Genomic DNA, 55,488 nt, shown 5'->3' with positions numbered 1-55,488 from the left:
TCCAGCGGGCGCGGGAACGGTGGAGCCGCTTGGCGGCGGCGGGATGAACGTGACGGTGCAGGTCAGCGGCGGCGACGTCGGCGGCCTGGCCCGCTCCGACGCCCAGCTGGCCCAGGCCTTGGCGCGGGCGGTGAGTCTGGGGGCAAGGCGGCTATAGGTGGAAGTGCGGCGCAACAATCGGTGAAATGGTGAGTTTTCAACAGGATGTTGACGCCCGTAGGGTTTGAAACCACATTTGAAACTCAGCAGAACGGCGGCACGATTGTCGCGGGCGAAGATGGGGAGGAGGACGCTATGGAACTGAAGTTCATCGCCGAAATCTCGCCTATTCTCTTTGGCGCTGCCGTGGCCGTGCTGGGCGGCATCCAGGCGCTGGTCATCGGCGCCAAGGCCCTTCACAACGAGGCATTCGCCAAGCGGGTGGTCGAGGTGTCTGAACGCTTCACATGGCTGTTCCGCCTGTCGACGTAGCCCACGCTTCGGGGGGCATCCAACCGCTAGCCGCATTCGCCTGGGCCGCCTTCGGCAGCGCAGCGCTCGAAATCGCGTCGTTGATCAAGGAAATCCAGAGCAAGGCTGGCCTGTCCCAGGCTCGAAGGAGCAAGCTGTACTGGATTGCCCGCGTCGGGTTCGTCTTCGTGGCCGGTGGCCTGGGGATGGCGTTCGCGACGTCGGTGCCCGTGGCCATCTACATCGGCGCCAGCGCGCCCGCCCTGCTCGACCGGCTGTCGCGCGTGAAGAGCTGAAGCGGCTTAGGCCGAAGGGCAGCGGGGCCGGCCGAGAGTGAAACCTCTCACCCTCCCACGCCTTCGGCGCGGGCCCCTCCCTCTCTCTATGAGAGAGGGGTCAAGCAAAAGGCCCGCCGATTGCTCGGCGGGCCTTGGGCGGATCACACCGCCAGGGCGTGCAGGGGCGGGTCGCCCCAGCGGTTGTCGTCGGCCTGGCCTTCGGCGCAGCCGACCCAGAGGGTGAAGCCGACCGTGACCAGGAAGCCGAGGACGGCCGCGACGGCCATGCCGCCGACGCTGGCCAGGGCGAAGATTTCCGGATCGCCGCCGCCCAGGGCGATGGCGGCCGAGCCGAACACCAGCCACATCACCGAGCCCATCAGCAGGACGGGGCCGAGCAGGATCGGCAGCAGCTGCCACCAGGCGCTCTTGCCCATGTCGTGCAGGCGCTTGGCGTAGATGCAGACGAAGCAGAACAGCGTGACCAGCGAGGCGGCCCACCCGATGAGGGGGATCCAGCCGGCGACCACGTTGACGCCCAGCAGCATCAGCCAGGCGATCCAGAACGCCTGACGACCGATGCGGCCGTCGGCGGTGAACATCAGGGTTTTCCAGTCCATGTCTTTTCAGTCTCCCAACCTTGAGGAGGAGACTAGGCCCGGCGGGCTCGCGCTTTAAGTGAAATGGGCGTCATGACAAGGGTTTAACCAGGTGGGGTTTAACCCGGGCGCGAGGCCCGGCTGGGCGCGAAGCCGAGCCAGGCCAGGAAGACCAGCCAGACGATGGCGATGGTCGGCAGGGCCACGAAGAAGGGCAGGATGACGGCCATGCCGTCGAGCCCGGCCATCCAGACGCGGCCGCCGCCCTGCAGGGCGAGGTTGGCCAGCCAGACGGCGACCAGCACCCAGGGGCCGCGGCCCATGTCGCGCAGCCGCTTGAGGCAGAGCACGCCGCTGATCCAGGCCTGGAACAGCATCATCACCGCGCCCGTGCCCCAGACCTCCACGAGGCCGGGCAGGGCGGCGTCGGCGTCCATGTCGCCGAACCAGGGGCCGAGCACCGGGGCGGCGAAGAAGGCCCGCGCGCCGTAGGGCATGGCGGCCAGGCCCATGGCCGCGTCGATCGCCGCCAGCAGGAACAGCCCCAGCCAGAAGTCGCGGCGGCCGACGGCGCCGCGCGGCGACAGGAGCAGGGCGAGAAGGGGCACGGGTCGGTCTCCGATCAAATGTAAGTAAGCAATCACTCACATTTCATATCCTTGTCAAGGAGGGCTCGCATGAGCGCCTTTCACGAGACGCGCCTGCCGCTGCGCCTGGCCTTCGGCGGGACCAGCGGGATCGAGCGGCGGACCGAGGTGGTCGGGCTGGCGTCCGGCTTCGAGCGGCGGTCGAGCCCCTGGGCGCAGGGCCGGCGGCGGTTCCTGATCGGTACGGCCAGCCGGAGCCTGGACGAGGCGGCCGAGCTGGTGGCGTTCTTCGAGGCGCGGCGGGGGCGGCTGCATGGCTTCCGGTTCCGGGATCCGGCCGACTTCAAGTCGTGCGCGCCGTCGCTGGCGCCGGCCTCGACCGATCAGGCGCTGGGAACGGGCGATGGGACGCGGACCGCGTTCCAACTGGTGAAAGCCTATGGCAGCGGCGAGGAGGCGGTGGTCCGCACGATCGCCAAGCCGCAGGCCGGAACCGTGCGGGTGGCCGTGGCGGGCGTCGAGCAGGCGGCCGGGGCCTTCGCGGTGGATATGGCGAGCGGCGTCGTGACCCTGGCGGCCGCGCCGGCGGCGGGGGCGGTGGTGAGCGCCGGCTTCCTGTTCGACACCCCGGTGCGCTTCGACCTCGACCGGCTGGACGTGACCCTGGAGGGGTTCGGCGCGGCCAGGGTCGGGGCGGTGTCGCTGGTCGAGGTGCGGGTCTGATGCGCGCCGTGCCGGAGGCGCTGGCGCAGCGCATCGAGAGCGGGGCGGCGAGCCTTTGCCACGCCTGGGTGCTGACCCGGGCGGACGGCGTGGTGCTGGGCTTCACCGACCATGACCGGGACCTGGTGGTCGACGGCGCGACGTGCCGGGCCGCCAGCGGCTGGACGACGGGGGCGGTCAAGGACGAGGCGGGTTTCGCGCCGGGCCTGGCGGCGGCGCTGGGGGCGTTCGACGACGCGGCGATCACGGCGGCGGACGTCGAGGCCGGGCTCTATGACGGGGCGATCGTGGCCTGCCTGCGGGTGGACTGGCGCGCGCCGGATCTGTTCGTCGAGCTGTGGCGGGCGCGGGTGGCGCGGGTGTCGTGGACGGGCGGGGCCTTCACCGCCGAACTGGAGGGGCCGGCGGCGGCGCTGGAGCGGGTGGTGGGGCGGACCTACGCCCGCAGTTGTGACGCCAGCCTGGGCGATGCGCGCTGCGGCGTGGATCTGGCGGCGCATCCGGGCGCGAGCTGCGACCGGCGGTGGGCGACCTGCCGCGAGGTGTTTTCCAACGGCGTCAACTTCCGGGGCTTTCCGACCCTGCCGGGCGAGGACTTCCTGACGCTCTATCCGGTCGAGAGCGACGTGAACGACGGGGGGCGGCGATGAGCGCTCGGGAGCGCGTTCTGGCCGAAGCACGCGGCTGGATCGGCACGCCCTATCAGCACCAGGCCAGTCTGAAGGGCGTCGGCTGCGACTGCCTGGGGCTGGTGCGCGGGGTGTGGCGGGGGCTGGGCGGGGCCGAGATCACGCCGCCGCCCTATCGCCCGGACTGGGCCGAACTGGGCGAGGGCGAGCCGCTGCTGGCGGGGCTGGCGAGCGTGCTGATCCTGGTCGAGCCGACGGCGGCGCGGCCCGGCGATGTGCTGGTGTTCCGCATGGCCCGGGGCGTTCCGGCCAAGCACTGCGCGATCCTTTCAGGTGAAGGGACGCGGATGATCCACGCCTATTGGGGCCGGGCCTGCGTCGAGACGTGGCTGGGCGCCTGGTGGCGGCCCCGGCTGGCGGCCGCCTTTTCCTTTCCGGAGCAAGTCTGATGGCCCAGATGATCCTGCAGTCGGTCGGCTCGCAATTCGGCCCGGCCGGGAGCGCCATCGGCGCGACGATCGGGGCGGCGATCGACCAGAGCCTGATCGCCTCGCTGAGCCCGGCCCGTCAGGTCGGGCCCCGGATCTCCGAACTGAAGCTGACGGCGGCGGCCGAGGGCGCGGCCATGCCGTGCGTGTTCGGCCGCGCGCGGGTGGCGGGGCAGGTGATCTGGGCGGCGCGGTTTCGCGAGCACCGCACGACCAGCGGCAGCAAGGCGGGGCGGACGCGGTCGTACGGCTACAGCCTGTCGTTCGCCCTGGCCGTGGGCGAGGGGCCGATCGACGGGATCGGCCGGGTCTGGGCCGACGGCAAGGCGCTGGACATGGACGGGGTGACGATGCGCGTGCATCGCGGAACCGAGGACCAGGCGCCGGACCCGCTGATCGTGGCGGTGGAGGGCGAGGACGCCGCGCCGGCCTTTCGGGGCGTCGCCTATTTGGTGTTCGAGGACCTGATGCTGGACGACTTCGGCGGGCGGCCGCCGCAGCTGTCGTTCGAGGTGTTCCGCCGGCCGGCGGGCGACGGGACGGCGCTGGAGGACCGGCTGGAAAGCGTGTGCCTGATCCCGGGGGCGGGCGAGTTCGTGCTGGCGACCGACGTGGTGCTGCGGCGCTCGGGGCTGACGCGGACCAGCGCGGAGAACCTCAACAACGCCGAGGGGCGGGCGGACCTTCTGGTGTCGCTGGACCAGCTGCAGGCGCAACTGCCGAAGGTGAAGCATGTGAACCTGGTGGTCGCCTGGTTCGGGACCGACCTGCGCTGCGGGACGTGCGAGATCCGGCCGGGCGTGGAGCTGGCCGACAAGCCGACCGAGCCGATGGCCTGGAGCGTGGCCGGCGTCGAGCGGGGCGCGGCGCATCTGATTTCCAGCGTCGGGGGCGGGGTGGCCTATGGCGGCACGCCGGCCGATGCGGCGGTGGTGCAGGCGATCGCCGAACTGAAGCGGCGGGGTTTCGCCGTGACGCTCTATCCGTTCGTGCTGATGGACGTGCCGGCCGGCAACGGGTTGCCGGATCCGTACGGCGGCGCCGAGCAGGCGGCCTATCCGTGGCGGGGTCGGATCACCTGCCATCCGGGACCGGGGCGGCGGGGGACGGCGCACAAGACGGCGGCTGCGGCGACCCAGGTCGCCGCCTTCTTCGACGGGGCCTGGGGTTATGGGCGGTTCGTGCGGCACTATGCGGCCCTGGCGGCGCAGGCCGGCGGGGTGGACGGGTTCTTGATCGGCTCGGAGCTGGTCGGGCTGACGCGGCTGCGGGACGCGGCGGGCTTTCCGGCGGTCGGCGCGCTGAAGGCGCTGGCGGGGCAGGTGCGGGCGCTGGTCGGACTGGAGACCAAGGTCGGCTACGCGGCCGACTGGAGCGAGTATTTCGGCAGCCAGCCGGCCGACGGCTCGGGCGACGTGCACTTCCATCTCGACCCGTTGTGGGCCGATGCGAACATCGACTTCGTGGGGATCGACTACTACCCGCCGATCACCGACTGGCGGAACGGCGAGAGCCATCTGGACGCGGCGGCCGGCTGGGGCGGGCCGCACGACGGGGCCTATCTGCGCCAAGGGCTGACGGGCGGCGAGGGCTTCGACTGGTTCTATGCCTCGGACGCGGCGCGGGCCGCGCAGGCGCGCACGCCGATCACCGATGGGGCGCATGGCGAGCCGTGGGTGTTCCGGCCCAAGGATCTCTTGAGCTGGTGGAGCCATCCGCATCACGACCGGCCGCTGGGCGTGCGGTCGGCCGCGCCCACGGCGTGGGTTCCGATGTCCAAGCCGATCCGGCTGATCGAGTTCGGCTGCGGGGCGGTGGACAAGGGCGCCAACGCCCCGAACCTGTTCGTCGACGCCAAGAGCGCCGAGAGCGCCCTGCCGCCGTTCTCGGACGGAACGCGCGACGAGTTGGGCCAGAGGCGGGCGCTGGAGGCGGTGCTGGGCTGGATCGCCGAGCCGGCGGCCAATCCGGTCTCGCCGGTCTATGGCGGGCCGATGATCGAGCAGGCGTCGGCGTGGTGCTGGGACGCGCGGCCGTTTCCGGATTTTCCGGCGCGGTCGGGCGTGTGGGCGGATGCGGGCAACTGGAGCCTGGGCCACTGGCTGAACGGCCGGGCCGGATCGGTGGGCGTGGGCGAACTGGCGTTGGCCGTGGCGGCGCGAGGCGGGGTGGCGATCGATCCGGGCGAGGCCTCGGGTCTGGTGGCCGGCTATGTGATCGAGCGGCCGATGCGGCTGCGGGATGCGCTGGGGCCGCTGACCGAAGCCTTCGGGCTGGACGTGGCGGAGCGCGGCGGGGGCGTGCGGCTGGTGTCGCGTTCGGGGCCGGTGGCGGGGATGCTGGCCGGCGATGACCTGGCCTGGCCGGAGGATCGCGAGGCGCCGCAGAGCGCGGCGCGGCGGCTGGAGCCGGCGGCGGGCGCGGTGCGGCTGCGGTTCGTGGACCTGGCGCGGGATTATCAGGCCGGGGCGCTGATCGTGCGGCGGGAGGGGGAGGGAGAGACCCTGGATGTCGATGCGCCGCTGGTGCTGACGGCGGCCGAGGCGGCGGTGGTCGCCGGGCGGCGGCTGGACGCCGAAGCGGCCGTGCGGCGCGAGCGGATCGCGCACCTGTCGCCGCTGGCGGCGCTGCGCTGGCGGGCCGGGGATCGGCTGGCGCTGGACGGCGAGGCCTGGCGGGTGGCGCGGGTGGACCTGGACGAGCGGCCGCGGGCGCGGCTGCTGCCGGTCCTGCCCGCGGCGGGGGCGGCGGGGGCGATCGACTGGAGCCCGGCGCCGGCCGCCTCGGTGACCGGGCCGCCGGCCCTGCTGGTGCTGGACCTGCCGCCGCTGCCGGGGGCGGAGGACGACGCGCGGCCGCTGGTGGCGGTGTCGGCTCAGCCCTGGCGGGCTTTCGACGTGCATGCCGGCGTGGCGGTCGATGCTTTGCGCGTGCGGGCCAATGCGAGCGCGCCGGCGGTGGTGGGCGTGACGTTGAGCGACCTGCCGGCCGGACCGCGCCACCGCTTCGACCGGGCCACGCGGCTGGTCTTGCGGCTGGAGGGCGGCGTTCCGCAGAGCCGCAGCCGGGCCGCCGTGCTGGCCGGCGAGAACCTGCTGGCGGTTCGGAATGGGGAGGGCTGGGAGTTGATCCAGTTCCTGACCGCCGAGGCGGTGGGGAGCGAGGTCTTCGCCCTGAGCGGCCTGCTGCGCGGGCAGGGCGGGTCGGACGTGGCGACGCTGGTGGCGGCGGGCGCCGAGGTGGTGCTGGTGGACGAGGCGCTGGTTCGGGCCGACCTGGCCTCGGCCGAGCGGGGCCTGCCGCTGGTCTGGCGGGCGGCGCCGGCCGGCGGTCCGGCGGCGGGGACGGCGATGGCGCTGGTGGCGGCGACGTGGCGGGGGCTGGCCTTGCGGCCGTGGTCGCCGGCGCATCTGCGGGCGAGCACCGTGGACGGCGAGACCCGGCTGTCGTGGATCGCCCGGGCGCGGGTCGGCGGCGACAGCTGGGAGGCCGAGGTTCCGGCCGGGGAGGCGCTGTGGCGGGTGCAGATCCTGGACGGGGAGACCGTGGTGCGGACGGCCGATGTCGAGGCGGCGGCCTTCGTCTGGACGGCGGCGATGCGGGCGGCGGACCTGCCGTTCGGGCCGTCCGGAACGCTGTCGGCGCGGGTGGCTCAGGGCTCGGCGAGCTGGGGCTGGGGCGCGCCTGCGGCAACGGGTCTGTGATATTAATGCAACATTTGGCTTGCGCCCGGCGCGGAACGGCCTAAGTGAGGGGCTTCGGCTTTTCTCCCTAGTCCTTCGAGGGCCTTCCTTGGCGCGCGACCCCTATCTGGAGCTTGGTGTTTCCCGCGGCGCGAGCGCCGATGAGATCCGCAAGGCGTTCCGCAAGCTGGCCAAGCAGTATCACCCCGACACCAATCCCGGGGACAAGAAGGCCGAGGACAAGTTCAAGCAGGTCAGCGCGGCCTTCGACATCCTCGGCGACGCCGAGAAGAAGAAGAAGTTCGACGCCGGCGAGATCGACGCCGACGGCCGTGAGACCATGCGTGGCTTCGGCGGGGCGGGCGGCAATCCGTTCGGCGGCGGCTTCAACCGTGGCGGCGGCTTCGGGCGCGGCGGCGAGGGCCCCGAGGTCGACCTCAACGACCTGTTCGGCGACATCCTGGGCCGCAATCGCGGCGGCGGCGGTTTCGGCGGCGGCTTCTCGGCCAAGGGCGCCGACGTGCGCGCCAAGCTGGAGATCGACCTGGAAGAGGCGATCAAGGGCGGCAAGAAGCGCGTGGCCTTCTCCGACGGCCGCACGATCGACGTGACGATCCCGACCGGCGCCCAGGAAGGCCAGACCCTGCGCCTGAAGGGCCAGGGCAGCCCGGGGCGCGGCGGCCCGGGCGACGCCCTGATCGAACTGGCGGTCAAGGCCCACCCGATCTATCGCCGCGAAGGCGAGCACCTGGTCATGGACCTGCCCGTCTCGATCCCCGACGCGGTGCTGGGCGGCAAGGTCGAGGCCCCGACGCCCGACGGCCCGGTGAACGTCACCGTCCCCAAGGGCGCCAACAGCGGTTCGAAGCTGCGGCTGAAGGGCCGGGGCCTGGCCGACGCCAAGGGCCACCGCGGCGACCTCTACGCCCGCCTCGTCGTCACTCTGCCCGAGACCATCGACGAGGACCTGGAGAAGTTCGCCCAGGCCTGGCGGGATCAGAAGCCCTATACGCCGAAGCGGCGGTAGGGGCTGGATCCGTTCCTCTATCCTCCGGAGCTGCGCGCCAGGATCCTGAACGTCTGGCGCGCCCGGTCGCTGTTCTGGTGCTTCCGCGCGTCGCACGGCCTGGACCGGCGAAGGCCGCACACGGTGGAGGTGCGGCTCGATCTGCCCGCCGACGCGATCGCGGTGCTGACGCAGGTCGAAGGCTGGCGGATCGCCCGCGCCGACATCGAGCGCGAGATGCTGTTCCTGCGGCGCGAGCAACCCCTGACCAACCGCGCCCTGCGGCTGATGTTCCGCGAGGCGCTGGTGCTGGCGCACCGTCACGACGGGCGGCTGCACTCTTGGCTGCACGCGCCGGGCCTGACGGAGGGGGAGGCGACGCCGCGCGGTCCTTCTCCCCTTGCGGGAGAAGGTGGCGGCGAAGCCGACGGATGAGGGGTTTCTCAGATTTTGGACGCCGCGACAGCTGATCGGCTGTCGCGGCGTTTTGCGTTTGAGAGACCCCTCACCCTCCCATGCTGCGCATGGACCCCTCCCTCTCCCGCAAGGGGAGAGGGATCAGAGTTGCGCCCGCGCCGCCTTGGCCGCCGCGACCATGTTGGCCAGGGCCGGTTCCACTTCCTCCCAGCGACGGGTCTTCAGGCCGCAGTCGGGGTTGACCCAGAGCTGCGACGACGAGAGCCGCTGGCCGGCTTTTTCGAGGAGGTCGAGCATCTCGGGCGCGCCCGGGCTGCGGGGGGCGTGGATGTCGTAGACGCCGGGGCCGATCTGGGCCGGGTAGGCGTAGGCCTCGAAGGCGTCGAGCAGTTCCATCTTCGAGCGGGCGGTCTCGATGGAGATGACGTCGGCGTCCATGGCGCCGATGGCGGCGATGATGTCGTTGAACTCCGAATAGCACATGTGGGTGTGGACCTGGGTCTCGGGACGCACGCCCGAGGCGGCGATGCGGAAGGCCTCGACGGCCCAGGCCAGATAGCCGTCCCAGTCGCCGCGGCGCAGGGGCAAGCCCTCGCGCAGGGCGGCCTCGTCGATCTGGATGATCTTCGCGCCGGCGGCTTCGAGGTCGACGACCTCGTCGCGGACGGCCAGAGCAATCTGACGGCAGGTCTCAGAGCGGGGGATGTCGTCGCGGACGAACGACCATTGCAGGATGGTGACCGGGCCGGTCAGCATGCCCTTCATCGGCCGGGCGGTGAGGGATTGGGCGTAGGCCCACCACTCGACCGTCATGGGCGCGGGGCGCGAGACGTCGCCGTAGAGGATCGGCGGGCGCACGCAGCGCGAGCCGTAGGACTGCACCCAGGCGTGCTTGGTGAAAGTGAAGCCGGTCAGGCGCTCGCCGAAATACTGCACCATGTCGTTGCGCTCGAACTCGCCGTGGACCAGCACGTCGAGGCCGATCTCCTGCTGCCAGGCCACCGCGCGGGCGGTCTCGGCGCGCAGGAAGGCCTGGTAGTCGGCGTCGGGCAGCTGGCCCTTGGCGTGGGCCGCGCGGGCCGCTCGGACGGCGGCGGTCTGGGGGAACGAGCCGATGGTGGTGGTCGGCAGGGGCGGCAGGGAGAGCCTGGCCTGCTGCAGGGCGATGCGCTCGGCGAAGGGCGTGGCGCGGGCGGCGTCGGCCGGGGTGAGGGCGCTGGCGCGGGCCTGGACGGCGGCGTCGTGGATCAGCGGCGAGGTGCGGCGCGAGGCGACGGCGGCGCTGGCGGCGGCGAGTTCAGCTCGGACGGCGGCGCGGCCGTGGTTCAGGGCCTTGGCGAGGATCGCCAACTCCTCCAGCTTCTGGACGGCGAAGGCCAGCCACTGGCTGACTTGCGGGTCGAGGCCGGTCTCGATCGAGAGGTCGAGCGGGGTGTGCAGCAGCGAGCAGGACGGGGCCAGGATCACGCGGTCGGGGCCACGGGCGGAGACGACGGGCTCGACGCGGTCGAGGATGGCCTCGAGGTCGGCGCGCCAGACGTTGCGGCCGTCGACGACGCCGAGCGACAGGACGAGGCTGTCGCGGGCCAGGGCGAGGACGGCGTCCAGGTCGCCGGGCGCGCGGACCAGATCCAGGTGCAGCCCCTCGACCGGCAGGTTGGCGGCGGTGGCGAGATTGTCGCCGTAGGTCCCGAAATAGCTGGCGAGAAGAATGCTGATGCGCGGGGCGGCGTGGGCCAGGGCGCCGTAGGCGCGGCGGATCTCGGCGCGCTCGAAGTCGGTGAGGTCGAGGGCCAGGCAGGGCTCGTCGATCTGCACCCAGTCGGCGCCGGCGGCGGCCAGGCGCTGGAGCAGCTCGGCGTAGACCGGCAGCAGGGCCGACAGCAGCGACAGCGGCTGGAAGTGGCGGTCTTTCGTCTTGGCGAGCTTCAGGAAGGTGACGGGGCCGAGGATGACCGGGCGGGTGTGGATTCCCTGCGCCTTGGCCTCGAGGAACTGGTCGACGACCTTTGTGGAGGTCAGGGCGAAGGCCTGGCCGGGGGCGAGTTCAGGCGCGAGGTAGTGGTAGTTGGTGTCGAACCACTTGGTCATCTCGAGCGCCGGCAGGCCGGTTCCAACGTCGTGCGAGCAGCCGTGGTCGCAGGTCTCGCGCCCTTGCGTACCGCGCGCCATGGCGAAGTAGAGCGGCAGGTCCACGGGGCCGCCGGTCCAGCCGTAGGCGGCCGGGATCGCGCCGACCATGACGGCGGTGTCGAGCACGTGGTCGTAGAGCGAGAAGTCGCCGCTGGGGACGTGGTCGACGCCGAGATCGGCCTGGCGGCGCCAGGCGAGAGCGCGCAGGGCGGCGGCTTCGGTCTCCAGCCCCTCGGCGTCTAGGCGGCCGGCCCAGTGGGCTTCGAGGGCGGTCTTCAGGCGGCGCTGCGGGCCGATGCGGGGAAAGCCGAGGGCGGCGACGGTGACGGTCATTTACTAGCCTCTGTCTCGATGGTGACGGAGGCTGGACGGGGCGCAGGCACGGGCGCGCGAACGGGCTGGCCGACCCGCGCCTGGAGCTAGCGACCAGACCGGGCACCCCGCCGGAGGACGTTATCTGTCGAGGCAGGTCTCCTGGCTCGCGGGTCGACGCCGCCGTCCTGGCCTTCCCGATGCGCCACCGAGTCGAGTTCGGCGCATCAGTGACACGTATCGGACGGCCGCTCGCCGCTTACAGTTGCGGGGGCAGCGCCGGTTTCACACCGGCTTCCCTCTTAGCTTTGGACGCAAAACGTCCGCAGACCACGACCCGCTTATCAAGCCTGGGTCGGCCGGTACTGTCAACAAGAACATAAAGATATCTTTATGTGATCTCCGATTGTGGGCGCGGCGGGGCTTGGACCGTGACAGGACGTCGCACACCGTTCATAAACCCCGCGTTCAGTCTCCATTCAGCCGTGCTCCTCTAAACCGGACGACATGAAGCCGATCCGCGCCATACTCGCCGCAGCCGCCATCGTCGCCGCCCTCCCGGGCGCGGCTCTGGCCCAGCGCGGCCCGGACTCGCTGGGCGCCGACTGGCGCGCCCGGCAGGACCAGGCGCGTGGCGGCGTGCAGTCGGGCCGCCTGGTGCCGCTGAGCGCGGTCATCGACAACATCGCCCGCCGCACCCCCGGCCGTCTGCTCGACGCAGGCCTGGAGGGGCGCAACTACCGCATCCGCTGGGCGACCACGGACGGTCGCCGCATCGACTTCATCGTCGACGCCGAGAGCGGCCGCATCCTCAGCGGCGGGTAGGGCGTGACCGCTGAGACCATGAGCGATTTCGGCGTCCGTCACGCTCTACCTTTTGCTTGCGAGCCTGTTTATCCGGTTCGGACGGGACAGTCCGAACCGGACAGGCTCTAGGGAGTTCCCCGACACATGCGCATCCTGCTCGTCGAAGACGATCCCGACCTGTCGCGCCAGCTGAAGCTGGCCCTCTCCGACGCGGGCTACGCCGTCGACCACGCCGCCGACGGCGAGGAGGCCCAGTTCCTGGGCGAGACCGAGCCCTATGACGCCGTGATCCTGGACCTTGGCCTGCCCAAGGTGGACGGGGTGTCGGTGCTGGAGCGCTGGCGGCGCGGCAATGTCGCAACGCCCGTGCTGATCCTGACCGCCCGGGGCGCCTGGAGCGAGAAGGTCGCCGGCTTCGACGCCGGGGCCGACGACTATCTGACCAAGCCCTTCCACACCGAAGAGCTGCTGGCGCGCCTGCGGGCGCTGCTGCGGCGCTCGGCCGGCCACGCCGCGCCGAGCCTGACCTGCGGCGGCCTGCGCCTGGACCCGCGCGCGGCGCGGGCCAGCGTCAACGGCGAGCCGCTGCGTCTGACCTCGCTGGAATACCGCCTGCTGCACTACATGATGATGCACCAGGGCCGGGTGATCGGCCGCACCGAGCTGGTCGAGCACCTGTACGACCAGGACTTCGACCGCGACAGCAACACCATCGAGGTGTTCATCGGCCGGCTGCGCAAGAAGCTGGGCGCCGACCGCATCGAGACGGTGCGAGGCCTCGGCTACCGCCTGATCCCGCTGGAAGGCGAGACGGCGGGGTGACCGCGCGCGGGGGCGAGGCTTGATGCTCGACTTCCGCAAGCGCTCGCTCGTCCGGCGGCTGGTGCTGCTGGCGGCGATCTGGACGCTGTTCGTGCTGTTGGCGGCCGGGGCCTTCCTGACCGCCCAGTTCCGCGACGCCGCCATCCGCCGCTTCGACCAGTCGCTGGCGGTGCTGACCGACGACCTCTATGCCGGCTCGACGGTGGAGGACGGGGTGGTCAAGGCGCCGTTCCTGACCGACATCCGCGCCACCCGGGCCTATTCCGGCCGCTACTGGGCGATCTTCGCCCAGAAGAGCGGCGGCGGGCTTTCGGCGATCGAGCGTTCGCGCTCGCTGTTCGACAGCGACCTGATGCTGTCCACCGCCCAGATCGACCGGCTGACCGCCGATCCCGGCAAGACCCTCTACTTCGACATGCGCGGGCCGCAGGACAAGCCGCTGCGGGCGGCGGCGATCCTGACGCGGCTGCCGGGGCATCCCGATCCGGTGGTGTTCATCGCCGCCGAGGACCGCTCGCCCATCGACGACGACGCCGACCGCTTCGGCAGGATCACCGCCTTCGCGCTGCTGCTGCTGGGCGTGGGCCTGATCGTGGCCATCGTCTTCCAGGTGCGCTTTGGCCTGCAGCCGATCTTCCGCCTGCGTCGCGAGATCGCGGGGGTGCGCAGCGGCAAAGCCGAAAGGCTGGTCGGACCCTATCCGGAGGAGCTGGAGCCGCTGGCCGGCGAGCTGAACGGCCTCTTGGCGCACAACCAGGAAGTCGTCGAGCGCCAGCGCACCCACGTCGGCAATCTGGCCCACGCCCTGAAGACGCCGCTGTCGGTGATGCTGACCGAGGCCAGCCAGCAGGGCGGGGCGCTGGCGGAAGTCGTCGAGCGCCAGGCCCAGACCATGCGCGAGCAGGTCGACCACCACCTGCGCCGGGCGCGGGCGGCGGCGCGCTCGCAGACCAGCGGCGAGCGCACGCCGGTGGAGCCGATCCTCGACGAACTGGCCGTGACTCTGGAGCGGATCTTCCAGGACAAGAACGACGGGCGGGGCGTGGAGATCGACTGGCGCTGTCCGGAGGACCTGTGCTTCCAGGGCGAGCGGCAGGACTTCATGGAGCTGGCCGGCAACGTCATGGAGAACGCCGGCAAGTGGTCGAAGGCCCGCATCCGCGCCGAGGCCAAGGCGGACGGCGAGGGCCGCATGCTGCTGACCGTCGACGACGACGGTCCGGGCATTCCGGCCGAGCAGCGGGCCCAGGCGCTGAAGCGCGGCCAGCGGATGGACGAGCACACGCCGGGCACCGGGCTTGGCCTGTCGATCGTCGACGAACTGGCGCGGGCCTATGGCGGCTCGGTGACCCTGGACGATTCGCCGCTCGGCGGCCTGCGGGTGGTGCTGTCGCTGCCGCGCGCGGAGGGTTAACGCTACCGCGCGCCACTCTGGCGATAGCGTGCTGTCGTCAAGGTGGAGCTTTCGGCGCCGCGACACTTCGCCTTGCCTTGCGGCGTTGAAAAAGCAGCGGTTTCGGAAAGTCTTAACCTCGTTGGCAACATGGTTGACGCTGCCTGGACATGTACCGTCCCCGGCGGAGATCGATGCCCGCAATCGCCGCGCACAAACTGCAGATCATCCGGACGCTGGTCGAGACCGCGCCCGATGCGGCTCTGCGCAGTCTCGAGCTCGCCCTGGCCAACGCCGGCGGGCAGGGGGCGCTGGCGACCGTGCGGGCCATGGTCGAGGATGAGACCGCCGATCGCTACGTCCGCAACACCATCCTTTCCCCCATCGCGCCGCTGTGCCAGCCGCGCGCCGAGGACCTGCCGCAGTTCCCGCGCCGGGCGCTGGCCCTGCTGTGGAAGGCGCTGAAGGTCGAGGCCCCGCGCCAGGTCGCCGAGGGCGCGGCGCGCTGCAATCCCTGGGATCTCGACAACGGCGCGCCCGACGTCTTCAACGAGCTGTGCAAGATCGCCGCCCGCGGCCTGCGCGCGGCCGAGCGGCCCGAATACATCGCCATCGCCCAGATCTGCGACGCCGACGAACTGGCCGACTATCTCGACCTGTCGGTGATCGTCCGCAACGCCCTGCCGCGGCTGTCGGAATGGGTCAGCCGGATGAGCGGCGAGCGCGCGGCGGCCGCGCGCCTGGCCTATCGCGACGCCTGCGCGATCAGCGACGACGCCGGTCCGCGGATGTTCGAGATGCTGGCGGCCCACCTGCCCGAGCCCTGGCGGATCCTGCGGGTGATCTCGGCGGTGATGGACCGTCCCAACGACCGCTATCTGGCCTCGTCGGAGGTCAAGGAATTCGGCGAGCGGATGCTGGCCGACATCGAGGCCAGCATCGAGCACGTGCGCGGTTTCGACCTGGACGGCGGCGAGGCCTCGGGTCGCTCGGCGGCGGCCTCGGCCCAGCGCATCGCCCACCAGCTGACCGAGTTCGAGCAGGCGGTGGACGTGGCCAAGGACGGCCCGTGGGGCAAGCGCCTGGCCAAGTTCAAGCAGGCCGCGGCCCAGGCGGCCGAGACGCGGATGAACGCCGCCGACAAGGAGCTGGGCCTGGCCCTGCCGCTGCGGCCGATCTCGATGATGGGCAAGATGGGCGGCGGCAAGGGCGTGCCGAAGCTGGAGGAAGCCCCGGACGCGATCCTGGTGCGCCGCGCGACCTCGGCCCTGGCGTTCATCGAGGACCTGCGTCCCTGCGCGGCCCAGGCCGGCTACGGCTCGACCCGCGCCAAGGTGCTGGAGAAGCTGAACCAGCGGCTGGACCAGTACATCGAGGACAGCCTGCACGTGGCCCGCACCGGCGAGGGCGGCGACCCGCAGGTGGCCCGCGCCTATCTCGAGATCGCCGCGGCCTACATCGCCCACACCCGCGACGAGAAGACCGCCGAGATCGTCCGCCGACGGGCCGTGGCGGCGATGGCGGCTTAGGCGCGCACAGCGTCTTCACGGCTCTTGGGACGGTGGGATCCACCGTTTTAAGCCCTCGGCTTGGACACCCCTCCGGTCGCCTTCCTGGGCCTTGTGCCCAGGATCCATCGTTCAGCCGCTCAGACCTTTCGAGGCTGGTCGAGGTCTGAGCGATCGCCGGCATGGGCCCTCGCCAGAAGGGCGAGGGAGGCAGCTTTGGGGGGACTGGTCAGATCCTAGGCCTCTGAGGTCGAGCCAGGACTCGGCGGGCGCTGCGGCGCAATCTGGGCCTTACGTGTTTTTTTCACTGACGCGCGGATCGATCTGCGGCTAACAGCGAACCATGATCGGTTTCTGGCCATGATATTTTTTTGGATTGGCGCCGCGGGTCTGTCCGCCGCCGCCGCCGCCCTGGTGCTGCGGGGCGCCGCGCACGGGCTCGCGCCCGTTGGCGACGACCCGGCCCTGGCCGTCCATCGCCGGCAGCTTTCCGAGATCGACGACCTGGCCGAGCGCGGCCTGCTGGCGGAGGGCGAGCTGAAGGCCGCCCGCGCCGAGGCCGGCCGTCGGCTGCTGGCCGCCGCCGACCAGGGCGCGGCCGACTGGCCCCAGGACGGGAAAGGTCCGCGCCGCGCGGTGGTGGCCGTGGCCGCGCTCGCGGCGCTGTCGGCCGTGGTGGTCTACGTGGTGGTGGGCGCGCCGGGCGCGGCCGATCAGCCCTTCGCCCGCCGGGTGGCCGAGTGGAAGTCGAGCGATCCGTCGATGCTGGACCCGCCGCGCATCGCCGCGGTGCTGGAGCAGGCGGCCAAGACCCGGCCCAACGATCCCGAGCTCTATCGCAACCTCGCCCTGGTGCGCATCGCCGGCGGCGACGCCGTGGGCGCGGGCGAGGCCCTGCGCCGCGCCGTGCGCCTGGCCCCGCAGCGCGCCGACCTGTGGACGGCGCTGGGCGAGACCTTCGTGGCCGGCGACAACGGCCAGGTCGGCCCCGACGCTCGCATGGCCTTCGCCGAGGCCCTGAAGCGCGACCCCGCCGACCTTTCCGCCCGCTATCACCTGTCCAAGGCCCTGATCGCCGACGGCAAGCTGGACGAGGGCCTGGCCGGCTGGCGCGCCCTGCTGGCCTCGCTGCCGCCGGCCGACGAGCGCCGCGCGATCCTGGCCGGCGAGATCGACCGCACGGCCAAGGCCGGCCGGCTGGTCGAACCGAATTCGCAGGCCGCCCAGGCTGCCGCCGATGGCGGCGTCACGCCCGAGATGATCCAGGGCATGGTCGACAGTCTGGCCGCCAAGCTGGCCGCCGATCCCGACAACGCCGACGGCTGGGTGCGGCTGGTCCGCGCCTATGGCGTGCTGGGCGACACGGCTCGTCGTGACGCGGCCCTGAAGACCGCGACCGAGCGCTTCAAGGACCAGCCGCGCGTGCTGGCCGCCCTGCGCCAGGCCGCTGACACGCCGCCCGCTTCGAGCCCCCGATGAGCTTCCTGCCCAAGTCCCGCAAGGTGCGCCGACGCCTGACCATCCTGCTAGCGATCGCGCCGGTCGCCGCCCTGGCGGCGGGCCTGGCGCTGTACGGCATGCGGGACTCGATCTCGCTGTTCTACACCCCGGCCCAGGCCCAGGAGGCCCACGTGCCGGCCGGCCGCAAGGTGCAGCTGGGCGGGCTGGTCCAGGCCGGCAGCGTGGTCAAGCACCCAAACGGCCTGGTGGAGTTCGTCGTCGCCGACCAGAAGGCGACCAGCAAGGTGCGCTACCAGGGCGACCTGCCCGACCTGTTCCGCGAGGGGCAGGGGATCGTCGCCTCCGGATCGTTCGACGAAAGCGGCGTGTTCGTCGCCAAGCAGGTGCTGGCCAAGCACGACGAGCGCTACATGCCGCGCGAGGTGGCCAAGGCCATCAAGGAGCAAGGCGAGTGGCGCGGCGAGGGGGCTCCCCCGCCGTCCTACGGTGAGGGAAAGACCGCCAGATGATCGTCGAGTTCGGCGCGTTCGCCCTGGTCCTGGCCCTGGTGCTGTCGGTCGCCCAGAGCGGTCTTTCCGCCGCCGGGGCGCTGAGGCGGTCGGGCGCGCTGGCGGGGGCGGGACGCGGCGCGGCCGTGGCGACCTTCGCGGCCCTGGTGTGCGCCTTCGCCGCCCTGATCCACGCCTTCGTGACCTCCGACTTCTCGGTGGCCAATGTGGCGGCCAACTCCCACACCGCCAAGCCGCTGCTCTACAAGGTGGCCGGCGCCTGGGGCAGCCACGAGGGCTCGATGCTGCTGTGGTGCCTCGTCTTGACCGGCTACGGCGCGGCCATGGCGGTGTTCGGCGAGCGCCTGCCGCCGCGCCTGCGGGCCTGGGCCATCGCCGTGCAGGGCGCGCTGGGCGTGCTGTTCCTGGCCTACACCGTCTTCGCCTCGAACCCGATGACCCGCCTGCCGGACCCGCCGGTGGAGGGCCGCTCGCTCAATCCGCTGCTGCAGGACTGGGCGCTCGCCGTGCATCCGCCGTTCCTTTATTCGGGCTATGTCGGCTTTTCGGTGGTGTTCTCGCTGGCGATCGCCGCCCTGATCGAGGGCAAGGTCGACGCGGCCTTCGCCCGCTGGGTGCGGCCCTGGACCCTGGCGGCGTGGAGCCTGCTGACCGTCGGCATCACGCTCGGCGCCTTCTGGGCCTATTACGAGCTGGGCTGGGGGGGCTGGTGGTTCTGGGACCCGGTCGAGAACGCCAGCTTCATGCCCTGGTTGATCGGCGCCGCCCTGCTGCACTCGGCCATCGTGCTGGAAAAGCGCGGCGCCCTGCCGGGCTGGACCGTGTTCCTGGCCCTGGCGGCCTTCGGTTTCTCGATGCTGGGGGCGTTCCTGGTGCGCTCGGGCGTGCTGACCAGCGTCCACGCCTTCGCCGTCGATCCAACGCGGGGCGTGCTGCTGCTGTCGATCATGGGGATCGCGGCCGGCTTCGGCTTCGTACTGTTCGCCATCCGCGCGCCCAGCCTGAACGCCGGCGGCCTGTTCGCGCCGGTCAGCCGCGAGAGCGCAATCGTGCTCAACAACATCATCCTGTCGGCGGCGACGGCGACGGTGCTGCTGGGCACCCTCTATCCGCTGATCCGCGAGGCCCTGGACGGCGAGGCCGTCTCGGTCGGGCCGCCGTTCTTCAACCTGACCTTCACGCCGCTGCTGGTGCTGGCCCTGGCCATCCTGCCGGCCGGGCCGCTGCTGGCCTGGAAGCGCGGCGACGCGCGGCTGGTGGTGCGGCGGCTGTGGCTGGCGCTGGTCATCGCCGCGGTGCTGGGCCTGGTCGCCTACGCCCTGGTCACCCCGCGCAAGGCGCTGGCGAGCCTGGGCCTGGTGCTGGGCTTCTGGCTGATCGGCGGCGCCGTGGCCGAGCTGGCCGAGCGGGTGAAGGCCTTCCGCGCCCCCTGGGCCGAGGTGCGCCGGCGCCTCTCGGGCCTGCCGCGTGGGGCCTGGGGCATGACCATCGCCCATGCCGGCCTTGGCCTCTTCGTGCTGGGCGCCAGCTTCGAGACCGCCTGGCGGGTCGAGAGCGCCCAGGCCCTGGGCGTCGGCGGCAAGATCGAGCTGGGCGCCTATGTGCTGACCCTGACCGACGTCGGCACGCTGGACGGTCCCAACTACCTGGCCGAACGCGGCGTGGTGCGGATCGAGAAGAAGGCGGGCGGTTTCGTCTGCACGGCCGAGCCCGAGCGGCGGTTCTTCCCGGTCGGCGGCCAGACGACCTCGGAGGTGGCCCTGTGCCCGCGCGGTCTGGACGACCTCTATGTGGTCATCGGCGAGCGCCGGGCCGGACCCGCGGGCGAACCGGCCTGGCTGGTGCGGGCCTACGTCAATCCGTGGGTGCGGCTGATCTTCCTGGGCCCGCTGATCATGGCCCTGGGCGGGGCGGTGTCGCTGTCGGACCGTCGGCTGCGGATCGGCGTTGGGCGGAAAGCCAAGGGAGCGCAGGCGTGATCGGCCGGATCAGGATCGCGCTTGTCGCGATGGCCGCCGTCGCCTGCATGGCCGCGGCCTCCGACCCGTCCGAGCGGCTGGCCGATCCGGGGCAGGAGGCCAGGGCGCGCGAAATCTTCAAGCAGGTGCGGTGCCTGGTCTGCCAGAACGAGTCGATCGACGATTCCGAGGCCGACCTGGCCCGCGACCTGCGCGTGCTGGTGCGCGACCAAGTGAAGCAGGGCCGGAGCGACGGCGAGATCCGCGCGTTCCTGACGGAGCGCTACGGCGAGTTCGTGCTGCTGAAGCCGCCGTTCTCGGCCGGCAACGCCGTGCTGTGGTTGACGCCGCTGGCGGTTCTGCTGGCCGGCGGCGGGCTGATGGTCGCGCTGCTGCGACGCCGGCGGGAGGCGGAGGCGCCGCCCGAGACGCTGTCGGCCGAGGAGGAAGCGCGGCTGCGCGGTCTGCTCGGGAAGGAATGACACGATTGCGCCGCGATGACGCCGCAAGAAGCGCCGCGTGGGTGAAGGAAAGATAATCCTGGAACCGTTGCACGAATTGCTGGTGCGACTAGGTTCTGTTCGACAGAACCCGGCGCAAAGCGCCGTGGGTTGAGGAAAGACGAAAGATGGCTGCTCGGAAGTCAGGATTCATTGTTGGCGCCGTCGCGGGGGCGGGCGTCGCGTGCGCCGCCCTGGCGGGCGTGGGCATGCGGATGGGACCGGCCGGCGCCGCGGAGCAGGAGCCGCAGCTGGTGCGCGCCTCGGCCACCGCCGCTCCGATGTTCGCCCCGCCGCCCGGCGCGCCTCTGTCCTTCGCCGACATCTTCGAGAAGGTCTCGCCGGCCGTCGTGCAGATCGACGTGACCTCCAAGGCCGACCCCAAGGCCCGCCTGCGCATCCCGGGCCTGGAAGGCCTGCCGTTCGACATCGTGCCCAAGGGCCAGAAGCCGGGCGAGGACGGCGACGACGCCGCCCAGGCGCCCAAGCAGCAGTCCTCGGGCTCGGGCTTCTTCATCTCGGCCGACGGCTACATCGTCACCAACAACCACGTGGTGGCCGACGCCGACACCGACGGCATCAACGTCGTCATGAAGGACGGCCGCGAGCTGAAGGCCACCATCGTCGGTCGCGACGAAAGCACCGACCTGGCGGTGATCAAGGTCATCGATCCCAAGGCCAAGGGCGCGGCGTTCCCGTTCGTGAACTTCGAGAACCAGGCCCGTCCGCGGGTCGGCGACTGGGTGATCACCATCGGCAACCCGTTCGGCCTGGGCGGCACCGCCACGGCCGGCATCATCTCGGCCTATGGCCGCGACCTGGGCGACAACTCCTCGCAGTTCGTCGACTACATCCAGATCGACGCCCCCATCAACCGCGGCAACTCGGGCGGTCCGTCGTTCGATATCTACGGCCGGGTGATCGGCGTGAACACGGCGATCTTCTCGCCGACCGGCGGCTCGGTGGGCATCGGCTTCGCGATCCCGGCCGACGTGGCCGAGGCCACCGCCAAGCAGCTGATCAACGGCGGCAAGGTGGTGCGCGGCTATATCGGCGCCCAGATCCAGCCCTTCACCAGCGAGATGGCCGAAGCCCAGGGCCTGGCCGACGTCAAGGGCGCCATCGTCGCCGACCTGGTGCCGGGCGGCCCCGCCCAGCGCGGCGGCCTGATGCCGGAAGACGTGGTCACCTCGGTCAACGGCGTGGCCATCAAGAGCGGTTCGGAACTGACCCGCGAAGTCGCCAAGGCCCGTCCGGGCGAGGTGATCAAGCTGGCCGTCCTGCGCGGCGGCAAGCCCCGCACGGTCGAGATCCGTTCGGGCGTGCGCCCGACCGAGAAGGAACTGGCCGACAACGACAACGAGGACGGCGGCGATCAGGCCGCTCCGGCCAAGCCGGCGGCTCCGAAGGTCGAGGCCCTGGGCATGAGCCTGTCGCCTCTCGATGACGCGGCCCGCAAGGCCAACGGCATCGACACGGCCGTGAAGGGCCTGCTGATCGACAGCGTCAAGGCTTCGTCCGACGCCGGCGAGAAGGGCCTGCGCAAGGGCGACGTGGTGACCAGCGTCAACGGCGAGCCGGTCGCGACCGTCGCCGAGGTCAACGCCGCGGTCGAGGCGGCCAAGAAGCTGCAGCGTCCAAGCGTCAACCTGCGCATCGTCCGCGCCGGCCGCCCGACCATCGTGCCGCTGAAGATCGCGCCGTAAGCGCCTTCTCCAGTGTGAACCGATCGATCCCGCCCCGGCAGATGCTGGGGCGGGATTTTTCGTATGTGACCAAGGTTTAAGGTACGCTCGCGCGTAAAGCCGGTATCAGACCGCTCGCTATCGCTCCGGTCGACAGAATCGGGAGAACGTGGGTTGTTTCTCCATCCGGACGGCGCACGAGGGGTTGGCTGATGCGTATTCTGATCATCGAGGACGATCTGGAGGCCGCCGGCGCCATGTCCCACGGCCTGACCGAGGCCGGCTACCAGTGCGTCCACGCGCCGGACGGCGAGGCGGGCCTGACCGAGGCCGGCAAGGGCGGCTTCGACGTGCTGATCGTCGACCGGATGATGCCCAAGAAGAACGGCGTCGAGGTGGTCTCGACCCTGCGCCGCGAGGGTGATCAGACGCCGGTGTTGTTCCTGTCGGCGCTGGGCGAGGTGGGCGACCGAGTCGATGGCCTGAAGGCCGGCGCCGACGACTACCTGGTCAAGCCCTACGCCTTCCCAGAGCTGATCGCCCGCGTCGAGGCCCTGTCGCGCCGTCGCGAGACGGGCGCGGTGGCCACCACCCTGAAGGTGGGCGAACTCGAGATGAACCTCATCAACCGCACGGTCCATCGCCAGGGCAAGGAGATCGATCTCCAGCCCCGGGAATTCCAGCTGCTGGAGTTCATGATGCGCCACGCCGGCCAGTCGGTGACCCGCACCATGCTGCTGGAGAAGGTGTGGGAATACCACTTCGACCCGCAGACCAACGTCATCGACGTGCACATCTCCCGCCTGCGTTCGAAGATCGACAAGGGGTTCGACCGGGCCATGCTGCAGACCGTGCGCGGGGCGGGCTACCGGCTCGATCCGTAGGCGGCCTGACGGACCCGTGTTAGGCTGAGCGCCATGAACAAGCAGTCCAAGCCCATCGCGGACGACGACGTCGGTGACGGTCTGGGTCCGGCGCCCTCCGAAGAGGAGATGGAGGCTTGGATCGTCCGCAACCGCGACGCCATCAACGAGTCGATCATCGAGGCGGATCGGGAGTTCGCCGAGGGCAAGGCCGAGCCTTGGACCATGGAGGACGTCATGGCTGAGGTTCAGGAAATCCTGCGCAAGGAAGGCCGCTAGCGAGCGACATGGTCGGGGGCAGGATCGAGAGGAGCTCCAGGGCGCGGAGTGATGCGCTGAAGCTGTCTCTTTGGATCACGCGTGAGAGCGGCATCGGGCGCGCTCGGGCGGTTTCCGATCGGCTGGAGGCCGCTTTGGAAATGTTGGCTCGGAGTCCTTTGCTTGGCAGGCCGCGCCCTGACTTCCCGGCGACGCCGCGTTCGTTTTCGGTTCCGCCCTGGGTGATCGTCTACCGGCCGCTGCCCGATCAGGCTGGAATTCTGGTGCTCCGCATCCTCGACAGCCGCCAAGACATCGCCGCCCTGATGGGCAAGAAGAGCTAGACCCATGCGCCTGCCGCGCCTCGTCCGATCCACGCCGTTCCGGCTGACCCTGCTGTTCCTGGCCCTGTTCGCGGCCGCGGCGACGGCCTTCCTCGGCTACATCTACATCGCCACCGCCGGCGAGGTGGACCGTCGCGCCGACGCCGAGATCACCCGCGAGATGGAGAGCCTGGAGGCGGCCTATCGCCAGGGCGGGGTCAACGCCCTGAACCAGACCCTGGTCGAGCGGGCCATCGGCGAGCGGCCGTTCCTCTATTACCTGGCCGACAAGGAAGGCGAGCGGATCACCGGCTCGATCGAGGAGTCGCCGATCGACGACTTCACCGGCACAGGGCCGACCTGGCGCACCTTCACCCTGACCGAGACCGACCTCGACGGCGCCACCGTGCGGCGCTCGGCGCGCGGGGTGCAGGAGCGCCTGAGCGGCGGCGAGATCCTGTTCGTCGGGGCCGACGTCGCCGAGTCCCAGGGCTATGTGATGAAGATCGTCCGGGCCCTGTGGGGCGCGGGGGCGCTGGTCATCATCCTTGGCTTGGCCGGCGGGGTGCTGATCAGCCGCAATGTCAGTCGCAGCATGCAGGGCCTGGTGGACGTCGTGAACGCCGTGCGCTCGGGCGACCTGCACGCCCGCGCCAAGCTGCGCGGCACCCGCGACGAGTATGACGAACTGGCCGAGGGCCTGAACGACATGCTCGACCGCATCGAGCGGCTGATGGGCGGTCTGCGCCACGCCGGCGACGCCATCGCCCACGACCTGCGCTCGCCCCTGACCCGCCTGCGCGCCCGCATGGAGGTGGCCCTGATCGACGCCGAGAACGGCAAGGGCGATCCGGTGGCGGCGCTGGAGACGGCGCTGATGGACGCCGACGGCGTGCTCAAGACCTTCAACGCCGTGCTGGCCATCGCCCGCCTGCAGGCCGCCGGCCAGGCCCCCGACCAGAAGCCCTTCGACGCCAGCGAACTGGCGACCGACATGTCCGAGCTCTACGAACTGTCGTGCGAGGACAAGGGCCTGGACTTCAAGGCCGAGGTGACGCCGGCCCTGTCCCTGCGCGGCAATCGCGAGTTCATCGCCCAGGCCCTGGCCAACCTGCTCGACAACGCCATCAAGTACACGCCGGAAGGCGGGGCGATCATGATGCGCCTGCGCCGGCGCTCGTCGGGCGAGCTGGAGTTCTCGGTCACCGACACCGGCCCCGGCGTGCCCGAAGCCGACCGCGCCCGCGTGGTCCAGCGCTTCGTGCGGCTGGAAAACAGCCGCAGCGAACCGGGGGCGGGCCTGGGGCTGTCGCTGGTGCAGGCGGTGGCCGCCTCGCACGGCGGGCGGCTGGAACTGGCCGAGGGACCGGGCGAATACAACGGCATGGGTCCCGGCCTGCGGGTGGCCTTGGTGCTGCCGCGGGTGGAGTAGGGGGCTTCGAAAACCCTCTCTCTTTGAGAGAGGGAGGGGCCCACGCGAAGCGTGGGAGGTGAGAGGTTATAATCTCTCCGAATGGCGCGCGGCGGTTCGGGCAGCGCCCTTTAGCTCTCATGACCAAGGCGGTGAGAAGGCCCAGATGCTTGGCGGCCGCTATACTGTCCCTCCAAGTTCTGACGGTCGTCGGAACGGTGAGGGATTTCCCCGCCAGCGGTGAAACCTCTCACCCTCCCACCGCTACGCGGCGGGCCCCTCCCTCTCTCTATGAGAGAGGGGTTCTCGTACGCCAGCCCTTCCGCCCCCGACGTCGAAGCGCGTTCGTCCCAGGCCTCGCCGGATATGTTCAAGCCCGCTCCCGGGCCGTGGGCCACTGTGCGCCTCGTTCGGGGAGGCGACGACGCGCCGTCCCGACTGTTCGATCCAGAGGGGCGACCGATGACCAATCCTTCCACCGACGACGGCGCCTCCCGCCGCGACGTGCTGACCGCGGGCCTTGGCCTGGCGGCCTTCGCGCTCGCGCCGCCCTTCGCCACGGCCTCGGCCGCGACCCCTTCCTCCCACGGAGCCAACACCATGAGCAGCGGTTACGTCACGACCAAGGACGGCGTGCAGATCTACTACAAGGACTGGGGTCCCAAGACCGCCCAGCCGATCGTGTTCCACCACGGCTGGCCGCTGACGGCCGACGACTGGGACAACCAGATGATGTTCTTCTACGCCAAGGGCTACCGGGTGATCGCCCACGATCGCCGGGGCCATGGCCGCTCGACCCAGACCGACGACGGCAACGAGATGGACACCTACGCCGCCGACGTCGCGGCCCTGACCGACCACCTCGACCTGAAGAACGCCATCCACGTCGGCCACTCGACCGGCGGCGGCGAGGTGATCCACTACGTCGCCCGCGCCAAGCCGGGCCGCGTGGCCAAGGCCGTGCTGATCGGCGCGGTGCCGCCGATCATGGTCAAGAGCGACAAGAACCCGGGCGGCTTGCCGCTGGAGGTGTTCGACGGCTTCCGCGCCGCCACCGCCGCCAACCGCGCCCAGTTCTTCTTCGACGTGCCGGCCGGCCCGTTCTACGGCTACAACCGTCCGGGCGCGAAGGTCGACCAGGGCGTGATCTGGAACTGGTGGCGCCAGGGCATGGCCGGTGGGATCAAGGCCCACTACGACTGCATCAAGGCCTTCTCCGAGACCGACTTCACCGAAGACCTCAAGAAGGTCGACGTGCCGGTGCTGGTGATGCACGGCGACGACGACCAGATCGTGCCCTACGCCGATAGCGCCCCGCTCTCGGCCAAGCTGCTCAAGAAGGGCGAACTGAAGACCTACAAGGGCCTGCCGCACGGCATGTGCACGACCCATCCGGAGATCGTGAACCCCGACCTGCTGGCCTTCTTCAAGGCGTGACGAAAAAGGGGCGGCCGCAACGTGCGGTCGCCCTTTCCACGATCAAGGCCACGCTCTAGCGTCGGTTTCGCAAATCAGCGAGGCGACCGGATGCGTGGACTGACGATTTCGACCCTGGCGGTCGCCCTGGCGCTGAGCGCGAGCCTCGCCCAGGCGGCCGAGACCAAGGTCGTCACCGCCGCGCGGCTGCTCGATGTCGCCACCGGCCGCTATGTCGAGAACCCCGTGGTGCTGGTGGTCGGCGGCCGGATCACCGCCGTCGGCAAGGCCGGCGAGGTGCCCATCCCGCAGGGCGCCGAGACCGTCGACCTGCCGGGCGCGACCCTGCTGCCGGGCCTGATCGACATGCACGTGCACCTGGACGCCTCGCCCGTCTACGGCGGCTACAACAGCCTGCAGTTCAGCGACGCCTTCTGGAGCGTGACCCAGACCGCCAACGCCAAGGCCACTCTGAACGCCGGCTTCACCACCGTGCGCAATGTCGGCGCCGATCGCTTCAACGACGTGGGCCTGCGCGAGGCGATCGACGAGGGCATCGTCCCCGGGCCGCGCGTCGTCACCGCCACCTACGCCATCGGGGCCACCGGCGGGCACTGCGACAGCACCTTCTTCCCGCCGTCGATGGACCAGAAGGCCCCCTACAACATCGACAGCCCCGACGAGGCCCGCAAGGCGGTGCGGACGCTGAAGAAGTACGGCGCCCAGGTGATCAAGATCTGCGCCACCGGCGGGGTGTTCTCGCACGGCGACGAGCCGGGCCAGCAGCAGCTGACTCTGGCCGAGATGAGCGCCGTGGCCGACGAGGCCCACATGGCCGGCCTGAAGGTCGCCGCCCACGCCCACGGCGCGGCCGGTATCAAGGACGCCATCCGCGCCGGCATCGACACCATCGAGCACGCCAGCCTGGTCGACGACGAGGGCATCAAGCTGGCCGTCCAGAAGGGCGCTTGGTTCTCGATGGACATCTACAACACCGACTACACCCAGGCCGAGGGCGCCAAGAACGGTGTGCTGGAGGACAACCTGCGCAAGGACCGCGACATCGCCGAGGTGCAGCGCGAGAACTTCCGCAAGGCGCTGAAGGCCGGGGTGAAGATGATCTACGGCACCGACGCCGGGGTCTATCCGCACGGCGACAACGCCCGCCAGTTCGCAGTCATGGTCCGCTATGGCGCCACGCCCCTGCAGGCGATCCAGGCCGCCACGGTCAACGCCGCCCAGGCCCTGGGCCGCGAGAAGGACGTCGGCCAGGCGACCCCCGGCCACTACGCCGACCTGATCGCCGTCTCCGGCGATCCGCTGGCGGACGTCACGGTGCTGGAACATCCGGTGTTCGTGATGAAGGGCGGCCAGGTGGTGCGGAAGTAGACGCCGGGCCCGGCCCACTTTTCCCGCAGCAGGGGCTGTTGCGGAAAAAGTGTCATCAACCTGTGAAATAGACGCGGCGCTGAAAACAAACGGCGCTGGGGGCACGAGTCTCGTGGCGGCGCCGTCACGGGGGATGCCTAGATGCTGCAACGGTCCGCCAGCGCGATCGCGATCGCCGCCTGTCTCATGCTCGCCGCCCAGGCGCACGCGGCCGAGGTTCCGGCGGCGGACGCCGCCACCGCCACTGCCGACGCGTCCGCCGATGGCGGCGAGGTCGAGGGCGTCATCGTCGTCGGCGCCGGCCAGACCCGCTCGGTCACCACCCTGACCCCGGCCAGCCTGGAAGTCCTGCCGCCCGGCACCAGCGTGCAGAAGGCCCTGAACTTCCTGCCCGGCGTCAGCGCCCAGTCGATCGACGCCCTGGGCGTCAACGAGCAGTCGCTGACCCTGCAGGTGCGCGGCTTCAACACCACCCACCTGGGCTACACCCTGGACGGCATGCCGCTCGGCGACGGCGCCTACAACAACTACAACGGCCTGACGATCAGCCGGGCGCTGATCTCCGAGAACCTGGGCCGCGCCGACCTGGCGACCGGCATCGCCGGCCTCTCGATCCCCTCGACCAGCAACCTCGGCGGTGCGCTGATCTATGTGTCGAGCGATCCGAAGAAGCAGATGGGCCTGTCGGTCAGCCAGAGCTTCGGCAGCGAGGACACCGCCCGCACCTTCATCCGCTTTGACACCGGCGAGCACAACGGCTGGTCGGCCTATCTGTCGGGCCAGTACAGCGAGCAGGACCTGTTCGTGAACCAGGCGGCCTACAACACCTCCACCGGCAAGCAGTTCAACGGCAAGCTCACCTATCAGGGCGAGCGCGGCCAGCTGACGGCCTTCGCCGACATCTCGCGCACTAACCAAGCCGACGACGCCTATCTGTCGAAGGACATGCAGAGCCGCCTGGGCTGGGACTGGGCCGGCTACGCGCCCAACTGGGACGCCTATGTCAGCCGCGCGGCCTGCTCGGTGGCCTCGCTGGTCTCCAAGTGCGTGACCTCGACCGCGCCCGAGAAGCTGTCGGACGTGACCTTCACCAACGGCCAGATCCTGCGCGACGACAACCTGTTCTACATCGCCGGCGACTTCGACATCACCTCGAGCCTCAAGGCCCACGCGCAGGTCTACAAGCACGAGAACAAGGGCGCCGGGAACAACTTCATCACCGGCCTGTCGAACCAGGGCACGACCTCGACGGCCGACGACCTGCCGGTGCAGATCCGCGACACCCGCTACACCATCGACCGTGACGGCGTGGTGGCGAGCCTGGCCTGGACCTACGGCTTCAACCACCTGCAGGCCGGCCTCTGGCTGGAGCAGAACACCAGCAGCGCCGCGCGCTACATCTGGACCACCGTCACCGGTCCGATCGATCTGGCGCAGTACCTGAAGGGCCGCCCCGACACCGCCCAGTGGGTGCAGAAGACCGACTGGAACACCCAGCAGTTCTACGTGCAGGACACCATCACCCTGCTGGACGACGCGCTGAGCATCGACTTCGGCTTCAAGAGCACCAACGCCAAGTCGAACGCCACGGCCCTGCCGGGCATCGCCAAGACCGCCGCGGCGGCCTCCACCCAGTTCGCCACCGGCTCGCTGAAGGCCTCGGACAGCTTCCTGCCGGAAGCCGGCGCCCGCTGGCGGATCGCCCCCGGGCACGAGGTGTTCGCCAGCTACGCCGAGAACATGGCCATGTTCCAGGGCGGCTTCAAACTGGGCCCGCAGTCGGTGTCGCAGGCCGTCTGGGACGCCCAGGGCAAGTACCTGAAGCCCGAGACCTCCAAGAGCGTCGACGTCGGCTATCGCTATGTGGGCGAGGCCCTGCAGGTTTCGGTGTCGGCCTATGAGGTCGATTTCGACAACCGCCTGCTGCAGTACAATCCCTGCCCGACCAACCAGCAGCAGAACCCGGGTTGCGGCAACTCCTTCCACAACGCCGGCAGCGTCACCAGCAAGGGCGCCGAGATCGGGGTGCTGTGGAAGCCGCTGTCGTGGCTGAACTGGTACAACTCGGCCTCGTACAACGAGTCCACCTACGACGAGGACCTGAACTGGTGCACGACCACCTGCGTGGTCAAGAAGACGGCCGGCAAGCAGCAGGTCGATACGCCCAAGGAGATGTTCTCCAGCGTGGTCAGCCTCAAGCGCGGCGGCTTCTCGGCCTCGCTGCAGGGCAAGTACACCGGCCGCCGCTACTACACCTACACCAACGACCAGAGCTTCGGCGGGTACACCACCTTCGACCTGGGCCTGGGCTATCGCTTCAGCGAGGAAGGCTTCGTGAAGGGCGCGAAGGTGGCGCTGAACATCACCAACCTGACCAACAAGCGCTACGCCTCGAACTTCGACAGCAGCGTGTTCGCGCCGGACGACGCGACGGGCAGCATCGTGGTGTTCCACTCGTCGGCCCCGCGCCAGATCTTCGCGACGATCGGCTTCGACTTCTAGGCCGCCTCGCCTGACGCAGACCTCTCAACGGCGGGCGGCCCGGGGCCGTCCGCCGATCGATTTCGGGAACATCACGATGCGCCGTTCGATCCTGCTGGCCCTTGCCGCCAATACGCTGGCCGCCACGACGCTGGCCGGCGCCGCTCACGCCCAGTCCCAGACCCATGTGGTCAAGCACTGGAGCGAGGCGGCCGGCGACGAGACCGTCGTCTTCGAGGGACGGACCTTCGTCAATCACGGCCTAGTCGCCGTGGGACGGCTGGACGCGGCGACGCGGGACTTCAAGGGCGACACCCTGGGCTCGTTCTCCGGCATGGCCCTGCGGTCGTGGCGGCGCCTGCCGGACGGGACGTATGAAGGCGACCTGCTCACCCTGCCTGATCGCGGTCCCAACGGCGTCGGCTCGGTGGCCGGCACGCTCGACTACGCCAACCGCCTGCACGCCCATCGCCTGACCCTGGCCGACGGCAAGCTGACGATCACGCCCACGGGCGGCTTCCTGCTGAAGGACCAGACCGGCCAGCCGTTCACCGGCAAGGACCCCGGGTCCAACGTGCTGACCCGCAAGGACATCCGCTATCCCTCGCCCGAGGCGGGGGAGGGCGCGGGCAAGATCAGCCTGGATTCCGAGGCCGTGGCCTACCTGCCGGACGGGTCGTTCTACGTCTCCGACGAGTACGCGGCCGGGATATATCTGTTCGACGCCTCGGGCCGCCAGACCGGCGCGATCCAGGCCCCGCCGGCCCTGCTGCCGACGCGTGACGGCCAGGCGGATTTCACCGCCGAGAGCGCGCCCGCCACGGGCCGGCGCAACAACCAGGGCCTGGAGGCCCTGGCGGTGAGCCCCGACGGCAAGCGCCTGATCGCCATCCTGCAGAGCGCTGCGATGCAGGACAGCGCCGGGGCCAGCGCCGCCGCCCGCAACAACACCCGCGTCCTCGTCTACGACATCAGCAAGACCCGCACGCCGACGGCGCCGATCGGCCACTACGTGCTGCAGCTGCCCACCGTGCGCGAGGCCGGCGACGGCCAGCCCGCCAACGTCACCGCCGCCCAGTCGGAGATGCTGGCCCTCAACGACCACCAGTTCCTGGTGCTGTCGCGCGACGCCAACGGCCGGGGCAAGGGCTCGACCAAGGCGCCGGTGTTCAAGAGCGTGCTGCTGGTCGACACCGACGGCGCGACCAACCTGGCGGGCGGCCCCTACGAACAGGCCGCGACGTCGCTGGCCAAGGACGGGACGCTGGTCGCCGGCCTGACGCCGGTCCGGCAGGCCGAGCTGGTCAATTTGCTCAATTCTGTCCAGTTGGCGAAGTTCGGCATGAACCTGTCGACCGCGCCGTCCGACCGCTTCAGCCTGTCGGAGAAGTGGGAGGCCATGGCCCTGGCCCCGGCGCTCGATCCGGCCGCGCCGAACGACGCCTTCCTGCTGGTCGGCAACGACAACGACTTCGCCACCGCCGACGGCCACGTCAACGGCCAGGCCTTCGACGCCGGCCTGACCAACGACAAGGGCGCCGGCGCGGGCGACAACGACAGCGTCATCCTGGTCTATCGCCTGACCCTGCCGGCGGGCGCCTCGGGACGGAACTGACGGGCAGGAACGATCGCCGATATCCCAGTCAGGCTCGATTTTTCGTTCACCTGAGCCGTTCGTACGCCTATTGCTGCCCCCTTCCTGAGAGTTCCGGGGGCTTCATGTTCGATACGCGTTTCCGTCGCCGCGCCGCGGCCCTGGCTTCGACCGCCGTTCTGGCGGCCCTGATCGGCGGCGCATCCGCCCAGGCCGGCGAGGCCTATCGCACGCCGCCGGCCCCGATCGCCCAGATCCTCGACGCCGCCCCGACGCCGGGCGTGACCCTGAGCCCCAAGCGCAAGACCCTGGCCATACTGGGCCGCGAGAACCTGCCGCCGATCCGGGCGGTGGCCGACCCGATCCTGCGCCTGGGCGGCTATCGCCTGAACCCGCGCACCAACGGTCCGATCGAGGCTCGCACCACCTGGATGAACAGCCTGTCGTTCGAGGACGTGAAGACCGGCGCGGTGCGCAAGGTCGCCCTGCCGGACGGCGCGCGCTTCATCGAGACCCGCTGGTCGACCAACGGCCAGCACCTGGCCTTCGTGATGGAGGCCCCCACGGGCCTGGAGCTGTGGGTCGCCGACCTGAAGACGGCCACGGCGCGCAAGCTGACCGGTCCGGTGCTGAACGCCGCCTTCGGGTCGGTCGGCTATGACTGGCTGCCCGACGACAGCGGCCTGCTGGTGCGCCAGATCCCGGCCGGCCGCGGCGCGGCGCCCGCCGAACCGGCGGCGCCGGAAGGCCCGATCGTGCAGCAGGCCGCCGGCCGCACCGCCGCCATCCGCACCTATCAGGACCTGCTGGCCGACGCCCATGACGAGGCGCTGTTCGACCACTACTTTACCAGCCAGCTGACCCGCGTGGCCCTGGCCGACGGCGCGGCGACCCCGGTGGGCGCGCCCGGCGTGATCAACGGCTTCTCCACCTCGCCCGACGGCCGCTACCTGCTGGTGACGCGCCTGACGCGCCCCTACAGCTACCTGGTGCCGGCCGGCCGTTTCCCGACCGAAATCCAGGTGCTGGACGCGAGTGACGGCAAGCTGGTCAAGACCCTGGCCGACCGTCCGCTGGCCGACAACCTGTCGTCCGCCTTCGACGCGGTGGTCGCCGGTCCCCGCAACGCCGAATGGCGCGCCGATGCGCCCGCCACCCTGGTCTGGGCCGAGGCCCAGGACGGCGGCGACCCGAAGAAGAAGGTCGAGATCCACGACCGGGTGCTGATGCAGGCCGCGCCGTTCGACGCCGCCCCGGCCACCCTGATCGACCTTGATCTGCGCTACGCCGGCATCGACTGGGGTCGCGGCGACTTCGCCCTGGTCACCAGCCGCTGGTTCGACAACCGCAAGGAAAAGCGCTTGGCGGTCGATCCTTCGAAGCCGGGCGCGGGCCGCCTGCTGCTGGAGCGCAACTACCAGGACCGCTACGGCGATCCGGGCGACGCGGTCAGCCGCCGCAACGCCCAGGGCGAGGCGGTGCTGCACTTCACGCCGGACGGCAAGGGCGTGTTCGTGACCGGCGCCGGCGCCACGGCCAAGGGCGAATATCCGTTCGTCGGCGTGATGAACCTGGCCGACGGCAAGACCTCGCGCCTGTGGCAGGCCAAGGCCCCGTACTACGAGGCGCCGGTGGCCCTGGCCGACGAGGCCGGCAAGACCCTGATCACCCGCCGCGAAAGCAAGGACGAGGTTCCCAACTACTTCGTCAAACCGCTGAAGGGCGGGAACGGCAAGGCCCTGACCCAGTTCGCCGACCGCGCCCCGCAGTTCGCCGGCGTCACCAAGCAGACCATCACCTACAGCCGCCCCGACGGGGTGAAGCTGTCGGGCGACCTCTATCTGCCGGCCGGCTACGACAAGGCCAAGGACGGCCCGCTGCCGATGCTGATGTGGGCCTATCCCGAAGAGTTCACCGACGCCTCGGTGGCCGGCCAGACGGTGGACGCGGGCAACCGCTTCACCCGGCCGGGCGGCGCCAGCCACCTGTTCCTGCTGACCCAGGGCTATGCGGTGCTGGACGGTCCGGGCATGCCGATCATCGGCAAGGACGGCGCCGAGCCCAACGACACCTATGTCGAGCAGCTGACCGCCGACGCCAAGGCCGCCGTCGACGCGGTGGTGGCCATGGGCGTCGCCGACCGCGACCGCATCGCCGTGGGCGGCCACAGCTACGGCGCGTTCATGACCGCCAACCTGCTGGCCCACACCGATCTCTTCCGGGCCGGCATCGCCCGCTCGGGCGCCTACAACCGCACCCTGACGCCGTTCGGCTTCCAGTCGGAGCAGCGCACCTACTGGCAGGCGACCGACACCTATACGAAGATGAGCCCGTTCACCTACGTGAAGCAGATCAACGAGCCGATCCTGCTGATCCACGGCCAGGCGGACGACAATTCCGGCACCTTCCCGATCCAGAGCGAGCGCTTCTACGCCGCCCTGAAGGGGGCGGGGGCCACCGTGCGCTACACCGTGCTGCCCTACGAGGCCCACGGCTATCGCGCCCGGGAGTCGGTGATGCACACCCTGTGGGAGATGACCGACTGGATGGACCGCTACGTCAAGAACGCCCCGCCGCGCGCCGCGGCGCCCGCCGCCGCCCAGTAAGGACCAACCGCCGGTGATCCGTTTCGATGCCGTCTCCAAGACCTACGCCGCCTCGCGCGGCGCATCTGGTCATGCGGCCCTGCGGGAGGCCTCGCTGGAGGTTGCGCAGGGCGAGGTGTTCGGGGTCATCGGCGCCTCGGGGGCCGGCAAGTCGACCCTGATCCGCCTGATCAACGGCCTGGAGCTGCCCACGGGCGGCAAGGTCGTGGTCGACGGCGACGACGTGGCCGCGCTGGACGTGGCGGGTCTGCAGGCGCTGCGCCGTCGGGTGGGGATGATCTTCCAGCACTTCAACCTGCTGTCGTCCAAGACCGTCGAGCAGAACGTCGCCTTCCCGCTGAAGCTGGCGCGCTGGGAGCCCGCGCAGATCAAGGCCCGCACGGCCGAACTGCTGGCGCGGGTGGGGCTGTCGGACCACGCCACGAAATATCCGGCCCAGCTGTCGGGCGGCCAGAAGCAGCGGGTCGGCATCGCTCGCGCCCTGGCGACGGGACCGAAGATCCTGCTGTGCGACGAGGCCACCAGCGCGCTGGATCCGGAGACCACCGAGCAGATCCTGGCCCTGATCTCCGACCTCAATCGCGAACTGGGCCTGACCATCGTGCTGATCACCCACGAGATGGACGTGGTGCGCCGCGTCTGCGACCGGGTGGCGGTGCTGGAGGCTGGCCGCGTGGTCGAGGAAGGCCCGGTCGAGGAGGTGTTCCTGCATCCGGTCAGCGGCACGGCCCGCCGCTTCGTCGGCGAGGCCGAGGAGGCGTCCGAGGTCGCCCTGCCGGCCGGGGTGCTGGTGCGGCTGACCTTCAAGGGCGAGGCCACCTACAAGCCGGTGCTGGGCGCGGTGGCCCGCGAGACCGGCGTCGACTACTCGATCCTGGGCGGCCGCATCCACAAGCTGCGCGACGCCCCCTACGGCCAGCTGACCCTCGCTTTGACCGGCGGCGACATCGAGGCCGCCATCGCCCGCTTCGAGGCCGCCGACGTGCGGGTCGACCGCCTGGAGGACGCCCGATGAGCCTGTTCGCCAACATCGACTGGAGCGACATCGGCTTCGCCACGCTCGACACCCTGACCATGCTCGGGGGCTCCATGGCCCTGACCGTGATCCTGGGCCTGCCGCTGGGCGTGATCCTGTTCCTGACCGGCAAGGGCCAGATGCTGGAGAACAAGTCCGCCCATACGGTGCTGGGCCTGCTGGTCAACATCCTGCGCTCGGTGCCGTTCGTGATCCTGCTGATCGTGATGATCCCGCTGACCGTGCTGCTGGTCGGAACCTCGCTGGGCGTGGCCGGGGCCATCCCGCCGCTGGTGGTGGGCGCCGCGCCGTTCTACGCCCGCCTTGTCGAGACCGCCCTGCGCGAGGTCGACAAGGGCGTGGTCGAGGCCAGCTTCGCCCTGGGCGGCTCGCGCCGGCAGGTGGTGCTGGGCGCGCTGCTTCCAGAGGCGATGCCCGGGATCATCGCCGGGGCGACGGTGACGGCCATCGCGCTGGTTTCCTACACCGCCATGGCCGGGGTGGTCGGGGCCGGCGGCCTCGGCGATCTGGCCATCCGCTTCGGCTACCAGCGCTTCCAGACCGACGTGATGGTGGTGACCGTGGTGGTGCTGCTGATCCTGGTGCAGGTGCTGCAGATGGTCGGCGACGCGGTGGTGCGGCGGGTCTCGCACCGGTGAGCGCGCTGGCGATCAGGCCCGCCGTCGAGGATGACATCCCGGCCCTGGTCGCGCTGAACGCCGTGGTCCACGCCCTGCACGCGGCGCTGTCGCCCGAGATCTTCAAGCCGAAGGTCGATCCGGTGGAGCTGGCCGCCTTCCTGAGCGGGCTTCTCGACCAGCCGAGCCATCGCCTGCGGGTGGCGGCGTTGGACGGCGCGGCAGTCGGCTATGCCTGGGCCGAAATCCAGGACCGGCCCGAGACGCCGTTCGCCCTGGCCCGGCGACGGCTCTACCTGCATCACCTGTCGGTGGATCCGGCGGTTCGTCGCCAGGGCGTCGCCTCGGCCCTGCTGGTGGGACTGGAGGAAGAGGCCCGCGCGGCGGGGCTGGCCAGCGTGGTGCTCGACGCCTGGGCCGACAACGGGGACGCCCAGGCCTTTTTCGCCGCCGCCGGCTATGCGCCGCTGAACCTCACGCGGGCCAAGCGGCTGGGGTGAGGCCCTGCGTCCTTCGAGGCTCGCCTCCGGCTCGCACCTCAGGATGAGGACGCCGGTGCACTGAATTCCTCATCCTGAGGCGCCCGCGAAGCGGGCCTCGAAGGACGCACGGCCCTTGCCGTTCGCGTCTTCCGAAGCCTAAGAACCGAGGATGACCGACGACATTCTCTCCGCCCCGCCGCCCGAGCACTGGGACGAGGCCCTGGCGCAAAGCCTGCCGGGCAAGACCATACTGGTGGGCCTGACCTTCCTTGACGCCGACGGCGAGATCGAAGCCGTCGAGCAGTTCCACGGCGTCATCCTGTCGGCCGAGGCCGACGAGGGTATCCTGGTCGACCTGCTGGGCGAGGAGGACGACGGCGACACCTACCTCCTGCCGCCCCAGACCTCGAACATCCAGGCCGCCCAGCCGGGCACCTACACCCTGGCCAATGGCGAGGTGCTGGAGAACCCCGACTTCGTGTCGAACTGGACGATCCAGGGACCCGAGGATCCGGCCAACGAGGCCTGACGCCCCCGATGGCCAAGCCGCGTCGTCCCTTTCCCTGGGTTCCGCTTTTCATCTTCAGCCCGATCATCCTCCCGCTGGCTGTGTTCGGGGGCTGGTGCCTGGCCGTTCTCTCTGGACTGGCGGTCGTGCACGATACCTCGGGCAAGGTGGCTGACGCTGTTGTTGTCGACAGCCTGGGTCGGGTTCCGATGCGGCGCCTGCCGTTCGGTGTCTTCATCGGCAGGGCGAACACCGACGGCGACACGGTGCTGACCTGTCGTGACGGTTCCCCGCCCGTGATCGTCACGCCGGCCCCGGGGGAGATGGAGACGGTCGATGGCTGTCGCGTCGCGCCAGTCGCCTCTACCCCGCCTCAGGAAAACTGATTCCGCGCCGGCGGTGTTTTCGCGCAATACCCATCCGGAATTATCGACTTACCGGAGCCGTTCATGGTCGCCCGCCGCGCCGCCCTCCTCAGCCTCGCCGCCTTCGCCCTGCTGGCCGCCTGCAGCCGCCAGCCCGCGCCGTCGGCCGCCGACACGCTGGTGGTCGGCGCCACGGCCGTGCCCCACGCCGAGGTGCTGGAGTTCATCAAGCCGAAGCTGGCGGCCGAAGGCCTGAAGATCGACGTCAAGGTGTTCAACGACTACGTCCAGCCCAACGTGCAGCTGGCCGAGAAGCATCTGGACGTGAACTACTTCCAGACCGGCCCCTATCTCGACACCGTCAACGCCGATCGCGGCTGGGGCCTCGTGAAGGTGGCCGGCGTGCACATCGAGCCGCTGGGCGCCTATTCGTCGAAGATCAAGGCGATCGCCGACCTGCCGGCCGGCGCGACCGTGGCCATTCCCAACGAACCCAGCAACGGCGGCCGCGCCCTGCTGCTGCTGGCCAAGAACGGCCTGATCACCCTGAAGGACACGTCCAACCCGGTCTCGACCCTGAAGGACATCACCGCCAATCCGAAGAACCTGAAGTTCAAGGAGCTGGAGTCGGCGACCCTGCCGCGGGTGCTGAACCAGGTCGACCTGGCGGTGATCAACACCAACTACGCGCTGGACGCCAAGCTCGACCCGTCCAAGGACGCCCTGCTGATCGAGGACAAGACCAGCCCCTATGTGAACTTCCTGGTCGCCCGCCCGGACAACGCCAGCGACCCGCGCGTGGCCAAGCTGGCCAAGGCCCTGACCTCGCCCGAGGTGAAGGCGTTCCTGGCGGAGAAGTACAAGGGCGCGGTGGTTCCGGCGTTCTGATCGAAGCGACGATTTTCGCTTCTTCTTTCCTGCTTCCCTGGGCCTTGTGCCCAGGGCCCATGCGTCAGCCTCCGAGGCGGTGCGGGACGCGGATCTTCGGTTGACGCCGCGCGGGCTGAACGATGGATCCTGGGCACGAGGCCCAGGAAGGCGATCTTGGTTTGGAAAGATCGTGGTTCGCGCTCGACGCCCCCCAACCCGCTCTCGACAACTCCAGATTGCTAAGCTCTAATCCTTCCCTCGCAAGGGGGCGCGATGGTCAGCGGCAAGTCCTTGAAGGTGTCGGAGGCCGAGCCGCGCGTTCGCGTCGGGCCCGAGAAGCCGCCCGCGCCGCACCAGACCGGTCACCGCGAGCGCCTGCGCGAACGGGCCAGGGCCGCGGGCCTCGCCGCGCTGCCCGACTACGAACTTCTCGAGCTCTATCTCTTCCGCAGCCTGCCGCGCGGCGACGTCAAACCGCTGGCGAAAGCGCTGCTGGCCCGGTTCGGCTCGTTCGCCGGGGTGCTGGGGGCCAGCGTCGAGGAACTGAAGACCGTTTCCGGCGTCGGCGAGAGCGCGGCCGTCGAGCTGAAGATCCTGCACGAGGCGACCTTGCGCGCCGGCCGCGAGACCATCGCCAAGCGGCCGGTGATCTCATCCTGGACGGCTTTGCTGGGCTATGTGCGCGTGGCCCTGGCCAACGAGTCCCGCGAGCAGTTCCGGGTGCTGTTCCTCGACAAGCGAAACCAGCTGATCGCCGACGAGGTGATGAACCACGGCACGGTCGACCACGCCCCGGTCTATCCGGTCACCCATTGATCGTTCAGAGGAATTTCTAGCGATTGGGAGAGCTTGCCGCAAGAAAGGAGCGGAGAGCGGTGACGTGAGTGTGCCGCCTTAGCGTGTCACATCGCCGCCCATCCGTGGTGATGTCGCTAGCCCGATCTAGGCCATGGCCGACCCCCATACAGGCCGATCAACCTTCGCCCGCGCTCGTGCCTCAATCATGACTTGGCTTCGAGTTGTCGTTAGCCCTGCCGCCTCATAAGCCTTCAAGAGAGTGCCGAAGCGGATACGGATATGTCCGGAGTGAGGAAGGTCCAGGTCGGCATTGATCAGCGAGCCCGTGATGTAGCCGTTCTCGCTGTGGATGCGCCTCAAACCCGTAAGGATATGGTCGTTGGATAGGCCACGCCTAGGACGCTTCTTCCATGTCCAGTTTGGCTTCACGTAGCCGATGGCATCGAATGCGTTCTTCAGGCTCCCAAAGTGCGCCGTGTAACTAACAGAGGTCGGTGTGTACGGGCACTGATCGATCAGTTTGGTAGTGAGTGGTTGGCCCTCCCGGACGAGCTTCTTGAGGGCTCGGAGCATGTCCTTCTTGTCGTAGCCGTAGCCCCGATTGGAGCAAAGCGCCCGTGCAGCCGCTTTGAAGGTGCGAGGGTGGACTATAGGGTCCATCACCTTCACCCGTAGCCAGACCTCGGGTGGATTGGGCTTCGTGGGGCTTTGAAGTTTACGGCTCGTTCGATTGTAGACGTAGTTTCCGATGAAAAGCTCATTTTTCAGGATGTAGCGAACCCTGCTGTCGTTCCAGGGCTGCCCCCTAGCTCCGATCACCCCCTCAGCATTCAACGTTCGTTTGATCGCCGAAATGCTCATTCGCTCGGTGACGTACAGGCGGAAAATTCGGCGGACGACCTCAAGCTCTTCGTCGGGGCCGGGCACGTAGATAACGCGGTCCGTCTGGAGGCCTTTCCGCTCACCATGATCGAGGAGGAAGCGGAGATTGCCGTCCTTATCGACCAACATACGACGCACGCCGTAAGTCATGCTGCCGCCCTGTTTAAACCCCAAGCGAGCTTGGTAGAGCTGGGCGCGATGAATGCGCTCGGACAGGGCCGCACTGTAATCTGCCGCCATCACACGCTTAATGTGCTTCATGATGGCTGACATGGGGGAGCCATCGTTCTCAAACGGCTCGTAGCAGTAGTGAATATGGATACCGGCGGATCGGCATAGGAACTCGTAGGTCGCGCTTTCGTCGTGATCTTGAAAGCGACCCCACCGGCTCACGTCGTAAACGAGTACCTCACTGTAGTTGGTCTTACCCTCAACAGCATCTGCGATAAGCCTTTGCAGGCCCTTACGCTTTCTTAGAGTAAGGCCGCTCTTTGCCGGGTCGAGGTAGCTCTTCACCACTGTCAGGTTTCGAGCTTCAGCGTACTCCTGTAGGGCGGCCTTTTGGTTGGCTAGTGAGTAACGTTGATGCTCGCTGGACATTCGGAGGTATTGGGCGACTGGAGTGGGCGGCCGCCCTGCTTCTGCCTTCTTGTCGACTGCGTGCCTCTCGTATGAATAGCTCATGGTTCGCTCCATCCATTGAACGGAACACCACCATCACACGTCCAGTCAGCTTGGTCGCTGTTAGCTGGCTCCCTGTGCAATCGTTGCATCGACGATCCTGCAACCAACACCGCCAGCTTGTTCGTCGAGGTGTGTCAGTGAGAGCGGGCCAAAGCGGACGGAGCCCTTAGCAGGCACGACCTTGAAGACCGTCTTCTCGCCCTTCCAGAGAACGCTATCGGTCTCAGCTATGACGCGACACTTCAGCTTCACGTTCTTGATCGCGTAGGCCGACGAGTTGCTGATCGACCCTGAGAAAGAGAGTGCGCTTCCGTTGCGGTGGTATTTCTCCTCCAGTGACAGATAGGTCTCTGGCTTCGCCTCCACGTCGTCCCACGTGCCACGACCTTTGGCGTCGATAGCGGCAAGCCGTGCGTCGTCATCCGGCGTGCGGAGGGAGTCCACCCATACGAGGCCGAATGTCAGGGACGCCAACAAGCCGAGAAAGGCGGCGATGCGGCTGCGGAAGACCACGATAGTTGGCTTGAAGATGTTGAAGGCAAAGAAGCCCAGAGCCGCCAGCAGGGCGAACGAAGCGATAGCGTACAAGGAACCCACCCGAGAAAGAGCCGATAGGGACTATAATCCCTGGTGACTATAAGCCCGATCCTGACCTCTCCTGCAAATGGATTGGAAGGCTATTATCGGACGGAATGTGCGGGCTTTCAGGCTGGAGCGCGGACTCACGCAGGAGCAGCTTGCCGTTGATGCAGGAATCGATCTGACCTACCTTGGCGGTATCGAGTGCGGAAAACGTAACCCTAGCTTGTTGGTTATCGTGAGCATCTCGCTGGCGCTTGGTGTTATGCCAGAGCAGTTGTTGCGTCGGGAAAAATAAAATTCTGGGCCAACTAGTTTTATCTGACAGTTGATCTAGCAAGTTGCAAACTTGGGCGGGGGCTATGCACGTATCTTTGGAATGTTTTACAATAACAGTTCGCGAAAAGCGAAAGAAGGTGTTTCTAAACCTGACGGATTTTGACGGCAAAAAATCCTCTCTCCATGAGATTATTAAATCGAAGCTAACTACATTCAAATCTAATCCAAGGTACCATGATAAGAAGGTCGGGGTTCTGGATGACTTCGCAACCGATAAGTCTACCCACTTTGGCGTGATAAACTCTGGTGAGTATGGACTAGCTTCCGATGTATTTAACACTAAAACAGGGAAGACAGATTACAAAAAGCTGAGAGATCACGCAGATCTTGCTCCATATTTTTTCAGCATATCCATCCCCGATGGTGACAGGGGTGTTATGATTTTGCAGCGAATTTCCAATTCCGGCATTAAGTCTCTAATTATAGACTATATACTTGAGGAGTTTGAACAAAAATATCCCAATTATACTTTGGAATTCAAAAATATTGCGCCAAATTATGTTTTTGAAAACTATATGAAATCAGGCAAGGTTAAATCTATTACTTTCATAAAGCATACCATACCTTCCGATATTGCTGACGCCGTTTCTGGAAAAAAGCAAGAAGAGGAAGGATCTGTAGAGATAACAGTTAAATCTAAGTCGTCAAATATATTCCGACAGGCCGCCCTCGCTACGCATTTGATTCAAAAGAATGAAGCCGTTTCATTCTATTCATATAGCGATTTCGAGCCTGACGAGACAAAAATAAAGGTATCAATGAATGGGGCTGATCACACGATAAGTCTGAATAATTGGTCGAAGCTTAGGGCTGCCTTCGACATATCAGACAAGGTAAAGGAGGATCTAGCAGGATATCCAGAAATTTCCGACGTCTCGAAGGAGGCACGCGCCTTGCTTCATACAATAGCGTCTGCATCTGGGATAAAGCTATGATCACGAAAATTAATATATGGTCTATAATTACTGACCACTGCTCTACGCTTAAAAGCGAGCGCACGCAAAAGCCAATGGTCACAGACTACATACTATTTTTCGCCATACCTTTAGCAATCGCCGTGGCTTGGGGCTTTTCAAAAAATGAATTTAGCGATGATGCGGCCGGTGTAATAATATCTGCGTTATCAATATTCGCAGGCTTTCTTATAAATGTCCTTGTCTTACTTTATACAGTAAAACCGACCGGGAAGCCGGACGATAAGAAAAGGCAAGAGGAATTAATTAAGCAGGTAAATGCAAATTTGCTATTCTCAATATTGATCGCCCTTGTCGGTACATTACTTTTGTGCGCCGTTGGATTTACGGATGGAAGCGTAAAGCGTGTGGTTTCGTCTATCGCACTATTCTCAATTGTGAACTTTTCCCTCACGCTACTAATGTCCCTCAAAAGATTACAGGTGCTTCTTGCCCTTCGGTTTCAGGACGCGCCGTCGACCGCCGGCTCGTAAATGATCAATTCCGATACAGCGGTTAAGGGTGTATCGGAAAATAGGACTCCACTAATTTCGATACGTATGTCATAACGAGCTGCGTTTTCGATACAGGGAAGTCCAGATGCCCCGCGCCTTTGCCTATTGCCGTGTAAGCACGTCGGATCAGGTGGCTGAGAACCAGGTTCAGGAGATTGCCGCCGCAGGCTTCCATGTCGAACCGCAGCGCATCGTCACGGAAACTGTGTCCGGCTCAACGGCTGCATCAGAGCGAAAAGGGTTCTCCCGCCTGCTTGACCGCCTGGAGGCTGGAGATGTGCTCGTCGTGACCAAGTTGGATCGCTTGGGGCGTAGCGCTATCGACGTTAGGGCAACGGTTGATCGGTTGGCATCAGCTGGCGTGCGGGTTCACTGTCTTGCCCTTGGTGGGATGGACCTCGCTAGCGCCGCTGGCCGGATGACAATGGGGGTGATTTCCGCTGTCGCTGAGTTTGAGCGAGACCTTCTTGTTGAGCGCACACGTGCAGGCCTGGAGCGGGTTAGGGCGGAGGGAAAGGTGCTTGGGCGTAAGCCGAAGTTGTCGAACGTGGATAAGCGGGCCGTCCTGGCGCGGCGCGCAGAGGGGGTGTCCTTGGGGGTGCTTGCCAAAGAGTATGGCGTGTCGCGCTCGGCGATTCAAAGGGTCGAGGCTGCGGGGCTCTCTGCCTGAGGTGCTTACTCCTTAGAGGGGGCGCGCCCGCAGGCGCGCACATAGTCCGACCTGATGCTGCGGTCAATGTATTGATTGTGGATATTTTTGGTGTTATAAAGTACGCGTGACGATTTGGGGCTCCCCCGTTCGTCTGACGTATGGAACTTATATAGTTTCACGCCTCAAGAAGCCAATATGTAAGAAGTCTTAGTTTGGGTCGCCGGCTTTCCTGTCGGCGGCTTTTTCTTTTTTCCAGCCGGATTTTATCGAGATGTTTGATGAAATGATTTTTATACAAGTTAGATCGATGGGTGTTTGTGCGCTAAGGAGTTTTGCTTCTCGCTGCCAGAAGGGGGCGATGTGACCCAAGCTCATGCTAGTGCAACGTTTGCAATGACGGCGTTTGACGGCTTTCTGCCGTTTGCTGAGCAGATCGAGTTGGGGCTACGTGAGCCTGACCTTCCCTTTGATCCGTTTGCGAACCTGCCTCCAGCGATTGCCCTCTCTCTAGCAGCTGTCGTTGAGCGAGATGCTCCGCGCTCTCGCCTAAGACCGCGAACAGCCAAGGAGGAGAGGGTTTTCCCCCTCAGGATCGGCCTTGTTGCTGCCAACGCCTTGCAAGCTTGGGACGAAGGCGGGTTCTGTCATTACTCCCGCTCAACGTCTGCTTATCGTGGCCAGAGCCGCTATCACCCCTCTTGGCTTTCATCGAGGCGTTTCGTGGGGGCGGTCGATCGCATGGTGGAGGCTGGTCTTATTCATTCGGTGTGCGCCCGCCCAGGCACGCACGGCGGTGGGCGCTCAATGATGGTTGCCACCGACAGGTTGGTTGCAGCGGTCTCGGGATTAAACAACGGCGTTCTTCCGAGTTTTCTCGATGGCGGGCAGCGCCCCTGGATTTTCCTTAAAGACGAACAGAAGAATCTGGTTGAATTTGATGAGACTCCCGAAACCGTAGCTATGGCAAATGAGCTGAAAAGCTATGATGAGTTTTTGAGTAGGAAAGATATAGGAATCTGGGAAAATGGGATAAACAGAGAGAAAAAGCATTTCCGTAATCTGTATCGCGTGTTTAATAAATCATCGTGGCAATGTGGAGGGAGAGTTTTTGGCGGCTGGTGGCAGGCATTAAGTGGTCCGAGCCGAGCAGCTATTACCATAAATGGAAATCCGACCAACGAGCTGGATTACTCTGCTTTCTCCTTAAGAGCTATGTACCACCTAAATGGCCTTGAGTGTTATGGCGATCCGTATTCAATTCACGAGTTGGATGATATCGCCAGCGGTATGGGTATTGATCCAGAAGCGGTAAGAAAATCGGTGAAGTTGCTCTCCATGTTCCTGGTGAATGGGAGTACCGCGCAGGGTGTTGGCGGTCTCGATTTGGCCACTAAGCCATATATTCCGAACGGAGAAGTTCTGAAATTGTTGAAAAGGCACCATTCATCAATATCGAACTTCTTTCATAGTGGTTATGGATTGAAAATAATGAAGATGGAATCTGATCTGTGTATGAATATATTGAACAGAGGAAGAGAAGAGGGAATTTGTGTTCTGCCGATTCACGATTCTTACATTGTAAGTTATGAAAATGTAGATTGGCTTAGATATGTAATGTCTAATAGCTATTATAAAATGTTTAATTATTACCCTGTTATTAAATAGATTGTTAATATTTTAACATAGTTGCTTCTTGTTCTTTCGTTTCTATCGTTTTCTTCTCTTCGTCATTTTCGTTTTTATTCCATAGTAAAGACCCTAGCGAAAGCTGAGAATCTTAGTGCCACCGGCTTTCCTGTGGCGGTGATATATCGCGTCAGAAAATCCATCGATCCCGCTAACGTGTTGCAATGGCTCACCCTCCTAAGAGGGTGGCCTGGGGTCCGATTATCGCTGTTATATCAGATACGTATCGGGTCTTGGACGGCTGAAAGGGAAAGTGCGAAAGATTGTGCTCTGTCGAGCTTTTCAACCAGTTTCCTCGCGCTGAGATGTGTGTAGCGCATCAGCATGCGCAAATCGGTATGGCCGCTCACAAGCATCACCTCCGGTACTTCCAAACCGTACTCAAAAAGGCGTGAAATTGCTTCGTGACGCAGATCGTGAAATCGTAGATCGCTTATTCCAAGGCGATAAGTGATGCCCCTCCATGCCTGGACCAATGCGTCGTAGCTAACGGGAAATATAAGAGGGCCTTGCGCTGGTAGAGGTGGGAGTGCGGCCATCGCGTCCCTGCTCAAAGGCACAGTGCGGGGCTTTCCGTTCTTGGTAATTGGCAAAAGCAGGGTCCTGCTATCGCCATTCAAATTGTCCCATCGAGCGTTTAGTATCTCGCTAGCTCGCATCCCTGTTGACAGCGCGAACCGGACTATCAGGCCCATGTACGGGTTCCTGAGTGCGTCAGCTGCACCCAAAATGCTGCGCTCTTCGTGGTCGGACAGGCGACGTGATCTGCCGGTTGGTAGTCTGGGTTTTCTAACGTCACGCATTGGGTTCGTAAGAGCGCTGTAGCCCCATTGAATCCGGGCAACCTCGTACAAGTGGTGAAAGACACCTAATTCCCGCACCACCGACGCAGGGCGGACCTCCTTGAGCCTTTGATCCCGGTACTCTGCAAACATGCTGGGAGTGACCGCTTGCGCCTTCGCTTTGACCACGGGCCTGCGGCGCATCGCGTTGATCATATATTGCTCTCGCAGGGCAGACCGCTTCTCAGGAAGGATTTCGGCGCAATAACGGATGAGGAGAGCGTCTAACGTCTCTGTGCATTCCAGCGCTCTTAAAGGGCCTTGCGCAGCGAGGGCGGTGAGTTCCCTTTCTTGTTCGACTGCCCACAGCTCAGCGTCACGCTTTCGCTCAAACGAGCGCGAACGAGCGGAAAACCCCGAACGTCTGACCTGCACTTGCCACTTGTTGTTGCGCTTTCTGATTGTCGCCATTCGTACCCTCAGCGTGTGACTGCTAGTGTGACCGAACGACAATGGGAGGCCGCGTAGCTGGCGGGTTGCCGACTAATGCCTTCTGTAAGAAGGACATTTCAGTTCCGGGTGCTGTTCCTGGACAAGAAGAACCAGCTGATCGCCGACGAGGTGATGAACCATGGCACGGTCGACCACGCCCCGGTCTATCCGCGCGAGGTGATGCGCCGGGCGCTGGAGCTGGCCAGCTCCAACATCATCCTGCTGCACAACCACCCCAGCGGCGACCCCACGCCCTCGCGGCCCGACATCGAGATGACCAAGCAGATCATCACCGCCGGCAAGGCGCTGAGCATCGTCGTCCACGACCACCTGGTGGTCGGCCGCGACGGGGTGGCCAGCTTCAAGGCGCTGGGGCTGATCTGACGCTCACTCGCGAAAAGTGGGCGCGAAGAAAATCTAATATCCTTGACGCAGGGCGCGGCGCCCCCGAGCTTGACCGGATCAGCTGTTCCGGAGTGTCCCATGCGTCGCCTGCTGTCAGTCCTGCTCGCCTCGACCGCCCTGCTGGGCGCTGTCGCCAACGCCGCCGACGCGCCTAAAAGCGAGGTCTCCAAGGCCGACAAGGCCCTGCACGAGCGCATCCTGACGCTGGACACCCACCTCGACACGCCCGAGCACTTTTCGCGCCCGGGCTGGAGCATGACCGACCGCCACACGGTGGGGCAGGACTTCACCCAGGTGGACCTGCCGCGGATGAACGACGGCGGCCTGGATGGCGGGTTCTTCGTGATCTACACCGGCCAGGGCGACCTGACCGCCGAGGGCTATCGCTACGCCCGCGACTTCGCCCTGACCCGGGCCACCGAGATCCGCGAGATGGTCGCGGCCCACAGCGACAAGTTCGAGCTGGCCTACACGCCGGAAGACGCCGTCCGCATCAACAAGGCCGGCAAGAAGTTCGCCTTCCAGAGCATCGAGAACAGCTGGCCGATCGGCGAAGACCTGACCCTGCTGCAGACCTTCTACAAGACTGGGGTGCGGATGGCCGGGCCGGTTCACTTCCGCAACAACCAGTTCGCCGACAGCTCGACCGATCCCAAGGGCAAGATCTGGAACGGCTTCTCGCCGCTGGGCCTGCGCTGGATCGCTGAGGCCAACCGCCTGGGAATCCTGATCGACGTCAGCCACGCCTCGGACGATGTCGTGGACCAGGCCGTGGCCCTGTCGAAGGTTCCGATCATCGCCTCGCACTCGGGCGCCAAGGCCGTCTTCGACCATCCGCGCAATCTCGACGACGCCCACATCAAGCGTATCGCCGAGAGCGGCGGGGCGATCTGCATCAACTCGGTCTATCTGAAGGCCGCGCCGGCCAGCCCCGAGCGCAAGGCGGCGCTGGAGGCCCTGGGCAAGCCGCCGCGCGACGAGGCGACCCAGGCCGAAGTCGTGGCCTACGCCAAGAAGCGCGGCGAGCTCGACAAGAAGTACCCGCCGATCCGGGCCAACTTCGACATCTTCATGGACAGCATGACTCACGTGCTGAAGATCGGCGGCGCCAAGGCGGTCTGCGTCGGCGCCGACTGGGACGGCGGCGGCGGGGTCGAGGGCTTCGAGGACGTCGCCGACCTGCCCAAGATCACCGCGCGGCTGAAGGCGGCGGGGTATTCCGACGCCGACGTCGAGGCGATCTGGAGCGGGAATGTGCTGCGGCTGCTGGGGCAGGCGCAGGCCTATGCGAAGACGGCGGCAGGGAAGTAAGCACTCCCGCCTTTCAGGATCCTCCCCCTCTGGGGGAGGTGGCCCGAAGGGCCGGAGGGGGGACGTTTTCAGCTTTCGAGGAGGCTGAAGCTACGCCCCCCACCGATCGCTGCGCGATCGCCTCCCCCACAGGGGGAGGTTCCTCAAGTCGCGAACCTGCGCCAAACCCGCCACCCCAGCAGCACCGCCAGGATCGCGCCGTAGACCAGCGGCGGCCGGTGGTCGGCCTTCACCAGCAGGTAGTAGTGGGCCACGCCCAGCGGCACGATCACATAGATCAGCCAGTGCAGCCGGCTCCAGGCCGCTCGGCCCATCCGCACCACCCAGCCGTTGGTCGAGGTCACCGCCAGCGGGACCAGCATCGCGAACGCCGCCATCCCCAGGGTGATGAAGGGTCGCTTGAGGATGTCCTTCACCAGCTGTCCGAAGTCGAAGAAGAGGTCGACGCCGATGTAGCTGAGGAGGTGCAGCGACACGTAGGCGAAGGCGAAGAGGCCGATCGTGCGGCGGAAGCGCACCAGGCGCGGCTTCCTCAGGATCACGGCGGCCGGCGTGATCGCCAGGCCGACCAGCAGCAGCCGCAGGCCCCAGACGCCCAGCTGCCGCACCAGGGTCTCGATCGGATTGACCCCCAGGTCGTCGGTGAAGGCGCGGAACGCCAGCCAGGCGATCGGCCCGGCGCAGGCCAGCCAGACGGCGGCGTAGACGAGGTTGTCGCGGGTCTTGGAGGGGCGCTTCTTCCTTGCTCCTCCCCCGCGTGCGGGGGAGGGGGACCCCGAAGGGGTGGAGGGGGCGACCGCCGCACTCCGTCCCTCGCCCCCTCCGTCACGCTGCGTATCCGCAGCGCGCCACCTCCCCCGTTTCTCGGGGGAGGAGCTGGCGGTGTCGACTTCGTCCGTCATCAGAAGTTCCGCTTCAAATCCATGCCGCGGTACATATCCGCCACCCACTCGCCATAACCGTTGAAGGCCAGGGTCTCCCGACGCCGGAACTCGCCGATCCGCCGCTCGCTGGCCTGCGACCAGCGGGGGTGGTCCACGGCCGGATTGACGTTGGAATAGAAGCCGTACTCGCGCGGGGCGGACAGGTTCCAGGCGGTCGGCGGCTGGCGTTCGACCAGGCTGATGCGGGTGATCGACTTGATGCTCTTGAAGCCGTACTTCCACGGCACGACCAGCCGTAGCGGCGCGCCGTTCTGGTTGGGCAGGGTCTCGCCATAGAGGCCGACGGCGATCAGGGCCAGCGGGTGGGTCGCCTCGTCGATGCGCAGGCCCTCGCGATAGGGCCATTGCAGCACGTCCCAGCGCTGGCCGGTCATTTCCGAGGGCCGCATCAGGGTCTCGAAGGCGACGAACTTGGCTTTCGAGGTGGGCTTCACCGCCGCGATCAGGTCCTTCAGCGGAAAGCCCACCCAGGGGATGACCATCGACCAGCCCTCGACGCAGCGCAGGCGATAGATGCGCTCCTCCAGCTTCTGGCCCTTGATCAGCTCGTCGATGTCGAAGGTGCGGGGGGCCTCGCAGGCGCCGTCGACGCGGACGGTCCAGGGGCGGGTCTTCAGCTTGCCGGCGTTTTCGGCCGGGTCCGACTTGTCGACGCCGAATTCGTAGAAGTTGTTGTAGCTGGTGACGTCGTCCCTCGGTGTCGGCTTTTCCTGGGTCGAGAAGCCCTTGGTGAAGGCCAGCGGCGCGGCGGTTGCCGCTCCGCCCAATCCCGGAAGGCTCAGGCCCGCCAGCCCAAGCCCCGCGGCGCCGGCGATGAACTCCCGCCGTCGCAGATAGAGGCCCCGGTCGGTGACGTCGTTCTCGGTCAGGTCGGGGCGGTGGCGGATCAGCATCGCGGGGGTCTCCGGGCTTGGCCTGGAAGATACGTATGGGACGAGGCCAAGGTTTACGAGGCCGCGCGCCTTTTTCACGACCGTTTCGCGCGAAGGTCGCCGTGGTGCGGCTTAAAATGGTTATCATTGTGAATGCGCGCACAGATTGTGTTTCTCGCGGCGCGTATCGATGCGCCCGTCGCCCAGCGAGGCGATCAACAACCAGAGGAGACACGTGATGGGTTTCTATGGTCCCGAACCTTTCGACACCGCCGAGGCCACCTACGTCTGGACCGGCCTGCGCACGCCGGGCTTCTTCAACGTCAAGGTCCAGGGCGCGGCGCCGAACTTCACCAGCGGCATCCAGCTGGTCCGCGAGCCTGACTTCGTCGGCGGCCTGGCCATCAAGGTCATGGGGTGGACCGGCCCGGTCGCCCCGGGCACGACGCCCTACGCCGTGCAGAACTCGTTCAACGGCTTCTACGTGCCCAAGATCGTGATCATCGGGTCCAACAAGACCCTGCTGATCGACGTGAAGGAGATCCCCTTCACCACCGACGAGGCCTATGTCGCGCTGCTCAAGGGCGAGCAGAAGCAGCCCGAGCCGGCGTACTGATCCTTCTCCTCCCCCGTGAAACGGGGGAGGGGGACCGCGAAGCGGTGGAGGGGGCGAGACTGGGCTCATTGCCAGCCGTCGCCCCCTCCGTCACGGCGCTGATAGCGCCGCGCCACCTCCCCCGTTTCTCGGGGGAGGAGCTTGTCTCAGCGCACCACCGCCTCGAACGCCGCCCGGGCCTCGGCCTTGGCCTTCAGCAGCTTGGCTTTCAGCGAGCGGAACTGGGTCACGTGTCCAGCCCGGGCCAGCAGCGCTCGGAAGGCCTTGGGCTCGCTTTCCGGGTCGTCGCCGTTCTCCAGCGCCACCTTGATCAGTTGCGACAGGTCCTGCTCCAGCCGCCAGGCCGACAGGGCCGCGTTGAGCGAGGCCTTGTCGGCGAGGCCCGCGGCGATCAGGGCCGACAGGGCCTCGCCGGTGTTCTGGGCCAGAGGGCCGCCGTCTGGTCCGTGAGCCAGTTGCAGGAACTGGGCGATGAACTCGATATCGACCAGGCCGCCGGGTTCGAGCTTGAGATCCCACGGCCCCTTGCCCGGCCGCTCGCGCTCCATCAGGTCGCGCATGTCGAGCACGTCGGCGGCGGTTTTCGCCACGTCGCGCGGGCGGCGCAGGGCGGCCTCGATCGCGCCTTCGGCCCGCGCCTTGAACGCCGGCGAGCTGGCCCAGATCACTCGGGCGCGGGTCAGGGCCAAGAGCTCCCAGGTCTCGGACTCGCGCTCGTAATAGTCCTCGAAGGCGGTGAAGCTGACGGCGACCGGACCCTTGCTGCCCGAGGGGCGCAGCTTCAGGTCCACCTCATAGAGCGTGCCTTCGGCGGTGGGGGCCGACAGGGCCGAGGTCAGGCGCTGGGTGAAGCGGGCGTAGAAGACGTCGGCGCTCCAGCCCTTGATCTCCGACATGCTGGCCGGCTCGTCGGCGGCGTAGAGCGTCATCAGGTCGAGGTCGGACTTGGCGGTCATCTCGCGCGAGCCGGCCTTGCCCAGGGCGACCACGGCCACCTGGCCCGGGAAGGCGCCGCCCAGCCGCTCGACCTCGGCCAGGGCGGCCGGCGCCAGGCCGCCGACGATCAGGTCGCCCAGGTCGGCGAAGGCGCGGCCCACGTCGCGGGCGTCGGCCGTGCCGCTCATCACCCGCACCCCGATCCGGAACGACTGGTCGCGGAACAGGCGCCGGGCCGCGTCCATCGACGGCTCGAACTCGGCCGGATCCCACGGGATGTCGGCGGGAACCTCCATCGGGCCGAAGAAGGCCGGGTCGAGCAGGGCGTCCAGCGCGGTCGGCCGGCGGGCCAGGGTGGTGGCCAGGCGCGGCGCGAAGGCCATGACCTGCACCACCAGTTCGAACAGGCGCGGCTGGGCCAGGAACAGCGACTGGATCTGCACCCCCGAACTCAGCGAGGCGAAGAAGTCGGCGAAGCGGTTGAAGGCCGCGTCCGGCGCCCCCGTGGCGTTGGCCGCGTCCAGCAGGCGGGGGGCCAGGCGCGTGAAGAGCTCGCGGCCCCGCTCGGTGCGGGTGGCGGCGATATGGCCGTGGTGCCAGCCACGGATGGTGGCGGCCACCCGATCGGGGGCCGAGAAGCCCATGCGCTTGAGGGTGGCCAGGGTCTCCGGATCGTCCTCGACGCCGGTGAAGACCAGGCTGCCGAAGCGCGACGACAGCTCCTCCTCGCCCTTGAACAGGGCGCCGTAGCGCTGGTTGACGCCCTTCAGCATCTTGCCGACGGCGGCGTCGAAGCTGCGCAGATTGCCGTGGTTCCAGAGGGCGGCGACCTTCTTCCGATCGGCGTCGGATTCCGGCAGCTTGTGGGTCTGGTCGTCGGCGATCATCTGGGCCCGGTGCTCCAGGGCCCGCAGGTCGTGATAGGCGGCGGTCAGATAGGCGCAGTCTTCCGGCGTCACGTGGCCGGCGTCGCGCAGGGCGGAGAGCGCGTCCAGCGTGCGCGGGCTGCGTAGGTCCGGATGGCGGCCCCCCAGGATCAGCTGCTGGGTCTGGACGAAGAACTCGATCTCGCGGATGCCGCCGCGGCCCAGCTTCAGGTCCGCGCCCTTGGCCTCCAGCCGCTCGTCCACCTTGTAGGCGTGGATCTGGCGCTTGATCGAGTGGATGTCGGCGATGGCGGCGAAGTCGAGGTTGCGCCGCCAGATGAAGGGCTGCAGCTCGGCCAGGAAGGCCTCGCCGCGCGCGATGTCGCCGGCCGCGATGCGGGCCTTGATGTGGGCCGCTCGCTCCCAGTTCTGGCCGACGCTCTCGTAGTAATCGAGGGCCGCGTCGATCGGCATGGCCGGCGGGGTCGAGCTGGGATCGGGGCGCAGGCGCAGGTCGATGCGGAAGACGTAGCCGTCGGCGGTGCGCTCGGCCAGCATCCGGCCCAGGTGCTGGGTCAGGCGCACGGCGACCCCTTGAGGCTCGGTCCCCTCGCTCACCGGCAGGGCCTCGGGCGCGTAGAAGATCGAAAAGTCGATGTCGCTGGAATAGTTCAGCTCATAGGCGCCGTGCTTGCCCATGGCGATGCAGAACAGGCCTGGGATCGGACCGTCCTCGCCGTCTCCGACATGGGTGAGGGCGCCGCGCGCCACCTCGACCCGGGCGGCCTGGGCCAGGGCCGCGTGCAGGCTGGCGTCGGCGAAGCGGGTGAGGGCGCCGGTCACCGCGTCGAGGTCCCAGACGCCGCCCAGGTCGGCGAGGGCGGTCAGCAGGTGCAGGTCGGCCTTCAGTTCACGGAGGGTCTTGCGGGCGGTCTCGAAGTTCGGCTCGGCGGCGACGGCCTTGGCGGCGGCCAGGATGTCCGACAGCCGGGCCTGCGGATCGCTCTCCAGGATCGTCGGCAGGCGCGCGCCGTCGCGACGGGCGAGGCCCGCGAGATAAGGGCTGGCGGCGAACACCGGGGCCAGGGCCGGCCAGGCGGCGTCGATCGTGGCCAGCTTTTCGCCGGCGCGGCGGGCGATCCCCTCGTGGGCGCGCTCGGCGGCCTTGGGATCGACGATCGGGCCGCAGGGGGCGAGGCGTTCCAGGAGGCGAGTCATGGCGGCCACTCTTACCCGGCCCGTCCTGAGCGCCAAGCATCGCTTGACGATGTCATTTACGGGCGTAATCATTCGAGTCAGCAGCGCAGCAGGCCGACATGAGCATCACCCAAGCCGAAAGCCACGTCATGGAGGCGCTCTGGACGAAGAGCCCCCTGACCGTCGAGGAGATCCTCGAAGCCGTCGCCGCCCCGCAGGGCTGGGGCGAGGCCACGGTCAAGACGCTGATCAACCGCCTGCTCAAGCGCAAGGCCATCGAGTCGCGCCGCATCGACGGCCGCGTGCGCTACGTGCCGATCGTCAGCCGGGCCGAATATCTGCAAAGCGAGAGCCAGGGCCTGCTCGACCGATTGTTCGACGGCCGGCTGACGCCCCTGGTGGCGCATTTCGCCAAGCATCGCTCGCTGTCGCCCGACGAGGTCAAGCAGCTGAAACAGCTGATCGCGGAGCTGGACGATGCTGGTTGATCTGCTGGCCCTGACCCTGCTGCGCGTCCAGTTCGCCGCCGCCGCAGGCGTGCTGCTGGTCCTGGCGCTGCGGGTTCCCGTGCGCCGCCTGGTCGGCCCCGAGGCGGTCTACAAGCTGTGGCGCCTGGCCCCGGTCGCGGCCCTGGTCAGCATCTTCCCCAGCCTGTCGGAGGCCCTGAAGGCAGGCGCGGCGGCCCAGCCGCCCGAGCGCCTGCTGGCCGTGGCCATGCTGACGGTGTGGGTCGTCGGGGTCATCGGTCTGGCCGCCCTGATCGCTCTGGCCGAGCGGGTCTTCCGCGCCCGCGCCCGCGCCGGGCTGGAGGGGCCGGCCGTCATGGGCGTGTTCTGTCCGCGCCTGGTCATCCCGCACGACTTCGCCCAGCGCTTCGACGCGGTCGAGCGCGAACTCGTTCTGGCCCACGAGCGGGCGCACATGCGGCGCGGCGATCCGCGCGGCAACCTGATCATCACCGCCTGCCAGGTGCTGGGCTGGCTGAACCCCTTCGTCCATCTGGGCGCGGCCATCGCCCGCCTGGACCAGGAGATCGCCTGCGACGCCGACGTCGTGGCCCTGACGCCCAAGGCCCGCAAGCGCTACGCCGAGACCCTGATGAAGGCCCATGCCTGTACGGCCGCCTCGCCGCTGGCCTGCGCCTTCGGCCGCCACCCGCTGGTCGCCCGCGTGCGGGTGCTGGCCGGGCCCGGCCCGGTCGCCGCCGAGGGGCTGACGGTCACCATCGCCGCCCTGACGGCGGTGACCATCCTGGCGGTCTGGACCCTGACCCCGCGCGGCCTGGACGTGCCGCCCTTCCGCGTGCCCGGCGGCGAGGCCCGCGTCTTCGTCGACGGCGTCACCCCGCCGCCGCTGCATCGCAACGTCGAGGCGGTGGCGCAGTAGGGCGTCACGGCGTCTGACCTCCAGCGTCATCCCGGAAAGCCCGCAGGGCTTATCCGGGACCCAGGGGACTGGGCTCCGCGCTTGGATTCGCCGCTTTCTTCGCTAGCCCACGCCGTGCGGCGGCCCCTGGGTCCCGGCTCTGCGCGCTTCTCGCTCCGGCCGGGATGACGATAAAAATGCAGGGTTGTGCGATTTAAAACTACATGTGTAATCTTCTCGTGGCTCCACGAGGAAATCGCACGTGTCGTTCGTCCTGCCCGTCCCCGACGCCAATGCGGGCCGCAAGCGCGCCGTCCTGACCTGGCGGATCCTTGGCGCCGTCCTGGCCGTGACGCTGCTGGCCGCCCTGGCCTACGCCGTCTTCGACTTCGTCCGTTTCGAGCGGGCCATGGGGCCGCTGCCGCCGGCCCGGGGACCGGCCCTGCT

52 protein-coding genes, 3 pseudogenes and 1 riboswitch (2 of these 56 only partly in view) are annotated in these 55,488 nt (G+C 67.7%); of the genes and pseudogenes, 46 read left to right on the top strand and 9 right to left on the bottom strand.

Annotated features, from left to right (window positions below):
* The 3 genes in view from AC07NS_RS02340 to AC07NS_RS02330 are tightly spaced (at most 47 nt apart) and all read left to right on the top strand, a layout consistent with a single transcriptional unit that may run on beyond the window.
* Nucleotides 1-157 carry the 3' end of a phage tail tape measure protein gene (locus AC07NS_RS02340; RefSeq protein ID WP_494601850.1) on the top strand. 341 nt of this gene lie to the left of the window's left edge, so only the last 157 of its 498 coding nucleotides appear in the window; its start codon lies off the left edge, out of view; its stop codon occupies nucleotides 155-157.
* A 47-nt stretch (nucleotides 158-204) separates the two neighbouring features.
* Nucleotides 205-471, top strand: a complete 267-nt coding sequence (locus AC07NS_RS02335) for a hypothetical protein (protein ID WP_494601150.1) — start codon at nucleotides 205-207, stop codon at nucleotides 469-471.
* Complete coding sequence (locus tag AC07NS_RS02330; protein ID WP_494601149.1) at nucleotides 447-746, top strand: hypothetical protein; 300 nt, start codon at nucleotides 447-449, stop codon at nucleotides 744-746. Before AC07NS_RS02335 ends, AC07NS_RS02330 begins: the two co-directional genes overlap by 25 nt.
* Before the next feature lie 143 nt (nucleotides 747-889).
* On the opposite strand, the gene AC07NS_RS02325 is transcribed toward AC07NS_RS02330, so the two are convergent.
* On the bottom strand, nucleotides 890-1,348 hold the full coding sequence (locus AC07NS_RS02325; RefSeq protein ID WP_494601148.1) for a DUF805 domain-containing protein: 459 nt from the start codon (nucleotides 1,346-1,348) through the stop codon (nucleotides 890-892).
* A gap of 98 nt (nucleotides 1,349-1,446) precedes the next feature.
* On the bottom strand, nucleotides 1,447-1,935 hold the full coding sequence (locus AC07NS_RS02320; RefSeq protein WP_494601147.1) for a hypothetical protein: 489 nt from the start codon (nucleotides 1,933-1,935) through the stop codon (nucleotides 1,447-1,449).
* 69 nt (nucleotides 1,936-2,004) lie between these two features.
* On the opposite strand from AC07NS_RS02320, the gene AC07NS_RS02315 reads away from it, so the two are divergent.
* The 6 genes from AC07NS_RS02315 to AC07NS_RS02290 all read left to right on the top strand — a co-directional run bounded on the left by AC07NS_RS02315 (nucleotide 2,005) and on the right by AC07NS_RS02290 (nucleotide 8,878).
* Nucleotides 2,005-2,637: a phage distal tail protein, Rcc01695 family gene (locus AC07NS_RS02315; protein ID WP_494601146.1), complete on the top strand. Its 633-nt coding sequence runs from the start codon at nucleotides 2,005-2,007 to the stop codon at nucleotides 2,635-2,637.
* Nucleotides 2,637-3,287 carry a phage/gene transfer agent baseplate hub protein gene (locus AC07NS_RS02310; protein WP_494601145.1) on the top strand — a complete coding sequence of 217 codons (651 nt, stop codon included), beginning with the start codon at nucleotides 2,637-2,639 and terminating at the stop codon, nucleotides 3,285-3,287. Before AC07NS_RS02315 ends, AC07NS_RS02310 begins: the two co-directional genes overlap by 1 nt.
* Nucleotides 3,284-3,715 (top strand): NlpC/P60 family protein, encoded by a 432-nt coding sequence (locus tag AC07NS_RS02305; protein ID WP_494601144.1) that lies wholly within the window; start codon nucleotides 3,284-3,286, stop codon nucleotides 3,713-3,715. Before AC07NS_RS02310 ends, AC07NS_RS02305 begins: the two co-directional genes overlap by 4 nt.
* Entirely contained in the window at nucleotides 3,715-7,458 is a 3,744-nt protein-coding gene (locus tag AC07NS_RS02300) for a baseplate multidomain protein megatron (RefSeq protein WP_494601143.1), read from the top strand. Before AC07NS_RS02305 ends, AC07NS_RS02300 begins: the two co-directional genes overlap by 1 nt.
* An 88-nt stretch (nucleotides 7,459-7,546) precedes the next feature.
* A complete protein-coding gene (locus AC07NS_RS02295) occupies nucleotides 7,547-8,464 on the top strand; it encodes a DnaJ C-terminal domain-containing protein (RefSeq protein WP_494601142.1) in 918 nt (305 codons plus the stop codon).
* A 129-nt stretch (nucleotides 8,465-8,593) separates the two neighbouring features.
* Nucleotides 8,594-8,878, top strand: a complete 285-nt coding sequence (locus tag AC07NS_RS02290; protein ID WP_494601140.1) for a hypothetical protein — start codon at nucleotides 8,594-8,596, stop codon at nucleotides 8,876-8,878.
* Nucleotides 8,879-9,001: 123 nt separating this feature from the next.
* Here the strand turns inward: AC07NS_RS02290 and metE are convergent, their stop codons facing one another.
* Nucleotides 9,002-11,326 (bottom strand): 5-methyltetrahydropteroyltriglutamate--homocysteine S-methyltransferase, encoded by a 2,325-nt coding sequence (gene metE, locus AC07NS_RS02285; protein ID WP_494601139.1) that lies wholly within the window; start codon nucleotides 11,324-11,326, stop codon nucleotides 9,002-9,004.
* 114 nt (nucleotides 11,327-11,440) lie between these two features.
* A riboswitch (cobalamin riboswitch) is annotated at nucleotides 11,441-11,655 on the bottom strand.
* Nucleotides 11,656-11,812: 157 nt separating this feature from the next.
* On the opposite strand from metE, the gene AC07NS_RS02280 reads away from it, so the two are divergent.
* The 26 genes and pseudogenes from AC07NS_RS02280 to AC07NS_RS02155 all read left to right on the top strand — a co-directional run.
* Nucleotides 11,813-12,130, top strand: coding sequence for a PepSY domain-containing protein (locus tag AC07NS_RS02280; protein WP_058349335.1), 318 nt, complete (start codon nucleotides 11,813-11,815; stop codon nucleotides 12,128-12,130).
* Between the two features lie 126 nt (nucleotides 12,131-12,256).
* On the top strand, nucleotides 12,257-12,934 hold the full coding sequence (locus tag AC07NS_RS02275; protein ID WP_487287973.1) for a response regulator transcription factor: 678 nt from the start codon (nucleotides 12,257-12,259) through the stop codon (nucleotides 12,932-12,934).
* A gap of 22 nt (nucleotides 12,935-12,956) precedes the next feature.
* Nucleotides 12,957-14,348 (top strand): sensor histidine kinase, encoded by a 1,392-nt coding sequence (locus tag AC07NS_RS02270; protein ID WP_494601138.1) that lies wholly within the window; start codon nucleotides 12,957-12,959, stop codon nucleotides 14,346-14,348.
* A gap of 173 nt (nucleotides 14,349-14,521) precedes the next feature.
* Nucleotides 14,522-15,856: a hypothetical protein gene (locus AC07NS_RS02265; protein ID WP_494601137.1), complete on the top strand. Its 1,335-nt coding sequence runs from the start codon at nucleotides 14,522-14,524 to the stop codon at nucleotides 15,854-15,856.
* A gap of 339 nt (nucleotides 15,857-16,195) precedes the next feature.
* Entirely contained in the window at nucleotides 16,196-17,314 is a 1,119-nt protein-coding gene (gene ccmI, locus AC07NS_RS02260; RefSeq protein ID WP_494601135.1) for a c-type cytochrome biogenesis protein CcmI, read from the top strand.
* Nucleotides 17,311-17,805 (top strand): cytochrome c maturation protein CcmE, encoded by a 495-nt coding sequence (ccmE, locus tag AC07NS_RS02255; RefSeq protein ID WP_494601133.1) that lies wholly within the window; start codon nucleotides 17,311-17,313, stop codon nucleotides 17,803-17,805. Before ccmI ends, ccmE begins: the two co-directional genes overlap by 4 nt.
* Nucleotides 17,802-19,784 (top strand): heme lyase CcmF/NrfE family subunit, encoded by a 1,983-nt coding sequence (locus AC07NS_RS02250; RefSeq protein ID WP_494601132.1) that lies wholly within the window; start codon nucleotides 17,802-17,804, stop codon nucleotides 19,782-19,784. Before ccmE ends, AC07NS_RS02250 begins: the two co-directional genes overlap by 4 nt.
* The gene (locus AC07NS_RS02245; protein WP_494601849.1) at nucleotides 19,784-20,245 is read left to right on the top strand and encodes a cytochrome c-type biogenesis protein; all 462 of its coding nucleotides are present in this window, start codon (nucleotides 19,784-19,786) and stop codon (nucleotides 20,243-20,245) included. Before AC07NS_RS02250 ends, AC07NS_RS02245 begins: the two co-directional genes overlap by 1 nt.
* A 146-nt stretch (nucleotides 20,246-20,391) precedes the next feature.
* A complete protein-coding gene (locus tag AC07NS_RS02240) occupies nucleotides 20,392-21,969 on the top strand; it encodes a Do family serine endopeptidase (protein ID WP_487287980.1) in 1,578 nt (525 codons plus the stop codon).
* A gap of 191 nt (nucleotides 21,970-22,160) precedes the next feature.
* A complete protein-coding gene (locus tag AC07NS_RS02235; RefSeq protein ID WP_110120734.1) occupies nucleotides 22,161-22,832 on the top strand; it encodes a response regulator transcription factor in 672 nt (223 codons plus the stop codon).
* Between the two features lie 33 nt (nucleotides 22,833-22,865).
* Nucleotides 22,866-23,090 (top strand): hypothetical protein, encoded by a 225-nt coding sequence (locus tag AC07NS_RS02230; RefSeq protein WP_494601131.1) that lies wholly within the window; start codon nucleotides 22,866-22,868, stop codon nucleotides 23,088-23,090.
* 8 nt (nucleotides 23,091-23,098) lie between these two features.
* Nucleotides 23,099-23,413 carry a type II toxin-antitoxin system RelE/ParE family toxin gene (locus tag AC07NS_RS02225; RefSeq protein WP_494601130.1) on the top strand — a complete coding sequence of 105 codons (315 nt, stop codon included), beginning with the start codon at nucleotides 23,099-23,101 and terminating at the stop codon, nucleotides 23,411-23,413.
* 4 nt (nucleotides 23,414-23,417) lie between these two features.
* Complete coding sequence (locus tag AC07NS_RS02220; RefSeq protein ID WP_494601128.1) at nucleotides 23,418-24,824, top strand: sensor histidine kinase; 1,407 nt, start codon at nucleotides 23,418-23,420, stop codon at nucleotides 24,822-24,824.
* A 579-nt stretch (nucleotides 24,825-25,403) separates the two neighbouring features.
* Complete coding sequence (locus AC07NS_RS02215; RefSeq protein ID WP_494601847.1) at nucleotides 25,404-26,240, top strand: alpha/beta fold hydrolase; 837 nt, start codon at nucleotides 25,404-25,406, stop codon at nucleotides 26,238-26,240.
* A gap of 90 nt (nucleotides 26,241-26,330) precedes the next feature.
* Nucleotides 26,331-27,608: a Xaa-Pro dipeptidase gene (locus AC07NS_RS02210; protein WP_494601127.1), complete on the top strand. Its 1,278-nt coding sequence runs from the start codon at nucleotides 26,331-26,333 to the stop codon at nucleotides 27,606-27,608.
* Nucleotides 27,609-27,749: 141 nt separating this feature from the next.
* On the top strand, nucleotides 27,750-30,110 hold the full coding sequence (locus AC07NS_RS02205) for a TonB-dependent receptor (protein ID WP_494601126.1): 2,361 nt from the start codon (nucleotides 27,750-27,752) through the stop codon (nucleotides 30,108-30,110).
* Between the two features lie 76 nt (nucleotides 30,111-30,186).
* Nucleotides 30,187-31,704: an esterase-like activity of phytase family protein gene (locus tag AC07NS_RS02200; RefSeq protein WP_494601125.1), complete on the top strand. Its 1,518-nt coding sequence runs from the start codon at nucleotides 30,187-30,189 to the stop codon at nucleotides 31,702-31,704.
* A 104-nt stretch (nucleotides 31,705-31,808) separates the two neighbouring features.
* Complete coding sequence (locus tag AC07NS_RS02195; RefSeq protein ID WP_494601124.1) at nucleotides 31,809-34,289, top strand: S9 family peptidase; 2,481 nt, start codon at nucleotides 31,809-31,811, stop codon at nucleotides 34,287-34,289.
* 13 nt (nucleotides 34,290-34,302) lie between these two features.
* Nucleotides 34,303-35,304, top strand: a complete 1,002-nt coding sequence (locus AC07NS_RS02190; RefSeq protein WP_494601123.1) for a methionine ABC transporter ATP-binding protein — start codon at nucleotides 34,303-34,305, stop codon at nucleotides 35,302-35,304.
* A complete protein-coding gene (locus AC07NS_RS02185; protein ID WP_494601121.1) occupies nucleotides 35,301-35,963 on the top strand; it encodes a methionine ABC transporter permease in 663 nt (220 codons plus the stop codon). The genes AC07NS_RS02190 and AC07NS_RS02185 overlap by 4 nt, the downstream gene beginning before the upstream one ends.
* Nucleotides 35,960-36,442 carry a GNAT family N-acetyltransferase gene (locus AC07NS_RS02180; RefSeq protein ID WP_494601120.1) on the top strand — a complete coding sequence of 161 codons (483 nt, stop codon included), beginning with the start codon at nucleotides 35,960-35,962 and terminating at the stop codon, nucleotides 36,440-36,442. The genes AC07NS_RS02185 and AC07NS_RS02180 overlap by 4 nt, the downstream gene beginning before the upstream one ends.
* Nucleotides 36,443-36,445: 3 nt before the next feature.
* Nucleotides 36,446-36,584, top strand: a pseudogene (locus AC07NS_RS02175) (hypothetical protein); the annotation flags it as partial.
* Between the two features lie 9 nt (nucleotides 36,585-36,593).
* Entirely contained in the window at nucleotides 36,594-36,953 is a 360-nt protein-coding gene (locus tag AC07NS_RS02170; RefSeq protein WP_494601119.1) for a hypothetical protein, read from the top strand.
* A gap of 8 nt (nucleotides 36,954-36,961) precedes the next feature.
* Nucleotides 36,962-37,318: a hypothetical protein gene (locus AC07NS_RS02165; protein WP_494601118.1), complete on the top strand. Its 357-nt coding sequence runs from the start codon at nucleotides 36,962-36,964 to the stop codon at nucleotides 37,316-37,318.
* A gap of 63 nt (nucleotides 37,319-37,381) precedes the next feature.
* Nucleotides 37,382-38,185 carry a MetQ/NlpA family ABC transporter substrate-binding protein gene (locus AC07NS_RS02160; RefSeq protein ID WP_494601116.1) on the top strand — a complete coding sequence of 268 codons (804 nt, stop codon included), beginning with the start codon at nucleotides 37,382-37,384 and terminating at the stop codon, nucleotides 38,183-38,185.
* A gap of 255 nt (nucleotides 38,186-38,440) precedes the next feature.
* Nucleotides 38,441-38,971, top strand: a pseudogene (locus AC07NS_RS02155) (JAB domain-containing protein); the annotation flags it as partial.
* A 138-nt stretch (nucleotides 38,972-39,109) separates the two neighbouring features.
* Here the strand turns inward: AC07NS_RS02155 and AC07NS_RS02150 are convergent.
* Nucleotides 39,110-40,531 carry a recombinase family protein gene (locus AC07NS_RS02150; protein WP_494601114.1) on the bottom strand — a complete coding sequence of 474 codons (1,422 nt, stop codon included), beginning with the start codon at nucleotides 40,529-40,531 and terminating at the stop codon, nucleotides 39,110-39,112.
* 60 nt (nucleotides 40,532-40,591) lie between these two features.
* Nucleotides 40,592-41,119, bottom strand: coding sequence for a hypothetical protein (locus AC07NS_RS02145; protein ID WP_494601112.1), 528 nt, complete (start codon nucleotides 41,117-41,119; stop codon nucleotides 40,592-40,594).
* 76 nt (nucleotides 41,120-41,195) lie between these two features.
* Here AC07NS_RS02145 and AC07NS_RS02140 point away from each other — a divergent pair, with 76 nt between their 5' ends.
* The 5 genes from AC07NS_RS02140 to AC07NS_RS02120 all read left to right on the top strand — a co-directional run bounded on the left by AC07NS_RS02140 (nucleotide 41,196) and on the right by AC07NS_RS02120 (nucleotide 45,234).
* On the top strand, nucleotides 41,196-41,408 hold the full coding sequence (locus tag AC07NS_RS02140) for a helix-turn-helix domain-containing protein (protein ID WP_494601111.1): 213 nt from the start codon (nucleotides 41,196-41,198) through the stop codon (nucleotides 41,406-41,408).
* A 64-nt stretch (nucleotides 41,409-41,472) separates the two neighbouring features.
* Nucleotides 41,473-42,384 carry a hypothetical protein gene (locus AC07NS_RS02135; protein ID WP_494601109.1) on the top strand — a complete coding sequence of 304 codons (912 nt, stop codon included), beginning with the start codon at nucleotides 41,473-41,475 and terminating at the stop codon, nucleotides 42,382-42,384.
* On the top strand, nucleotides 42,381-42,896 hold the full coding sequence (locus tag AC07NS_RS02130; protein WP_494601108.1) for a hypothetical protein: 516 nt from the start codon (nucleotides 42,381-42,383) through the stop codon (nucleotides 42,894-42,896). The genes AC07NS_RS02135 and AC07NS_RS02130 overlap by 4 nt, the downstream gene beginning before the upstream one ends.
* Nucleotides 42,897-43,002: 106 nt before the next feature.
* A complete protein-coding gene (locus tag AC07NS_RS02125; RefSeq protein ID WP_494601107.1) occupies nucleotides 43,003-43,587 on the top strand; it encodes a recombinase family protein in 585 nt (194 codons plus the stop codon).
* 342 nt (nucleotides 43,588-43,929) lie between these two features.
* Nucleotides 43,930-45,234: a hypothetical protein gene (locus AC07NS_RS02120; protein WP_494601106.1), complete on the top strand. Its 1,305-nt coding sequence runs from the start codon at nucleotides 43,930-43,932 to the stop codon at nucleotides 45,232-45,234.
* Between the two features lie 236 nt (nucleotides 45,235-45,470).
* On the opposite strand, the gene AC07NS_RS02115 is transcribed toward AC07NS_RS02120, so the two are convergent.
* On the bottom strand, nucleotides 45,471-46,253 hold the full coding sequence (locus AC07NS_RS02115) for a site-specific integrase (RefSeq protein ID WP_494601105.1): 783 nt from the start codon (nucleotides 46,251-46,253) through the stop codon (nucleotides 45,471-45,473).
* A 354-nt stretch (nucleotides 46,254-46,607) separates the two neighbouring features.
* On the opposite strand from AC07NS_RS02115, the pseudogene AC07NS_RS02110 reads away from it, so the two are divergent.
* Together AC07NS_RS02110 and AC07NS_RS02105 are read left to right on the top strand one after the other, a co-directional pair.
* Nucleotides 46,608-46,913: pseudogene (locus tag AC07NS_RS02110) on the top strand (JAB domain-containing protein); the annotation flags it as partial.
* A gap of 99 nt (nucleotides 46,914-47,012) precedes the next feature.
* Nucleotides 47,013-48,245 carry a dipeptidase gene (locus AC07NS_RS02105; RefSeq protein ID WP_494601103.1) on the top strand — a complete coding sequence of 411 codons (1,233 nt, stop codon included), beginning with the start codon at nucleotides 47,013-47,015 and terminating at the stop codon, nucleotides 48,243-48,245.
* Between the two features lie 143 nt (nucleotides 48,246-48,388).
* Here the strand turns inward: AC07NS_RS02105 and msrQ are convergent, their stop codons facing one another.
* Entirely contained in the window at nucleotides 48,389-49,147 is a 759-nt protein-coding gene (gene msrQ, locus AC07NS_RS02100) for a protein-methionine-sulfoxide reductase heme-binding subunit MsrQ (protein ID WP_494601101.1), read from the bottom strand.
* On the bottom strand, nucleotides 49,147-50,082 hold the full coding sequence (gene msrP, locus AC07NS_RS02095) for a protein-methionine-sulfoxide reductase catalytic subunit MsrP (protein WP_494601099.1): 936 nt from the start codon (nucleotides 50,080-50,082) through the stop codon (nucleotides 49,147-49,149). The genes msrQ and msrP overlap by 1 nt, the downstream gene beginning before the upstream one ends.
* 217 nt (nucleotides 50,083-50,299) lie before the next feature.
* Here msrP and AC07NS_RS02090 point away from each other — a divergent pair, with 217 nt between their 5' ends.
* Nucleotides 50,300-50,677 carry a hypothetical protein gene (locus AC07NS_RS02090; RefSeq protein WP_494601097.1) on the top strand — a complete coding sequence of 126 codons (378 nt, stop codon included), beginning with the start codon at nucleotides 50,300-50,302 and terminating at the stop codon, nucleotides 50,675-50,677.
* A 146-nt stretch (nucleotides 50,678-50,823) separates the two neighbouring features.
* Here the strand turns inward: AC07NS_RS02090 and AC07NS_RS02085 are convergent, their stop codons facing one another.
* Nucleotides 50,824-53,697 carry a bifunctional [glutamine synthetase] adenylyltransferase/[glutamine synthetase]-adenylyl-L-tyrosine phosphorylase gene (locus AC07NS_RS02085; protein ID WP_494601096.1) on the bottom strand — a complete coding sequence of 958 codons (2,874 nt, stop codon included), beginning with the start codon at nucleotides 53,695-53,697 and terminating at the stop codon, nucleotides 50,824-50,826.
* A 98-nt stretch (nucleotides 53,698-53,795) separates the two neighbouring features.
* Between AC07NS_RS02085 and AC07NS_RS02080 the strand changes: the two genes are divergently transcribed.
* The 3 genes from AC07NS_RS02080 to AC07NS_RS02070 all read left to right on the top strand — a co-directional run.
* Nucleotides 53,796-54,164, top strand: a complete 369-nt coding sequence (locus tag AC07NS_RS02080; RefSeq protein WP_494601094.1) for a BlaI/MecI/CopY family transcriptional regulator — start codon at nucleotides 53,796-53,798, stop codon at nucleotides 54,162-54,164.
* Complete coding sequence (locus tag AC07NS_RS02075; RefSeq protein ID WP_494601092.1) at nucleotides 54,154-55,062, top strand: M56 family metallopeptidase; 909 nt, start codon at nucleotides 54,154-54,156, stop codon at nucleotides 55,060-55,062. The genes AC07NS_RS02080 and AC07NS_RS02075 overlap by 11 nt, the downstream gene beginning before the upstream one ends.
* A 241-nt stretch (nucleotides 55,063-55,303) precedes the next feature.
* On the top strand, nucleotides 55,304-55,488 hold the start of the coding sequence (locus tag AC07NS_RS02070) for a hypothetical protein (RefSeq protein ID WP_494601091.1). Its footprint extends 370 nt past the window's final position; 185 of the gene's 555 nt are visible here — the first part of the coding sequence; it begins with the start codon at nucleotides 55,304-55,306; its stop codon lies off the right edge, out of view.

The organism is Caulobacter sp. GW821-FHT10A10 (genome assembly GCF_059415745.1).
This window is presented reverse-complemented; position numbering and strand designations above follow the sequence as displayed.

Coding starts and splice junctions, on each gene's coding strand:
- AC07NS_RS02315 (WP_494601146.1), top strand. CDS start 2,005: ATGAGCGCCTTTCACGAGACGCGCCTGCCGCTGCGCCTGGCCTTCGGC.
- AC07NS_RS02230 (WP_494601131.1), top strand. CDS start 22,866: ATGAACAAGCAGTCCAAGCCCATCGCGGACGACGACGTCGGTGACGGT.
- msrQ (WP_494601101.1), bottom strand. CDS start 49,147: ATGACGGACGAAGTCGACACCGCCAGCTCCTCCCCCGAGAAACGGGGG.
- AC07NS_RS02200 (WP_494601125.1), top strand. CDS start 30,187: ATGCGCCGTTCGATCCTGCTGGCCCTTGCCGCCAATACGCTGGCCGCC.
- AC07NS_RS02210 (WP_494601127.1), top strand. CDS start 26,331: ATGCGTGGACTGACGATTTCGACCCTGGCGGTCGCCCTGGCGCTGAGC.
- AC07NS_RS02280 (WP_058349335.1), top strand. CDS start 11,813: ATGAAGCCGATCCGCGCCATACTCGCCGCAGCCGCCATCGTCGCCGCC.
- AC07NS_RS02270 (WP_494601138.1), top strand. CDS start 12,957: ATGCTCGACTTCCGCAAGCGCTCGCTCGTCCGGCGGCTGGTGCTGCTG.
- AC07NS_RS02075 (WP_494601092.1), top strand. CDS start 54,154: ATGCTGGTTGATCTGCTGGCCCTGACCCTGCTGCGCGTCCAGTTCGCC.
- AC07NS_RS02215 (WP_494601847.1), top strand. CDS start 25,404: ATGAGCAGCGGTTACGTCACGACCAAGGACGGCGTGCAGATCTACTAC.
- metE (WP_494601139.1), bottom strand. CDS start 11,326: ATGACCGTCACCGTCGCCGCCCTCGGCTTTCCCCGCATCGGCCCGCAG.
- AC07NS_RS02335 (WP_494601150.1), top strand. CDS start 205: ATGTTGACGCCCGTAGGGTTTGAAACCACATTTGAAACTCAGCAGAAC.
- AC07NS_RS02220 (WP_494601128.1), top strand. CDS start 23,418: ATGCGCCTGCCGCGCCTCGTCCGATCCACGCCGTTCCGGCTGACCCTG.
- AC07NS_RS02185 (WP_494601121.1), top strand. CDS start 35,301: ATGAGCCTGTTCGCCAACATCGACTGGAGCGACATCGGCTTCGCCACG.
- AC07NS_RS02160 (WP_494601116.1), top strand. CDS start 37,382: ATGGTCGCCCGCCGCGCCGCCCTCCTCAGCCTCGCCGCCTTCGCCCTG.
- msrP (WP_494601099.1), bottom strand. CDS start 50,082: ATGCTGATCCGCCACCGCCCCGACCTGACCGAGAACGACGTCACCGAC.
- AC07NS_RS02090 (WP_494601097.1), top strand. CDS start 50,300: ATGGGTTTCTATGGTCCCGAACCTTTCGACACCGCCGAGGCCACCTAC.
- ccmI (WP_494601135.1), top strand. CDS start 16,196: ATGATATTTTTTTGGATTGGCGCCGCGGGTCTGTCCGCCGCCGCCGCC.
- AC07NS_RS02140 (WP_494601111.1), top strand. CDS start 41,196: ATGGATTGGAAGGCTATTATCGGACGGAATGTGCGGGCTTTCAGGCTG.
- AC07NS_RS02240 (WP_487287980.1), top strand. CDS start 20,392: ATGGCTGCTCGGAAGTCAGGATTCATTGTTGGCGCCGTCGCGGGGGCG.
- AC07NS_RS02225 (WP_494601130.1), top strand. CDS start 23,099: ATGGTCGGGGGCAGGATCGAGAGGAGCTCCAGGGCGCGGAGTGATGCG.
- AC07NS_RS02195 (WP_494601124.1), top strand. CDS start 31,809: ATGTTCGATACGCGTTTCCGTCGCCGCGCCGCGGCCCTGGCTTCGACC.
- AC07NS_RS02275 (WP_487287973.1), top strand. CDS start 12,257: ATGCGCATCCTGCTCGTCGAAGACGATCCCGACCTGTCGCGCCAGCTG.
- AC07NS_RS02105 (WP_494601103.1), top strand. CDS start 47,013: ATGCGTCGCCTGCTGTCAGTCCTGCTCGCCTCGACCGCCCTGCTGGGC.
- AC07NS_RS02135 (WP_494601109.1), top strand. CDS start 41,473: ATGCACGTATCTTTGGAATGTTTTACAATAACAGTTCGCGAAAAGCGA.
- AC07NS_RS02150 (WP_494601114.1), bottom strand. CDS start 40,531: ATGAGCTATTCATACGAGAGGCACGCAGTCGACAAGAAGGCAGAAGCA.
- AC07NS_RS02305 (WP_494601144.1), top strand. CDS start 3,284: ATGAGCGCTCGGGAGCGCGTTCTGGCCGAAGCACGCGGCTGGATCGGC.
- AC07NS_RS02125 (WP_494601107.1), top strand. CDS start 43,003: ATGCCCCGCGCCTTTGCCTATTGCCGTGTAAGCACGTCGGATCAGGTG.
- AC07NS_RS02250 (WP_494601132.1), top strand. CDS start 17,802: ATGATCGTCGAGTTCGGCGCGTTCGCCCTGGTCCTGGCCCTGGTGCTG.
- AC07NS_RS02310 (WP_494601145.1), top strand. CDS start 2,637: ATGCGCGCCGTGCCGGAGGCGCTGGCGCAGCGCATCGAGAGCGGGGCG.
- AC07NS_RS02130 (WP_494601108.1), top strand. CDS start 42,381: ATGATCACGAAAATTAATATATGGTCTATAATTACTGACCACTGCTCT.
- AC07NS_RS02170 (WP_494601119.1), top strand. CDS start 36,594: ATGACCGACGACATTCTCTCCGCCCCGCCGCCCGAGCACTGGGACGAG.
- AC07NS_RS02300 (WP_494601143.1), top strand. CDS start 3,715: ATGGCCCAGATGATCCTGCAGTCGGTCGGCTCGCAATTCGGCCCGGCC.
- ccmE (WP_494601133.1), top strand. CDS start 17,311: ATGAGCTTCCTGCCCAAGTCCCGCAAGGTGCGCCGACGCCTGACCATC.
- AC07NS_RS02080 (WP_494601094.1), top strand. CDS start 53,796: ATGAGCATCACCCAAGCCGAAAGCCACGTCATGGAGGCGCTCTGGACG.
- AC07NS_RS02165 (WP_494601118.1), top strand. CDS start 36,962: ATGGCCAAGCCGCGTCGTCCCTTTCCCTGGGTTCCGCTTTTCATCTTC.
- AC07NS_RS02235 (WP_110120734.1), top strand. CDS start 22,161: ATGCGTATTCTGATCATCGAGGACGATCTGGAGGCCGCCGGCGCCATG.
- AC07NS_RS02325 (WP_494601148.1), bottom strand. CDS start 1,348: ATGGACTGGAAAACCCTGATGTTCACCGCCGACGGCCGCATCGGTCGT.
- AC07NS_RS02085 (WP_494601096.1), bottom strand. CDS start 53,697: ATGACTCGCCTCCTGGAACGCCTCGCCCCCTGCGGCCCGATCGTCGAT.
- AC07NS_RS02330 (WP_494601149.1), top strand. CDS start 447: ATGGCTGTTCCGCCTGTCGACGTAGCCCACGCTTCGGGGGGCATCCAA.
- AC07NS_RS02265 (WP_494601137.1), top strand. CDS start 14,522: ATGCCCGCAATCGCCGCGCACAAACTGCAGATCATCCGGACGCTGGTC.
- AC07NS_RS02205 (WP_494601126.1), top strand. CDS start 27,750: ATGCTGCAACGGTCCGCCAGCGCGATCGCGATCGCCGCCTGTCTCATG.
- AC07NS_RS02115 (WP_494601105.1), bottom strand. CDS start 46,253: ATGATCAACGCGATGCGCCGCAGGCCCGTGGTCAAAGCGAAGGCGCAA.